This window comes from Streptomyces sp. NRRL F-2580, assembly GCF_000720115.1.
Lineage (GTDB): Bacteria > Actinomycetota > Actinomycetes > Streptomycetales > Streptomycetaceae > Streptomyces.
Genome location: NZ_JOIR01000011.1, coordinates 288,358 through 345,034, shown reverse-complemented (window position 1 = coordinate 345,034; position 56,677 = coordinate 288,358). Strand labels below are relative to the sequence as shown.

Here is a 56,677-nt window from a genome sequence, read left to right as displayed (position 1 = left end):
GGACGGCTTGATCTTCAATCGTTCCGTGCACCACCGGAACTTGGGACGAGGGGCTGGATAGCCCTTGCCGATGAGGTTGACCCAGAACGTGTCCTTCACCTCGGGGATCAGGCGGTGCGGCTCGATAGGCAGCCCTTGCTCCTTGGCCGCCTTCCCCATCGTGTCAAGGGACTGGGTGACCCAGGCAGCCACCACTGGATTTTCAACCAGCGTGTCGGTGCTGATGACATGCACGGGCTTGGTTCGCTGCTCATCCGGCAACCCTTGGAGGGCAAGCCAGACAAGTTGGAGTACAGCGGTGGAGTCTTTGCCGCCGCTATAGCCGATGACCCAGGGCACCTCGTCAGCCGTGTAGAGCTCACGGATCTCTTCCGTGAGCTCAGTGACTACTTCGGCGAGGGCCCTCCCTTGGAAGGGGGCCGACGGCTTCGGGGTGCTCATGCATCTCCTCGCAGGTATGCGTCCTCTACACGCTGCTCCTCTGGGCTGAGTTGGAGCTTCATGTGACGGCGCAGGTAGTTCACAGTCAGGGTCAGGTTCTGGTGGCTCTTCGACACACGTCCACCGATCAGCGCACGACCCTCCCAATCTGGGTTGGTCCGGGACCAGTCAACCGAGGTCAGTAGCTTTAGCCTCGAATGCCAAACTTGGGGCGAATCGGAATTCCGCACGAGCGAGTTCCCGATCCGGCCAAGTGCGTGCAAGGCGATGCCATGACTGTGGATGTAGTCCTTGCGGACCTCGGGAGCTGCAAGCTCACGCTTGCGCACCATCCCCCAGTCGGGGACCACAAGGTCGACAGCCTCCCAGTATGCCTCCGCCAGCTCCTGAGCCTTCTCCTTCTTGGTCTCCAGCCCTTGCAGGAGAGACTGGGTAGCGGAGTAGACGGCACTCAGGGTGAACAGCTTGCGGGAGCGTTGAGCAAGGGTGCTGCTCTCCATCTCGACATGCCCCTTGAAGACAGGGGATTTCATTGCCAAGAGGCGAGCCATGATCGCCAGGTCATCTCGGTGGTCGTACAGCACGCCGATCGAACGCGGCGGACGCACCGCATGCCGGTTGAGGTCGGCGAACATCTGCTGACAGCGTTCCAGCCCAGCGTCATGGAAGAAGACGACGGCGATCGTCTCCTCGCCGAGGTCGGGGTTCTCCTTCAGGGCCTGCTCAATGGCCGCCCGCCGATGTTGCCCATCGTTGATCAAGAAGCGGGCAGCCATCGGGATACGGATTTGGCCGGCACGCATCCCCATGCCGGTGTCGGCGATGCTCTCGAAGTACATCTCGCCATCGACGGATGCAGTGAGCGCGCTGAAGGTGTAGTCGTCCGGGTTGTCGACGATGTACCGAGTGAGCGCTGGGAGCCGCCCCTTGTTCAAGACGCGCTGGGCTCGAACCTCCGGCGCTAGCTCATCCTCGTCGAAGAGGAAGATCTTCGGGATGAGCCGCAGGGGGCACATGGACACGTAGAACTCTCGACCCGCCTGAACGCCCCGGATGGCTGGGAAGATGTAGTCAAAACCGGCGGACGTGGCGCTGTCGACGAGCTGCGAAGATGAAGATGATCCCACGCGTGTAACGGTATCGTACGTCAGAGATAAGACGTACAGGACGTGCAGGATTAACGCACAAAGGTGTGGTGGGGCTAGTGGTGACGTATCTCGATGCTGCGGCTACGACGCGCGTGGACCCGCGTGTGGCCGATGTGGTGATGCACTGGATGACCGAGGACTTCGGGAACGCCGGCTCGCGGACCCACGAGTACGGGACCCGAGCGAAGCGCGCGGTGCAGCAGGCGCGCGAGTATCTCGCCAACACGGTCGGCGCAGAACCGGACGAGTTGATCTTTACCAGCGGGGCCACTGAGAGCAACAACATTGCGCTGCTCGGCCTTGCTCCCCACGGCGAGCAGAGTGGTCGGCGTCACATCATCACCTCGGCGATCGAACACAAGGCGGTGATCGAGCCCCTGGAGCACCTGGAGTCTCGTGGTTTCGAGGTCGACTTCATCAAGCCTGGTTCATCGGGCAGGGTCTCTATCGAGGCGGTGATGGAGCGGCTACGTCCCGACACGCTTCTCGTCTCGCTGATGCACGTAAACAACGAGACGGGTGTCGTCCAGCCTGTCGCCGAGCTCGCTGGACATCTGCGGGAGACCCCGACGTATCTGCATGTGGATGCCGCGCAGGGGTACGGGAAAGTACCTGAGGACTTGAGGGCGCCGATCGACATGATCAGCGTCAGCGGTCACAAGATCGGTGCTCCAAAGGGCGTCGGCATGCTGGTCACCCGACGCCGGCGCTCGGGCAGGCTGCCACTGCAGCCGATCATGTTTGGTGGCGGTCAGGAGCGGAAGCTGCGCCCGGGAACATTGCCAGTGCCGCTGATCATGGGCCTGGCTGAGGCGGCGAAGATCTTCCAGAAGGAACACAAGCAGTGGAGCAAGGGCGCAGCCGATCTCCGCTCACGGCTCTTGAACGCGCTCGCGAAGACCCGATTCCAGATCAATGGAGACCAGGACCACACCGTCCCACACATCCTCAACGTGTCCTTCGATGGCGTGGATGCCGAGGCGCTCATCGTCCAGTTGAACCACTATGTAGCCGTCGCCACAGGCTCCGCATGCACAAGCGCCTCGTACACCCCCAGCCACGTACTCACCGCCATGGGGCTGCCCGAGGACGCAGCAGAGAACGGGCTCCGCATGTCCTGGTTCCCGAACCAAACGGCTGACCTTGATGTTGAGGAGCTGGCGGACCTGATCGCGCGGTTGCAGCCCGACTCCGCCTGATCTTTAGCCTGGTGTACGGCGCACCAGCCGATGTCCGCGAAGGACCCGGCCGCACCGGAGGAGCTCCCTCTCCCAGCCCTCCTCTGTGCCGATGAGGTGAGGGTGCTCGTATAGTCCCGCCTTCACCTCTGATGTCGTCAGCCGTTTGTACCTATCGACGTCAGGATCGTCGGGGGCAAGGAACTCGTGCTTGCGGTGGAGCAGCGGCCGGTTCTTGGAGTCGACGTAGGACGTGTGGGACGTTTTGAGGGCTTTCATCTCGACCTGGTAGGAGGTCAGGATCTTGGGGTGTGGGTCGGTATCGAAGTCTGGGTAGTCCAGCCAACTCACTGCCCGGCCCTGGTGGCAGAGCTTGGCCAGGGTCCACTCTTGCGGGCGGCCAGCGGCGATCGAGGCGCAGTGCTCGTAGAGGCGTAGCACTGTAGGCATTCGGTCGAGTGCTCGCTGATGTACGTACAGGGCGGTCTGGGTCAGCTTCCCGACTGCGGACGCGTGCATAGCTCCTCGGACATACGCGTCGTCACGCAGTTTGAGCAAAAGCCGGTCGGATCGCTTGCATGCCTCCCCGTAGGAGGAGAAGAAGGCGCGGACGTCGAGTTGGACGCTGAGGGGGAGGCTGTTGAAGGGGCCGCGGCCGTTGAAGAGCTCCACGGCGAGAAACAGCAGGGTGTTGAGCGTGGTTCGCTTGCCCCCTTCTTCAACCTTGTTGGAGTCGGCAGAGTCCCGTACGAGCCGACGGACCTCGTTTGGGCGCAGGTGACCGAGTAACTCGGCCATTGGCTGCGGGACTTCTTCCATATGTGGCAGCCGACCTCGACGCTCGACGTAGTCGACGATTGCTGCGATCGCTGAGGTCCTGTCCTCGGATGCGAGCCACTCCGCATCGGGAACGATCCGCCGGGCAAGGTAACTCAGCCGGGCTCGGTCGTCCTTGAAGGCATAGACAACCCCTGGCGCGGCGGAGACTGTCCGCACCCCGGTCACTTCCTCGACATAGGCCCGCAGCTCGCTAGCACCGAAGAGGTGTTGGAACGTCTGCCGGCGGGTGAGGAGGCCGTCGCCAAATGCCTCTCCCTTAACCTTCGACTTCTCCCACGTCAATCGTGCGGAGGCGATGAGGACTGTCTCAGCGAGGCCCCACGCCTCCTTCAGGGTCTTGCAGCGCTCCTGTGGGTCTTCGATGACGTTGAGGACGTAGGTGAGGAGCACGACTTCCGCCGGCTCCAGCCTCGTATCGGCTTGGTAGAACGGATCCCAGCCGACCGCTTGGCAATCCAGCTGCTGGAGTACACGCACATCGCCCCCACGGCCACAGCCGTAGTCAAGGACGGACCGCCCGGGGAGCAGCTGCTTATCGACCATGGCCTGGCGTGCGGGGACTGAGAGACTTGCTCTGCTGATCGCGGTCAGTCTGCGATCGCTGCTCCATACCCGCTGCACGATGACCACGCCCTCACCCAGCCGAACGACAACCGGAGAGTATCGGCGGGCCCCCCTGCGAGAGACACGAAACGAAGACGTCGTCCAAACTGATTGGGTTCTGCGCACCGCGGACTACCGCGAAACTTCGCCGTCCGCTGTTGTCGATCACGGTCAGCGCCCCACTTTCGACCGCCGCGGTCGTCCCAGGTGTCATCCGTGGCTACCTAGTGCCGGTTGCAGACCCAGGTCTTTGGCTCCCCCTGGGCTACGAGGTCAAGGTCCGTCATAGTGCCCTCTCCGCACAGCTGGCACGTGACCTGGACGGTACGTGGCATGCGCACAGGCCGTACGTGGTCGTAGACGTGCAACGTGAGCTGAGCCGTCCTCCCAGTGGACGTGATGATCAGTTGTGAGCTGAGTTCCGGATGGGGCGCAATGGCCTCAATCTCCAGCTGCTCAGTGGGGGTTTCTAGGAGTGCGAAGACGTCACCTCGGCGGAGGCGGGCTGCTATGACCTGAGACGGCAGGCTGACAGTGACAAGGAAGCCGTTGCACTGACGGGGGTTAGGCATCGGCGGATTGGGGGCGGTGCTCATAGCTGGACCCTCATGTGTGGTGCGGGGCTCTCAAGGCGGCTGCCCTGGCGACGAGCTTGCGTCGACGTTGACGGCGTCGTGGAGCAAGCCGTCATTACGCACTGGGCTTGGTCGGCCACTACCTCTTGAGCCCAAGGCGGATGGCGTTCGGGGAGATACGCGACGTTTGGCCGCCCCCTCGATGGAGTCAGGACGTTGCCGCCCGGGTGCTGGCCGTCGTGCGCTACTTCGGGTTTCGCGTGCGAGTGTGTCGACTGGTGGCGGGAGTTGCTTGGCCTCGCTGGCCTTGCGGTCTTGTCACCGTAGGCACAGCCCCGCGGACATCTCGAATCGCGGTGTCGGGACGCGGCACTCCGCCCACTGGAACACCCGACTGCGCTTCGAACCAGGCCGCTACTCCGTGCGCATCGGCACGGACACAACGAAGTTCACGTATGAGACGTGCCGCTGACTGTAAGAGAGGCGGGCAGTTGAGATCTGGGCTTCGGACACCGCAGCGTCACTTCGCGCTGGAAGACCCGCGAGCACAGGGGCCACGCCATCAACGCCACAGCTGGACCCAGCCGCCATCGCCGGCCTCCCGCTCACCAGCGTCCCCCGGCGCCCGCAGGCAGGGAGCGCCGAGGGCGCGGGACGACCAGAAACGTCTCGTCGACCAGGCGCAGAGCCGTGGAAGCCATCCCCACGTCCTGACCCGTGTTCGCCCACTGCGAGCAGTTACCTTGCGTAGCGCCGCACCTGTGGGCTCGGGCGTCCACACGTTGACGGTGTTAAAGAGCCAGGCTGTGTCGGACTCGGCGCGCTGTGGCTGGGGCTCCTGCTGACGCTACGCCGCGGCCTGGGTCGTCTGAGGTCGAGCGCGGAACGTCTGGCCCATCGCCCGTTCAATCGAGATCAGAAGTACGACGCGCTCAGGGTCCGGCGCCGGCGTACGCCCGTATCGCTGCCCGTAGCGGGCAACCGCGTCTTCGACCACCGCTGCGTCGGTGCGGACCTCCGCGACGCCTTCGAGCGTGGCCCACCGGCCCCCGTCGACTTGGCACACCGCGACCCGGGCCGCACTACCGCCCGCAAGGATATTGGCGACTTTCCGACTGGATTTGCGGGTGATAACTCGGGCGACTCCGGCGGCAGCGTCAACAGTCACGCCGACAGGCACAACGTGCGGGCGGCCGTCAGGCCGCAGCGTCGTCAGTGTGCACAGATGGTACTCATTCCAAAACTCAAGGTAGTCATCAGCTTGGCTAGATATCGCGTTCGACATGACGGAGAGCGTAATGGCTCTAGTTGCCCGAACTGCCCCAAGGTGACCGCGACCACACGCGACCCGAACAGGCGATTCGTACGATTCGGTGCTGTTTGTCGTGCGTCGTTCAAGCGTAAATATCTCAGATTAATAACGGACTCGACATCCAAGCCGAGAGCTTGAAGCGTTCACGCCAGAACACAAAGGGGCAGCTCAGGAGCACACTCCAGGGCGGAGATGTCCGAATTTGGATCGCTTTGACGGATTAGATTTACTTGCCGATTACACGAATTGATCATGCTTTTCAAGCCATGTCTTGTCTGAAGCGTCACGTACTGTCCAAAGAGGTTCCCGAGGCTCGAGTGCGGCAGCTCGCCGTTTGCCTCATTGCGTGTTCGCGTACGTGACATCTGTGCCGTCCGAGGCGATCTGGAGGCCAGGCGTCCGGGCCCCTACATGGGGCTTGGTGAGGCACCCAGGCATGCCCGACTGCGATCGTTTCCGGCGCGGCGTCGGGAAACCGGACGTCATCGACACGGACGCGATGTCGCCTCGGCTTGGGGGAGCCATCACCTGCCGGTTGGAGGAGTTACTCAGTGTGGTCAGAGAAGAGTGGCCGAGACGCTGCGGGGCCGACGGTTCCCGCACAGGGCGGAGCCAGCCGTCGGCGCCTCGGGCGCTGGCGTGCAGCCGCGACCCGGACCGTGGAGAGGGATCTGCACCGTCTGATTCGGCATGAGCTGCAAGACCTCGGGGTGACTCCCCCGCTTGATGTCGAAGAACTCTGCCAGGCGCTCAGCCGACGGCGTGGGCGCCCCCTGTACCTGCGGGAAGCTCCGCTGCCGAAGCCGGGGCCCTCCGGGATGTGGGTCGAGTACGACGACTACGACGTGATCCTGTACCAGCAGGAGACAACCCGCCTGCATCAAGATCACATCAAGCTCCACGAGATAGGGCACATCCTCGTCGCGGAGAACGAAGAGGCCGCAGAGAAGAACGCAGACGAGCCGACGAAAGAAGTCTGCACGTTCGACTCCGAGGAGGAGACGGCGGTCTTCGTCGAGGGTTGGGCCACCATGCTGCCGGTCTTCGCGCCCGAGACGATCAAGCGTGTCGCCCGCCGCTGCTCGTACGACGACGGCGAGGAATGCTCCGTCGAACTGGTCGCCACCATCATTCTGGAGTGGTCGTCAGTGCTGGACGGCTCTACTCCGCTGTCGGACGACCCGTCGCTTCGTCGCGTGGAGTCGGCTCTCGGTGACCGGCGAGGATGGCTGTAACCCGTGGAACTGCTACTCCTGGGGCTCGTCGCAGCTCTCGTCTGGAAGCTCTACCAGCTGAAGCGATCCCCTCATGACGGACCGCTGCGTTCTGTCACCCTCTGCCTTTTCTGTGCTGCGCTCTCGTACCCCGTGGCCATGCCGGGCGGCGCGTCCGGCGTCGACACGGTCGCCGGCCACGGGACGGCGAAGCTGATCCAAAACGTGCTGTTGCTTCTGACGGTCTACTTCCTCATGTGCTTCTACCTCTACTCCGCCGCTGACGAAAAGGCGGGGCGCCGACGAGCACGCAGGGAAGCCGTCGTCGTCGGGGCCGTCGCGCTCGCGATCACCGTGGCTGCGGAGTCGGTGCCGCACGAGGTCTTCGCAGGCAGCTTCAGTACGGCCGACATGACGATTCCGCAGCTCGCCTTCTTCTACGGCGGAGCCGGTCTCTACCTCACGTATGCCCTTGGCATGGCGTATAGGTGGACTCGCCGCTACGCACGCATGTCTCGGCGCCCGCACTCCACCGGGCTCTGGATGACCGCCGTCGCCCTCGGAGCGATGGCTGTGGCCTGCGCGATCCGCGCCGTCATCGTCGCAGTTCGCTGGGCCGACGTGGACGTACCACATCCTCTTATGGCGGCCGTGGCCTTCCTCTTGGTGGCGTCCATCCTGCTGTTCGCTGCGGGTATCACGTACTCCGGTGCGCGAGCCCGGATCTCCTCCCTGCGGCTCTGGCTCCGGCACCGGCGTGATCATCGTCGGCTTGCCCCGCTGTGGGAGCTGCTGGCGGAGGCGTATCCCGAGAACGTGCTGAGGCCGGCGTCCCCGGCTGCGCTGGATCGTTGGCGGGCCCGCGGCGTGCACCGGCGCTACCACCGCCGCATCGTGGAGTGCCGCGACGGCCTGGTGGACATCAGCCCCTACCTGCTCGATGAGGACGACAGTGCGGTCCTCGGCATCGACTCGACGGAGCTGGCTGCCCGGCTCCGCCGAGCCTCGGCCCGGATCGGGGAGGGCGTCCCTGCACCACGTCGAGCGGTCCCCCTCGCCATGGCTCTGGGAAGCGACCGGCAGTCGGATGTGAAACAACTGATTGCGGTGTCCGACGCGCTGCGCGATGCCGCATGACCCGCAATGAGCAAGGAGACAAGATGCTGATCACCGGTGGACGAGTGCTTGTCGACTCGGGGACGTACCTGGAGGACGGCGCAGTTCTCATCGAGGGCGACTCGATCACTGCTGTCGGGCCGCGCGAACAGATCGAGGAGCAGGCCGGCTCCGACGTTCCCCAGTTCGCATTCGACGGAACAGTTCTGCCGGGGCTGATCGACGCGCACGTCCACCTCGCCTTCGACGGCGGCCCCGATCCCGTTTCCACGCTCCTGGACTCGTCGGATGAGGTCCTGTTCGAGGACATGCGCCGTCGCGCGGAGCAGCTCCTGCTCAGTGGTGTCACCTCGGCCCGTGACCTCGGTGACCGGGGTGGGCTGGCGCTTCGCCTGGCGGCGGAGATCAGCGATCGTCGTACGCCGGGGCCGAGGATCGTATCCGCGGGCACGCCCGCGACCACCGTGGGTGGGCACTGCCACTTCCTTGGCGGCGAAGTCTCCGGGGAAGCCGAGATCCGCGACCTCGTCCGCCGCAACCTCGCAGCGGGGGCCGGGGTCATCAAGGCCATGGTCACGGGCGGCGGCCTGACGAAGGACGGCCCCAAGAGCCACCAGTCCCAGTTCACCACAGAGGAACTGACCGCCCTGGTGGACGAAGCCCATAAGGCAGGTGTCCCCGTCGCAGCCCACGCGCACGGTGCCGACGGCATCACCGCGGCCGTGGAGGCCGGTGTGGACACGATCGAGCACTGCACATGGATGACGAGTGGTGGCCTCGACTTCCGGCCGGACGTGGTGGAGCAGATCATCGACCGGGGAATTGCCGTCTGCCCGGCGGTCAGCCCCCACTGGCAGATGCTCCCCCGCATCTTCGGTGAGGAGCCTGCCGCCGCGATGTTCGATCTGGTGCGGCGGATGGCCGACGCGGGCGTACGCCTGGTGGCAGGAACAGACGCGGGAGTGCAGCGCGCGGGCTTCGACGGCTTGGTCCCGGCCCTCTCGTTCTACTCCCACCTGGGCCTGGCGAACGCTTCGATCATCGACATGGCGACGTCCGAAGCGGCCACGGCGCTGGGGCTGGGCTCCACAACGGGGCGGATCGCTCCCGGCTACCGCGCGGACCTCCTCCTGGTCGACGGAGACCCGCTCTCGGACCTCGACGCCCTGAAGAACGTCCGGGCTGTGTTCGCCTCCGGCCTGCGCCACGAGCCGAAAGCAGCGGCCGAGTAGAAGTCGCTGTTAAGTGCCCTGTTCCCCTGACTCCCTGAGTCAGGGGAACAGGGCACTATTCGTTGGCGTCGGGGTCGGCCTTCTTCTCGAACTCGGTCGCGAGATCGTTCAGGATCGAGAGGACGTCGGCCGGCAGACCCTCCGCGCCGAGACCGCGGGCCCGAACTCGGCCCACCTTCCCGCTCTTGGCGGCCGACATCAGGCGAAGCCCTTCGTAGACCTGCCGGGCCACAGCGTCGTCCGGTTCGAAGTACAGGCGGGTGACGCCGAAGAAGTGGGCGAGACCTTCCAAGACGACGGGTGCGGGGGCTTCGGCTTCGTCGATGCCCGTTCGCAGGGCTTCCACCTGCTTGGCCGTAGTGACGTGCGACCCCGCGTAAGCATTTACGGCCTCCGCGATCTCTTCGTCACCCGGGGCCGCCCCCGCCGGGTACGAGCGCTCCAGGAGGAGGGTGATCTTCTCAGCGAGCGTTCGGGGCGACTCCTCCGCGGCGACGGCGACAACCTCGCCCTCCACCTCTTCGCCCCGGGCCTTGGCCATAGACCGTTCCTGCGCTCGCTTCACCTCATCCACGGTGACGCGATAAGCCTTCGCCAGGTCAGGGAGGTATCTGTCCTTAAGGCGCCGGACGCCGTTCTCCGCGCCGGCCACTGGGCCGTCGCTCTTGGTACCGATGACTGCTGCCATCTCGTATCGGTAGAGGCCGGCGTCGCACCGCAGGTCGGTGAGGTCGGGCAAACCGTCGCGGGGGAACAGCTCATCCAACGGCTTCTTGAGCACGTCGGCTAGGGCTGGCAACTTCTCCTGGTCCGGGACGCTTGCGCCCAGCTCCCACCCCGCCACCGTCGAGTCCGCAGCACCGATGGCAGAGGCCACGTCGGACTGCGAGATCTCGGCGGCTCGACGTACCGCGCGCACACGGGCTCTATCGAAGCGTCGGGCTGGCATCAGACCTCGTTTTTTGGGCGAACCGAGGAAACCTCGGACTGTTGACTTTTTGGGGGAACCGCGATAGCTTCAGTTTAGCGAAAAACGAGGGCGTTCGCACCCCTCCGCCTTCGCCCACCTACCGAACCCCACCTGGGGACCGCCTGGTGGAGAGGAGAAGCCGCGTACGACTTGTGCGCTTCCCTGCCCCTCAAAACGCCATCGGCGCCCGAGAGTTCGCAGCTCCCGGACGCCAGACAGCTCGTGATCCGGTTGCCCCTTCCGGGGCCGCAAGATCACTCGCACAGCCACTCCGTGTCCTTTCGCACGGCACTGCGGAGCGGCGTACCACATAGAGGAGTGTCGCATGTCCCCTACTGCGGACTGCAACCTGAAGCCTGAGATCACTTCGGGACCGGCTGAACGGCTGGCCGCACAGCTGACGTCCATGCTGCCCCCCGAGGCCGCCGTCGTACAGGTCCGCCTCCAGGGCCCCCGGACCCTGTGGCCCCACCTGGGACTCACGGCCGTGAACGATCACGGACATGTCCTGCGCGTACCCCGAGCCAAGGCGCTGACCATCGCGCGGTGGATCATCCGCTCGTTCCCGCAGGCCGGATGGGCAGCCTCCGGCGGCCACGCCTTCGACCTGCGGACGGCTCAGCTGCGCGGACTGGACGCATGATGTCGGCCGTCGCACCGGCGAACGCAGGTCTGGCCGCCCTCGGGTCCACCGAATTGCAGGGGCTCGCCGCCGTGGTGAATCTGCTGGCTCAGGCCGGCGGACTAGACGCTCTGCTGGGCAACCGGCAGTCGGAGCCCGGCGATAAGCGTCTCCACATCGGATACAGCGAAGCGGCCGAGCGGCTGAACATCCCGGAAAAGTGGCTGCGGGAGCGAATCTCCACGCTGCCCCACCGGAAGTTCGGGAAATTCGTCCAGTTCGCGGAGGAAGACCTTCGCGCGATTTCGGACATGCATTTCGTGAGTCCGGGCATGGCGGCTGAAAAGGAACGCGAGTCGGCATTGATGTCGCTTCAGCCTTCCAAGCGTTCGCGCAAGCGCTTCTGATCTCCTCTTGCGTTCGAGCGCTGGAAAGCGCTTGGCGCCGTGAACATCGTGAGACACAAATGAGCACTGACATACGCAGTCTCATCGAGGCTGCACATCAGGGGAATTGGTCTCCTCTTATAGAAGAGTCGAGGAAGGCCCCTGGGAAGCACTGGGCCGAAGAAGCCAGGTGCTCGAACCAGGACATCGACATCTTCGTTCCCCTCGGGGATGGCCCCCGCGAAGATCCCGAGACCGTGAAAAGCAAGCTGGGTACGTCCCTCAACAGGCCGCGCAATCTCTGCGCATCGTGCCCGTTGGCTGTGGCTGCCCGGTGCCTGGTCGAATCACTCAGGGACGATGACGAGTTCGGTATTCGGGCTGGTCTCCTTGCCTCGGAGCGGTCCGCACTGCGTGCCGCGTGGCAGCAGCGCGCGAACGAAGAGGCTGTGCAGAGTGCTCTTCAGGGATGTACCGCGGCTCTCAGCAAGGTCGAACGAGACGCGGTAATTGCTCGATTCGCGACAGACCCGTCACTCGAACCTGCCGCTGTGGCCCGGGGGCTCGGCGTCACGCACGAGTACCTGCTGAAACTCGCGCGTCGCTACCGCCACAAGTTGAAGTCCCGGCCGGCCGCCCCGCCGCCTGTTCACAGGGCTGACGCCGCCTGACACGCCTCCACGAAGAAACGATTCTTCTCGCAGGGCTGCCTTGCGATTCCTGGAGTTCGCCCCATGCCCCAGAACGACCCCGCCGCTGCGCCGTGCCTACATCTCAGTACAGCAATCAGCGAGATAGCGCCCACGGCCGTCCTCGCGCGAGTTTATCCAGTGCGCCGGTCTGTTACCCACCTCTTCGAATCGGACTTTTACCGCATGCTCATTGACCGCCGAACCGAAGAAAGAGTTGCACACATGATCAGGCGCAACTTCGGTGACGCTGCCGACTGGCGCCGCGCCCATGATTTCTATCTCCCCACCGGTACGTTGTACCTCACTCCCGAGCCACATCAGAACGGGTACATCCCGGAAGACGATCACTCGTTTGGCCTCTCCCGCATCCGTCGCATAGCGATATCCGATGGGGAATCCCGATGAGCGACATTGCGACAGAAGTGGTCTGGTCACAGTCCAAGTCGTGCAGGGGCTCGCGTCTCGTCATGCTCGCACTCGCCCGAGAGGCGGACGATAAGGGCAGGGCCACGCTGACCTTGGACGAGATATCCACGCTTACCCGACTCACGGCTCGCTCGATAACGAAGTGCCTGGGGGAGCTGGCGACACTCGGTGAACTCAGCCATGAGCGCGGAGGGGGGCCCTCGAACCCCAACAGCTACTCGATACTCCTGTTCAACATGGGTGCCACGCACTCTACCGATTCAGAGAAGGAACTTCCTACTCCACCTCCCGAAGCGTCAGGAGAGGGAAGAAAGTTCCAGGAAATCTCTCCCCTGAACTCCGAGTCGACGGCTGAAAGTGGGAAGTCTCCGCACGGCAACTCGGAAGTTTCTTCCTCGCGTGCACGTGGTGGTAATACTCCCTACGGGAGTATTACCACCACCAAAAAGCAAGCTAGCTTGCCTGGGTCGAGCCGAGAGAACCGGCCTGTCGCCCAGGACTCGGTCAGGGTGCCCGAAGGCGCCAAGGCTCTGGTAACAGCCATAACGAGTGCGGGAATGCTCGTCGGTTGGCGGCTGACCGAATCGGAGTGGGATCGGGTAACAGCTCTCGCGGCCCGTTGGGGACATGACCGGCTGGTCGAAATGGTCGCGCGGCGGTGGAACGCCGACCGCCCGCCGCAGTCGGCCCGCTATCTCCTCCGTATCTGGGCGGACCTTCCGTCGCACGCCCCCGCAGCGGCACCCCAAGGAAACGTCGTTCCCCTGCGTCGGCACTCCGGCGGCTGGGTGCCTTTCCAGAACACTGCCGAACCCAGCGCTTACCAGAACGGATTTTGATCATGGCAGAGCCGGAACGCGCAGGGAGCGCCAAGTCAATGCGTGCTATGGAACGAATACTCGCCGCGAAAGGAATTCAGGCCGTGCCCGACAATCTCGCCGACGAGTCATCGGAAGAGAACCCGGGAGACCGCGAGTGGCACCGCCGCGCTCGGGCCGAGTACGCACTGAACCGCTGGCACACCGCCACCCCTCCCCGGTTCAGCGACGCTGAAGCGACGATGCCGGAGGTCACCGCCTGGGCCGATCGCGCTCTTGCGGACAACGCCGCCGCTGGCGCTCTGCTCCTCACTGGCCTTACGGGGACGGGCAAAACCCACCAAGCGTACGGAGCCCTGCGGAGGATCGCGGCCGGCGGCCCGGACCGGTTCGAGCTGATCGCCGTGAACTCGGCGGACATGTACGGCAACCTGCGCCCCTCACAGGTCATGGGCGCGGCGGAACGAGAATTGCGGCGGCTCAGCGAAGTCCAGTACCTGTTGCTCGATGACCTCGGTACGGCGAAAACGTCGGAGTGGACCGAGGAGGTGACGTATCGGCTCATCAACTACCGGTACAACCACTGCCTGCCGACGATCATCACGTCCAACCTGCCTGCCCGCGATGAGAACGGGCCGGACCTGACCGACTTCGTCGGGGCCCGGGTGGCGAGTCGCCTGGCCGAGATGGTGACGAGCCTCGTCCCGATGATCGGCGCTGACCGGCGCCGCGGCGGGAGGGCAGCCTGATGCCCGTCCGTCTTCGCGGAGCGTCCCAAGACGCCGCAGCATTGCCCACAGCCTGTGAATACGTCGGTCCTCGCAGTCGCTACGCGAACCCGTTCAAGGCGGGTGACCGATCTCCGTCTCAGCTCGGCCCTCCGATGGACGCGGCGGAGGCCGTGGACCTCTTCGCCGCCACGCTCCGAGGCCCGGTGGGCCGTTGCTACGCCGCCCGGTACGCCCGAGCACTGCGCGGCCTCGACCTGATGTGCACATGTCCTCTCGACGTGCCGTGCCACGCAGACGTCCTCCTCCGCCTCGCCAACGACTCCGGCGACGTCAACACGATCCGCACCCGCTATTTCCTGGAAGGCCCCCGATGAGTCACCCGATCATGTTCGCTGCGGCCAAGCACCTCACGACCGCCGAAGAGCGGCGCACGGCCGCTCGGGAGAACGCCTTCCGCACCTGGGGGCCGAGGTCCATCACGGCGGCGTCGAAGTACGCGCGCCGCCTCCTGGGCGACGAGGCGGTCACCCTCGACTGGGAGGTCCTGGGGCTCCTGTCCTTCGAAGAACACCTGCAAGCCTTCGCTTCGCTCGACACCGTCGGGGGCCAGCACCTGGAGCTGTACTACACCGACCAAGGAGGCACGGAGCGCATCCTGCTGCGGGTGTCGTGCGTGAGCTGCCCGAGTCAGCACGTGCACGAAGTGACGTCCCTGGAACGGCTCGGACAGTTGCTCTCCCAGACCCCGGCCTGGCAGTCCATCGACCCGCGTGACGGAGGCAACCTCTGATGTCTCACGTGCACATAACGTCGACGGCGAGCGAACCACAGGGTGTCTACAGCCTCCGCGGCATGACGGCCTGGGACCGCTCCGCGATCATCCTGCTCGGCGCGGCCGGCTTCGCGTTCTCCTACGACGCGCTGCGGCAGATCGCCATTGCGATCCACGCACGGGAGACCCTGAGCTACCTGTTCCCCGTGTTCATCGACGGATTCATTGCGTACGGCGTCCGGGCGATCGTGCTCCTTCGCCACGAGCGCTTCAGCGCCCGTCTGTACGCCTGGGTTCTCTTCCTCGCGGCCACCGGAGCGAGTCTCGGCGCGAACGCCCTGCACGCCATCACGCTGAACCACGGTCCGCAGGCCGGACGGTCCGCACTGCACCTCACGGACAGCGTCGTCGGCGTGCTGTCGACGCTCGCACCGCTGGCACTGGCGGGCTCCGTACACCTCTACATCCTGATGGCGCGGACCGCCGAATTGTCGGTCCCGGACGGCGCAGACAACGGTCCCGGACCGGTCCGCCAAGAGGTTTCGCGGCTCGAAAGGATCGTGGCACAGCCGGAGCCCCGCCCGCTGGAGACAACGGCAGCGGCCGCGACACAGGCCCTCGCCGTCCGTCCGTCCGCTGCGGAAAGCTCTCCTGATACTCCTGTTGACCTGTGCAAACGCATGGCTGACCGGGCCGGTCGCTCGCGTGCGGAAGATCCCCACCCGGATTCGTCCGCTGGTGCGGACGGCGCGGACGGGGACCGGTGCGAAGCGGACGGACCGTCTGTAGGCCTCGCGGACCGCGGGGAGCCGACGGTGCCCTCCGCGGCGGCCGAGCCGTCCGTTCCGGCGGCGGTCCGCGCACCTGCGGACGGCGAACAGCCGCCCGTCCCGGACGATGCCGAGCTCCCGCAGGACCGGGAGGCTGACGACGAGTGGCTGGCGGACCTGCTGCCGATCGCACGGTCCGCTTCCGAGAAGGCCGGACGGATCAGCCGTGACGCAGTGGCAGGTGCCGTCCGCGCACACCAGGCGATCAGCAACGACCGCTTGGGCGTGCTGCTGGCCCGGCTGAAGGAAGAGGAGGAAGGGGTAGGGAGGACACCCGCCGCTGCCTCCAGTGCCCTCTGGTGATCTCATCGCATGAGTGCCCCAGGACCTCTGCGGCTCTGGCCGTAGATGCCCTGGACGGTCCGCTTGATCAGGAAGGAATGACCATGTGGCTTCGCCAACGAGACCGGGCGGAGGAGACAGCCCGGCCCGAGGCCGTGCAGGCAGCATCTGCGCTCGCGCTTCACCTCCAGAGCGGAGGCGAACTTGCGCCGGTCCAGGCGGACGACCTTCCTCTCGCGGACGGAGAAGTTGCCTTCGCGGATGTGGCCTGCTCGGTGGCTCGCTTCTACGGAACCGAGGTCGTCTACGCGCGCCCGGCCGGCTACTTCGAGAACCATCCGACCTTCGGCCGACGCTGGGTGCCCAACCGCCGGCTCGACGCCCGGCGGCTCCAAGAGGCGGAGGCCGCCGCTGAGCCGCAGTGGCGCGATCACACCGTGGCCCGGGTGGTCCTGACCTCTGCCGGAGTGCGACTCAAGCCGTCCGGGTCGCCTGGCTGGTTGCCGTTCGACCACGCCCTTCTGGCCGGGGTCACGACAGGGCAACCCGAAGTCGTGCTCTCGTACACCGTGTGCGCGCCGCTGCTCCTCGCCGGACCGGCCGCGCAGTGGCTCGGCGTAGCGATCGAGCACCTTCGCCGCACGGCCGTATAGGGATCAGACCGCCCGAAAGGGCCTCCCCATCACAGAAGTCGGAACCTAATTCCTAGAATTAGGTTCCGACTTTTTTTGTTGATTCGAGTTGTCCGCGAACCCCTGCAAAGATTCAGGCACGGCCAACGCCACAAGGCATTTCTTGGCCGATGGAGATTCGCTTAACCATCTCCCTTAATCGAGTGAGGGGTTGATGGCCTTGATATGAGATACAGCTCTGCCGAACTCGGCCCTGATGCGCTACGGCGCGGGTTGAGAATGAACGCGGGGATTCAGCGCCGATGCGGACCTTCGGCCGAACCATCCCGCAAATAGAAAAACTCCGGATAGGGGTCGCACAGGCCCCGGTCCAGTCCTCGAATTGTCCGGCAGTCGCCGGTAAAGCCCGCGGGAGGAGTTCCCCCTCCTCCCGCGAAGGGGTGTTGCGGTCCCCGCCTCCACGGGACCGCAACACCCGATCTCTCGAAACCTCCTGCACCAAGGTTGTGGTTCCCGCATGCCTCGATCCAGCCGTTTCATACCGATATCTGCCGCAATAGGGATAGTCGGTTCCCTGGCTGCCCTGTCGACCGGCTGCTCCACCTCGACAGATAGCCAGTCCAAGACCGCGACCGCGCAACCGCACTCCATCTCGGCGGGCATCACCGCCGCGGCCACGCCGAGCGCGGGCAGCACCGCACCACCACCAAGCACCGCCCTGCCGAATGACATTGAGCGCACAGCGCGGGCCTTCACCACGACCTATGCCGAGCACGACGCACGCGACGGCAAGGACAGCTCGTACGCCGATGCCGGCGCTCGCGCGGCCAAGCTCGCAGCGGGTGAGCTGGTGGGCATCCTGGGCCAGAAGCGGCCGAGCCAGGATGCCGCGTGGGCCGCACTGCGCGCCGAAAAGGCCCGCCAGTCAGTCAAGATCGCATCTGCTGTGGTCCCCGACGGCGCACCGGCCGTGACGGAGTCCTCCGCGCTGGTTCGCGTGGGCTACACCCTCACGACGACCCCGGAGTCCGGGCAGGAACGGCGCAGCAGCGAACAGCTCGCCCTCCGCCTGGAGCACACCTCTGAGGGCTGGCGCGTCACCGCCTTGCCCTGGGCGTGACGGGGTGCGATGAACAAGGGCACGCAAGTTGGCCTGGGCCTTATCGCGGCTGCCGTCGTCTCGGGTGTCGCCCTGCTGACCACCTTCGGCGGGGCCGACAGCGCTTCCGCACAGGAGACCGGCCCTGGCGGCGGCATCAAGACGGACGCTCCCGTTCCCGGCTGGGTCCGGGAACTCATCAACAAGCACGCGGGCGAGTGCCCACAAGTCACGGCCTCGCTACTAGCGGCTCAGCTCTACACCGAGTCGAAATTCGACCGCGACGCCAAGTCGCCTGTCGGCGCCCTAGGTATCGCACAGTTCATGCCAGCGACCTGGGCTGAGCACGGCGTGGACGGCGACGGCGACGGCATCAAGGACATCTGGAACCCGGTCGACGCCATCGCGGCACAGGCGAAGTACGACTGCACTCTGGCCAAAGAGGTCAAGGGTGTTCCGGGGGACTCCACGGACAACATGTTGGCCGCGTACAACGCGGGCGGTGGGGCCGTGATCAAGTATGAGGGCGTCCCGCCGTACCCCGAGACGCGCGGCTACGTAAAGGACATCCGCGAACTGGCCGCGAAATGGGCGGACGCGGTCCAGCCGAACCTTCCGGCCGGTAAGGGGGCCGCCCGCGCGATCTCCGCGGCGAAGACGGCTCTCGGGACTTGGTACCAGTGGGGCGGCGACTGCGTCTCGCCATACAAGGGCGCGGGCGGATGCGACTGCTCCTCGCTGACCAAGATGGCCTGGGCCGCGGCGGGCGTGAACCTGCCGAGGGTGACCTACGACCAGGTCCACGCCGGGACAGCTGTCACAAGCGTGTCCCAACTCCAGCCCGGTGACCTGCTGTTCAGCGTCCCCGGCAGCGCTGGCCCCGAGCACGTCGGCATGTACATCGGCGACGGCCAGGTCATCGACGCCCCGCACACGGGCGCCCAGGTGCGGATCAAGCCGCTCAGTTACTGGAAGCCGCAGATCATCGCGATGCGGCACGTCGGCTAACCGCCATAAACCATCTCATTTACTACCTAAAGCACCAAGGGGCTTCAACATGCACAACCTCCTGTCTGCCGCTGCCGATCCCGCCATGCACACGACTATCGCGGCCGGGGTCGACGTCGTGACCGGCGTGAAGCCGGACTGGGGCCCCTTCGGGAAGCTCGGCGGTACCGCGAAAGTGGTCCTCAGCGTCATTGCCGCCGTCATTCTCGCCGTCGGCGTCGGCGCATTCCTCATCGGTGTCGGTAAGTCGAAGGGCTGGTTCGGCGAGGGCCACAGCACCATGGACAGCTCACGCGGCAAGGGCATGATGGTCGGCGGCCTGGCCTGCATCTTCCTGGTGGCATCGCTCGGCACCCTCGTCGGTATCGCGTACGGCATGGGTGTGTGACCCATGACCTGGCGATCTCGACGCAAGAACGATTCCTCCCCGAAGGCAGGCGGAGCACGCAAGCCCTCGGCGAAGCTCTGGGGCATTGCCGTCGGCGGGGCAGCGGTCGTCACCGCGGCCGGGGTGATCGTCAGCCTGGCCACGGGCAACCCGACCGCCCCCGCCCCCGCCTCATCAGCACCCGCCCACTCGGCACCGCAGGCGAGCGAAGGGGCCGTGCGTGCGGTGGATGGCGTCCCCGTGGGATACCCGCACACGCAGGCCGGCGCCAAGGCTGCGGCAGCCAACTACACGACGGTCAGTGGCAGTGCCGAGTTCCTCACGAACAAGGAACTTCGACACCGCGCCGTGTCGGTCATGGCGGCCCAGGGAACTGCCGCCACGGCGACGGAGAAGGCCGACCACGCCGCCGCTGGGGCAGTCAGCGCACTCCGGGGCGACGACTCCAAGGTCTCCGCCAAGCAGGCCATCGCCCGTACCGGTGTCCTCTCGGCTCACGTTCTGGGCTTCGACGCTCACGGGGCGATGGTCCGACTGTGGACGACGACGGTTCGCGGCAGCGCGGCCGGGCACGCGACGCCGAAGGCGGGCTTCCAGTCGGTGACGGTCACGCTCACATGGGAGTCCAACGACTGGAAGTTGAAGGAGAGTTCGAGCTCGACCGGACTGGTGTCCCCGATCGACGCCAGGCAGGCGTCCAACGTCACGAGTGACTTCGCCGGCTACGTCCCGGCCGCTGCAGAAGACCCCGTCCTGAGCGGCGCGGCCGGTCAGGACGGATTCCCCACGCCGTACGGGCACAACGAGCAGGGCGCCCGCGCCGCCGCTGTCAGCGCCACCATGCTCTATGGCGATCCGAGGTTCTTCACCGATGAGGACTGGCGACACCGGATGCTGAAGGCCACCGCAGCGCCAAGCGTGCTGCGCTCGGTCATCTCGGACACCGACTCGACGGCCCGCCTGGTAATGCAGAACCGCGGGGTCGGTGCCGACGGCAAGACAGCCGACGGCAGCGAACTGATCACGCGGACGGCAGCACTCGCCACCCGCGCGATCTCACACTCCGACCAGGCCGCCAGCGTCGAGCTGTGGACCGCGTCGGTGGGCGGAGTCGCGGGCAAGGACGAGACACAGCGCCCGCAGATCGCCTTCCTCCGGATGACCGTGGACCTCGTCTGGGAGGACGGCACCTGGAAGACGACGGCCGTCACGCCGTCCGAACCGCTCGTACCGTCGCCGCCCGCCATGCAGGAGGCCGACTCGGCCGACAGCTTCGCTGACGTGGGGGGTGCCAGCAATGCGCCTGCGACTGCGTGAGGACGCCCCTGGTCTGCTGACCATCGAGCGGGGCACCCCGGGCCGCTGGAGGCGTCGCCTCCAGACGGTGGCCATGGTCAACGTGATCATCGGGTTCGTCTTCGTCCCGTCCGCGGTCGCCAATCCGTTCTGCTACATCCCGATGGTGTGCGAGGCGAAGGCGGCGATCGACTTCGTCAAGGACCCGCTGGGCTTCCTTCTCCAGAAGCTCACCGAGGCCAACATCTGGTTCCTGCGCAAGATGCTGGAGCTGATCCAGAACACAACGAAGATCGACCTCACGTCGGCCGGCTTCCTGAAGCAGTACGCGATCATCTTCGCGGCCTCCAGCCTGCTCACCGTGGCCCTGTGGCTGATCGCCGTGGCCAAGCGGGCGGTCCGGGGGGTCGCCGTGACCACCGCCGTCTCCGAGGCAATCGGCTTCCTGCTCCTCCAGTTCGTGGTCAACGCGATGACGCCGGGCGCGATCGCCCTGTTGATGAAGGCGATTGACGAAGTCACGGCAGTGTTCGAGCCGTACGCGACAAGCAACTTCAAGCCCTTCCTGGAGAACATCCTCAAGGTGATGGCAGGGAACCCCACGGAGGGCGTGGGTCAGCTGCTGGTCGTCAACCTGATCATGATGTGCGGCGCGCTGCTGATGTGGATCGAGCTGCTGATCCGCAGCGCGGCGATCTACGTGGCCGTCGCGCTCGGACCCATCGTGAACGCTGGGCTCGTTGACCGTGATCTGTGGGGCAAGAGCAAGAAGTGGTTCGGTGCCCTCTTCGCGATCGGCCTGAGCAAACCCGTGCTCTTTGCCCTGCTCGGCCTCGGTGGAGCGATCCTCAGCGACACCTCGGGGAGCATGTCCGACGCGGTCTCCAAGACGCTGGTCGGTGCGCTGATCCTCCTGCTCGCCGTCTTCGCGAGCGCCACGCTCTACAAATGGGTGCCCGCCTTCGGCGACGAGATGGCCCAGCTCCACAACGACCGGAAGACTGCCCAGTCCTCGGGCCCGGCCGCCGCGATCGACGGTCCCGGCCAGCATGCGAATCGTGCGATCAACTCGCACGTGCAGGACTCTTTGGTCGGCGGCAGCGCAAAGGCGGCCGGTACCAAGGCGGCTGGGGCCAAGATGGGCGGCGGAACGGCCGTGGCCGGGCCGGTCGCCGCAGGGCTGGCCGTGGCGAAGGCCGGCGTCGACGTGGCGAAGAACAAGGCCGCGAACTCACCCGGCATGCAGGGCGCCGACGCCGCCAGCGGCGGCGGCTCCGAACAGCCGCAGAGCCAGCAGGGCAGCGACGACCAGGCCGGTTCATCCGGTGCTCCGGCCGCTGCGCGTCCCGAGGGAGCGACCTCCGACCCGGTCGTCAGCTCTCCGCCGGACTGGTCCTCTGCGGGCAGCCACGCAGCGTCCGGACGTCCACCGGGAACCAGCGAAGCCCCGAGTACGGCACAGCCATCGTCTCCGCCACAGACCTCCGCCCCGGCGGCGCCCACTCCGACGCCGCCTACCTCCCCCTCTTCTGCATCAGGAACCACCTCGGGCTCCGGGCCCTCGGTCACGCCCCCGCCGCCGTCGCGGCCGTCGGGCGGCCAGGCACCGGGACGGCCGACTCCCAGCAAGGACCAGTGACTGACCCATGGCGACTCGTACGTATCAATTCGGAAAGCACCGCCCCACGGGGTTGGTGGGCCGCCGTGACCTCGGCGAACAGGTCGTCCTCGGTGGCGGTGCCGCCGCAGGCATCCTGTTCGGCTACCTCTTCAACGGCGTGACGGCTATCGCCGCGACCTGCCTCGTCCTGCCGATCCTGCTCGCCCTCGTCATCGTGTACGCCCCGTACCGGCCGAAGGGCACCTCACAGCGGCGCACCCTCTACCGCTGGTGGCGGATCAACCGCTACCACCGCACGGCTCTCCGCCGTTCCGGCGGCGTGTGGGTCTCCCCGGCTTTCGAGGCCGGCGTGGGCCGCGGCGGCACCCCGCCGGACGCAGCCCTGGCGGAACCCGAGGGCATCACGGGCATGACGTGGGTACCGGTCACGGTCCGCGGGCAGCAGGCCGTCGTGGTCCTCCAGCCGGAGGCCCGCTGCGTCACGGCCACCCTGGAGATCGCCTCCCCCGGCCTGGGCGGCAAGGAGGTCGGGGAACAGATCGTCGCCCTGGAGCGCTGGGGCGAACTCCTCGACGCCTTCGGCAACGTCGAGGAACACCCGGTGAAGCGGATTCAAGTCCTCGCCCGGCAGATGAAGTCCGACCCCTATGCCCATCAGCGGTTCATCGCCCAGCGCGACGAGTCGGCGGCCACGGCCGACGCTCCGCAGTGGCTGAAGCAGTCGTACGACGTGCTGGCCAACGCTGTGTCCACCTCGGCCGAGGAACACCGGTACTACATCACCATCCACGCGAAGTTCACCCGCGACCTGGCGGCCGAAGGCGCGGCCCGAGGTACCGGTGACGAAGGGGTCGCCGCCGCGATGGCCGCCTACCTGGAGGAACTGTGGTCCCGCGCGGAGGACGCTGACCTCTCGGTGATCGCGCCTCTGGACGAGGGGCGGATGGCAGCGTTCATCCGCAACTCCTACGACCCTGACCACGCCATCTGGGACACCGACCTGCCGCAGGCGCACGCCTTCCCCCGCAATGTCGACGTCCGTAACGGGGCCCACGTCGCCACCCGCGCAGCGGGCTCCACCGACAGCTGGTTCCACGCCACAGCCGCCGTCGTCGGGTGGCCCACCACGCCTGTGGGCCCCGACTTCCTGTCGCCCCTGCTGATCGGGATGCCCGACGTGATCCGCACCATCTCGATCACCCAGCAGCTGGAGCCGAATGACAAGGCCGTAGAACGGATGCTCGCGGAGGACACGAACAACCAGGCAGAGATGCACCGCGACCGTCAGCGCGGTAGGAACATCGACCCCCGCGACCAGATCGCCGCGAGCGCCACCGGTTCGCGGGGCATGGCCCTGGCCTCGTCAGGCGCGGCCGGCTCCGCCGTCGTCGGCTACATCACCATCTCGGCTCGCAGCGCCGAGGAGCTGGAGCGCACGAAGCGGACGACCGCGTCCCGGGCCCGTAACGCCCACCTCCGGATCGAATGGCTCGACCTCGAACACGCCAGGGCGTTCGCCACCACCCTCCCCCTCGCCGGAGGCATCAAGTGACTGACCTGCTCGACCTCGCCCCGCTGTCCCCTATGCACGAGACGGTGCGCCGCCCGCTCTACACGGAGACGACCACCAGCCAAGCCCTGTACCTGCCCATCGCCCCCCCGACCCTCGGGACCGCGGGCGCGATCATCGGCCGGGAGCTGTATTCAGGGAAGGCGTTCATTTACTGCCCGTTCTCGGCGTTCGGCGACGGATTGCCCGGCGGGAACATGATCGTCATGGGTGACACCGGCCGTGGAAAGTCGGCTCTCACCAAGACCTACACCGCGCGACAGATCCGCCTCGGCCGTCAGGTGGTCGTGCTCGACACCAAGGAACAGAAGGAGCGGGAAGAGGGCGAGTGGGCCGCGCTCGGCCGCTCGCTCACCGGCAAGGCCCCGGTGAAGTTCGCCCCGGGCGGCGGTCGCGGTGCCTCGTGCATCAACCCGATGGACCCCGCCATCGCGGGCAAGCGGCAGATCGAACTGGTTCGGACGATCGTCGAACTCGGCCTGGGCAAGCCCCTGGACGAATTCGCCGGCTCAGCACTGCGTATCGCGATCCGCCGGGCCCACCAGCGGGCGAGCGACCTCGGCCGCACGCCCGTCCTGGCGGACGTCGCCGCCGCGCTCCGCTCGCCGGAGGAATCCGACGCCGCAGCCAAGCAGCGGACGCGGGATGAACTCCTCGGTGACGGCCTGGAAGCGTCCTACGTACTGGACCGGCTCTGCGGAAGCGAACAGGACGCGACCGGCGACCTCACCGGCATGCTCGACGGACCGACCAGCCTCGGCGTGGACCTCGACGCCGACATGATCGTCTTCGACCTGACCAAGGTCCCGTCCGGCGGCGTCGCCATGACGATCCTCGTCGCAGTCATCAGTGTCTTCCTCGAAGAGGTATGGCTGCGCCCGCTGTGCGAGTGCGGGACAGAGCCGGGTCAGCACGAACGCGTTGTAGTCGATGCGAACTCCGGCGCATGGGAACTGGGGCCGAACCCGGAATCGGGCTGCCGCCGCTACACCCAGCGCAAGCGCATCCTCGTCTGCGAGGAGGCATGGCACATCCTCGGAACTCCCCAGCTGGCCAGCCTGCTGGAGAAGTTCCTGAAGTTCGCTCGTGGCTACGGGCTGAGCTGCATTTTCATCGTCCACCACCTGTCGGACATTGACGACAGCCCGGAGACGCAAGCGGCTCTGAAGATGGCCGACACCATCGTCATCTACTCGCAGAAGAAATCCGAGGCAGAAGCCACAGTGTCCCGGCTGGGGCTGCCGTCCTGGACGGCCGAGCACATCATGCGCCTGCGCCGCGGGATCGCACTGTGGAAGGTCGGAGAGGTCATCTACCCCGGCGTCCAACACCTCCTGGTCGAAGCCGAGCAGCACCTGTGCTTCTCCTCCGGCTCGATGACTGACCTGACCAGCACCTCCCCGGACAACGCATGAGCAGCTACCGCCACCTCGCCGCCGCAGACCCCTTCCACGCAGATTCGGAGCGCGCCCCCTCCATGACCGTCACCACCGACGAGGCCACGCTCCCGACCGACGAGCACGCGGTGCGACAGGAAATCGACCAGCTGCACGCTGACGCCCTCGACCTCGCCCGGCGCACGAAGGCACTGGCCACCGTGCTGGACCACGGCGATTACTCCGCTGCCGGTGGCCGCGTCCGTACGGCCGTCACCCACATCTGGCGAGCGGCGGAAGACCTCCACAGTGCCTTCCACACAGCTCCACCGCGCTGTGCCGGGCCCGACGCGTCGATGTCCCGGCTGTGCGGCCGGCGGATGCGCTACCTCGCGGCCCGGGTCGCACGGAGGGCCGAGTAGTGGACCTCATGCCCAGCGGGATCTCCCTGGCCCTGTACGCCGTCACCGCTGTGTGCGCGGTGGCCCTGGTCACCCTCTGGATTCTGACCAACCGGGGCCGCCGCAACGCCGGGTTCGCCGCCAAGTCCCAGCTCAAGCGCCAGATGTCGGCTCAGGCGGTCCTGAAAGCCACCGAGATCCGCCCCTCACTCACCCGCGGTGAAGGCCAACCCGCCCGTACATCAGCGGTGAGCCTCGCGAAGGACCGCTCCGCCGGTTTCTGAACCGCCCCCCTCCTCGCCCACCTCGTTCCGGAGCACGTCATGCGCCACCCCCTCGATCCTCACGATTTCGGCTACTCGCTGGGGACCTCGCAACGCCCGAAGGGCGTAGAGCTGTGGTCCCGCGCCGACAAGGCATGCCGGGTCATAGGCCCCATGGGCAGCGGAAAGACCCTGCGGTTCTTCGCCCCGACCATCCGCAACTGGGCCGGTCCGGTCCTCGCCACCTCGACCAAGCCTGACTTGGTCGAATTGACCCTCGATGCACGGCGGCGTGACGGGCGCCCGGTCATGGTCTTCGACCCGCAGAACATCGCTCCCTCTCTGCCAAAGTTCCGTTGGACGCCGATCACCGGCGCGTCCGAAACGGAGGTGGCGATGATGAGGGCCAAGGCGTTCGTCGCCGGTTCTCGGACCCCCGGGTCCGCGGCACAGTCCAGTGAGGGCAGCGCCTTCTACAAGGGGCAGGCGTCCAAGATCCTCGCCGCGTTCTTGCATGCCGCCGCTCTCGACGGGGCCAACCTGGACTGGGTGCTGAAGTGGGCCCGCAAGCTGACCGACCCTGCCCCTCTCGGCATCCTCAACGCCCACCCCGGCGCCGGCCCCGGCTGGGCCGACATGCTCCGGACCGCCACCACGGGCGACAGCCGTACCGTCGGCAACACCGCCAGCACCCTCGACGCGGCCCTCGAACCCCTCATGCACCAGTCGGTGATCCGTGCTCTGCAAGGAGACGGAGAGGACCCTACGGACTTCCACGAGTTCCTCAACGCAGAAGGCACCATCTATCTGCTCGGCAAAGACTCGGAGGTGAACAGCGTCGCGCCGCTGACCACGGCGATAGCCGAGGACCTGCTAGACATCGCCGAGGCTCACGCCATCGCGTCCCCTGCGGGGCGGCTCGACCCGACCCTCCTGGCCGCTCTGGACGAGGCGCCGAACATCGCGCCGATCCCATCTCTTCGCCAACGCGTCGCCGACGGTCGGGGCCGCGGCATCACCGTGGTCTACGGCCTCCAGGGCTGGGCATCGGCCCGTGCCCGCTTCGGCGAAGACACCGCGAACGAGCTGGCCTCGTTCACCAACCACGTCGTGGTCTTCGGCGGAGCAAAGGACCCCGCCTTCCTCAAGGACATGTCCGACCTGTGCGGTCAGGTCGAACGGGAGCGCACCACGAAGACCACGAACGGAGGAGACCGCGGGGGCCTCTCAACCGCCACGCACATGGCTCTGGAACCGGTCCTGCGCGGGGACGAGATCAGGGCTCTGCCCGAGGGTCACGCCTTGGTGCTCGCGGACAACCTCCCCCCTGTCATCACCCGTCTCGACGGCATGTGGACCTGGGAGTCCTGGGCCGAGATCCAAGGTCACGTCCGCGACCTACGAGCGGCCAACGAGGCGGAGCGTTCACGCGAGGCCACCGCGAAGAAGAACCAGGCGAGAGCCCATGCATCTGCGTGGGCCAGCCGTGAGGAGGCGGCTGCCGCATGACGAATCCACTCGCTCACTTCGCGCCCTTCCCCGAACCGCCCGCGCTGATCTTGGAGTACATCGCGGCGCGGAGCGCGGAAGACTCCGTGGTCGATGGCCCCGCCCCGTGGGATCTCGGTGCTCTGTCAGCCGAGCTGATTGAGACGATGCCCGCATGGCTCGACTCCGTGTGCCGATGGCTGAACTGGACGTATGCCTGGCAGCCGCAGGACGTCATCCCGCCGTGCTGGACGAAGCACGAGGGCCTGGCGTACGAGATCGTGGCCCTGGCCTTCGCCAGAACCGACGCGTACGCGGACGCGGGTTCATCCGTGATCTGGCATGAGCAGTACGACCGGTTCCTCACCCGGATGAACAAGGCCCTGGGCAAGGCCGGCGACGAATGCCGAGTCGGACGGCACGAAGGCCGCCCGGCGCGCTTCCAGCTCGCAGCCTGGCCCGCTCCGGCCCAGGCAGACGCCGCCGAACAGTCGGGGCCTGCGGGACGAGTCGAGGAGATGGCCGGATGATGGCGGACCCCAACATGGTCTTCTCGACGGACCCTCGTCACGGACTGGTGGCGCGAAGCGGCTGGGAGCAGGAGGAAGCCCGAACCGTGCTCCGTGATCTTGGCTGGGAGTGGGCAGAGGAGCTGCACGCTCTCATCCCGCCGGACGACGTGCCGGAGGTCGACGCCGGGCTTCAGGCGGTGGAGGAACTGCACCTGCACGGTCACCGCACCGGGTACAGCGTGGGGCCGTACGGCACGATGCGGTTGACCCTGGACCGCGCGGAACAGGTGTTCACGAAGGTCACCAGACGGGAGAGTTCTGAGGCTCGACCTGACACGGACGATCAAAATGCTCACACCGGTAGGACCGAATCGCGGCGGTCGGCGTACGGCGACGTAGCGGTTTCACAGAGCCCCGTCGCGCCAGAGACCCCCGAGCCCCCGGCCATCTAACCGGCATCCGTGCTGTCCGTCAGTTGACCCAAGGCAACAGCCTCTCCCATCAGCAATCGAAGGGGTCCAGCGGTGTCGATCATCAAGCGCAGCTCCAGGGCCATCCTGTTGCACGGCGACGAGCTCGTCCTGATCAAGCGGACCAAGCCGGGGCGGGAACCGTACTGGGTGACGGTCGGCGGCGGCGTCGAGGACGAGGACGCGAGCATCGAGGACGCCCTGCACCGGGAAGTGTTCGAGGAGCTCGGCGGCGAGCTGAGCAGGGCCGAGCTGGTTCATCTGATCACCGACTCGCTGGAGGGTGGCGTAGGTGTCCAGCACATCTTCGCGGCGCGTCTGGAGCGGATGGACACCGAGGTCCGCACGGGCACCGAGTTCGACAAGCCCGAGCGGGGCGGCTATGAGGTCGTGCGGGTTCCGTTCACCGCGGAGGCTATCCGGCAGCTCAAGCTGATGCCGCCGGAGCTGGCAGAGTTCGCCGCTGGCAACGTCGAGGCCATCGCGACCGTGCTCGACACCCAGATTGCTTCCACCCGCCGGCACTCAGACAGCGCTTCGTCCCACCGAATGAATCGGTGGGACGAAGCAAGGCCTTCAGCCGCCGACAGCGTCCCTCCTCAGTGACGCGTCGCCTGGCCTGCTGTCAGGCATTGATGCGGGCGATCTTGCGGCCCGCCTTGAGGTAGAGCTCGCCGCCGTCGGCCGCGTCGACCTCGGTCAGGACCGCGGCCAGTGTCTGCTGGACGGCGGCCTCGGCGAGCGGGGTAGCGTGCTGTTCGCCGCCGGACTCGGCGATCAGGCGGAGTCCGTTCTGCTGAGCAATGCGACGGACGGCAGAGAGACTGGGGGCGAAGTGCAGCGTCTGGCTGAGCAGGACGCCCAGGGAAGTCTCGGCATGTTCCTTGAGGGAGACGACCGGGAGGTTCTGCGTGTCGCCGAAGGAGCGCTTGGAAAAGCGGGCGGTGAACTCGGCGCGGGCAACCTGGGCGGCGTCCAGGCCGTGGAGGGCAGCCACCACTTCGCCGGCGAGAATGCGCTTGACCGCCATGGGGTGTGCGGTGCCCTCGGCCAGGCGCTTGGTGATCACCTGGATCTCTTCGTCCGTCCACTCGGTCAGCAGCTTCAGGTACGGCTCGGTGACATGGTCGGGGATGGACATCAGGCGGCCGTAGACGTCGTCCGGGGTGGCAGTGAGGCCGACGTAGTTGCCCTTGCTCTTGCTCATCTTGGCGCCGGTGCCGTCAGTGCCCTCGATGAGCGGGGTGGTGATGACGACCTCGGGAGTCTGCTCCGAGATTTCCATGACCTTGCGGCACATCTGGAGGTTGAGGAGCTGGTCCACCCCGCCCAGTTCGACGTCGGCGGTGATGGCCACGGAGTCCATGGCCATGACGACCGAGTAGACGAACTCGGCGACGGACAGGCCCTGTCCCTCGGCGAGCCGGGTGCGGAAGTCCTCACGCTGGAGGGACATGGACACCGGCACGCGGGCCAGGATCTCCACGAGCTGGGGCAGGCTGACCTTGTTAAGCCACTCGCCGTTGAAGCGCAGATCGGCTCGGCCGAAGTCGATGAACGGCGTCACTTGCTGCTGGTAGGTGCTGAGGTTCCGAGCGATGTCGTCGTCAGTGAGGGCGGGACGCTCGGACGAGCGCCCGGACGGGTCGCCGATCTTCGCCGTGACGTCGCCGATGATGAAGACGACATGGTGGCCCATGCGCTGGAACCGGCTCGCGATGATGATCGGCACCGCATGGCCGAGGTGCACGTCGGGGGACGTCGGGTCGATGCCGTACTTGATGACGAACTGACGGGCCGCCGCCTGGGCGGCGGTGATCTTCTCGGCGAGTGCCGCGGCTGAGGGGATCATGTTGATCGCGCGCCCTTCGACCAGGGCGGCCTGCTCCCGAGGGGAGAGGTCGGAGAGGTCGAGAGAGCGCCGGGCTGTTGTCTCGTCCAGGAGCTGAGCGACCGTATAGTCCGCGCCCAGGTCCGATCCCTCGAGGATCTGCATGACGCGGGTGACGGACTCGCTCAGACGGCTCATGGCGCCGATACGCTCCTTTGTCTGCCAACTGGGTTGGCCAGTGCGGATGAGAAGTGGTGACCCTATCGTCGTGGCTGGTGCCGCCGCATTCGAATAGTCACTCTCGGTTTCGCCGCTCTTGATCATTCAAAAACAGGCGCCTGCGGTCGACTAGCCACGGTGCTCGAAAGCGCCCTGGTCCATGGAACAAGAGGGCCGCCCGAACACATCGATCAGCATGGTGGTGCGGCCTCCTTACGCTGGTGGATGTCAGGTTCCACCGGGCCACCCGACGCTTCGCCGGGCTCAACCGCTCGCAGCGAGGGGCGGGATGGTGCTGCATGACAGTTCGTGGCAGGGTCGTCCTCATGCGGATTCTCGTGATGGGCGGCACCTGGTTCCTTGGTCGGGCGATCGTTGACGATGCGCTTCGACGCGGCTGGGAGGTAACGACTTTCAACCGGGGTCGCTCCGGTGCGGTTGAGGGCGCCGACACCGTCCGGGGTGACCGGACCAGCCCCGACGACCTGAAGCGGCTTGCCTCACGCGGACCGTGGGATGCCGTGATCGACACGTCCAGCAGCGAGTTCCCACCCCGTGACGTGCTTCTCGCCACCGATATCCTGCGCCCGGCCGCCGCCCGGTGGGTGCACGTCTCCACAGTGTCCGTCTATCTGAGGTGGCCCCACCACCCGCTCACCGAGGACTCCCCGCTGTTGGAGTGCCCGCCGGACGCTGATGAGTCGTTCGGGCACACAGGCGCCGACGGCAGCCCAACGAAGTACGGGTTCCAGAAGGCTGGCGGAGAGGCTGCCGTGCGCGCCGCCTTCGGGGACGACGCGGTGTTCCTACGGCCGGGAGTGATCTTGGGTCCTGGCGAGTACGTCGGCCGCCTCCCCTGGTGGCTCACCCGTGCCCAGCGCGGCGGCCCGATTCTCGTCCCGGCGCCGGCCGCCCAGGTGATCCAGCCTGTGGACGTGCGGGACGTCGCCGCCTTCGCCGTCGATCAGGCTGCTGGCACCGATGACTCCGGCCGCGCGTTCAACATCGCCCACCCCGCAGGCATCAGCTGGGCCGACTTCATCGCCGGGTGCCTGGCCGTCACCGGTAGCACCGGAAGCCCGGTGTGGGCCGATGGGTCGACGCTCACCGCGCACGGTGTGAAGCAATGGACGGAGCTTCCGCTATGGCGCACCCACTCCGGGGTGTGGTCCGTCGACGCCTCCCGTGCCGTGGCGGCCGGGCTCCGCTGCCGTCCACTCGCCGACACCATTGCTGACACCTGGGCGTGGATGCAGGCAGACGGCCGGCCGGTCGAACACCCGCGGTGGGACGAGCACGGAGTGGACCCCGTCAAGGAAGCCCAAATCCTCGCCGCCCTCGGCCACTCGTAGACACAGGTGGGGGCGGGGGCAGCGTCAGGGCTCGAGAGCGAGGACTCCGCTCCCCGTGCCCAGCTGCCGCGGCGCCGAGAGACGCCCGAACTCCTCGATCTGTTCGCCGAGCATCACTGCCACCCGCGTCCCCCTGAACGCGGGGGCAGTCAGAGCCCGCCGCAAGCCGCCGGTGCGCTCCAACAGCCCCGCCACGCGCTGTTCCGCCGGGATGAGCCACACCGTCTCCAGCGTGGTCGCCGCCGCGTCCAGGTCGCCCCGAAGCACCTGCGCCGCGGCGAGGTCGGCCGCGGCCTTGCCCCGTACCGATACTGACTGCCGGGCCGGCGGCCGGGACGCCACCAGATCCAGCGCCCGCTGCGCCGTCGCCTCCGCCCCCGCCCCGTCGCCGACGAGCAGGGCGGTCGTGCCGTTGGACATCAGCAGTCGCTCCTCGTTGAAGGCGAACTCACCGCCGATGTCGTCATGCAGGGCGTCCCGCTCGCCGCTGTCCTGACGTGTGGATGCGACAAGCGCCCGGGTGGCCCGCTCTCGGTCCCCGAGGTGCCCGTGAGCGCGGGCCTCGATGGACAACAGCCGCCGCCTGGCCATGTCACCAAGACCGGCGTACGCCAGCGCACTCCGCGCATGCCGTACGGCCTCCGAAGGCCGACCCGTGAAATACGCGCAGATCGCCAAGGAGCCAGTGGCGTAGGCCCGTAGCGGATCGAACCGCGCCATCTCTCCGTACAGGGCCGCCGAACGGGCGAGACGAGCCGAGTCATCCAGGGCACCAAGGTCGAACGCGGCGGTCGACAGCAACGCGCACGCCTGCCCCGCCACGATCAGCAGGTCCTGCTGCTGCACGGGCACCTTGGTGAGTCCGCGTTGGTGCTCCGCCTCCGAGCGGAGGACCCTGGCCCGCCGGAACATCTCGAAGGCGCTCGCGGCGCCGTACGAGCGGGCGAGGGACAGGGCGTCATCGCGGAGCTGATCGATGGTCGTGTCGGATACGGACTGCGCGGCGGCAGCACCCGCCTCATCAGCGGCGTCACGTGCGGTCATGGCAATTTCACTTTCGAGGTTGTACGCAGTGGGAGGATCCGATGCCGAGGTCGACAGCGCAGGCGGTGGCCCGAACAGTGCCGAGGCCTCCACGTCGAAGAGCTGCTCCAGTACCCGGCAGGTGTCCGGCCCCGGCATGGTTTTGATCCGGCCCGACGTCCACCGCCGAAACTGTGCCTCCGATACCGACATGCCGTGCACGCCTGCCTGTGCGGCTGCACGCTCGAACGCCGTAACGAAGTCCCTGTAACGCCAATGCCGTTGCTGAACTAACACCCGCAGCAGCGTGGTCTGATCGCCCATCGGTCGCTCCCTCAAGGTCAGGAGACGGGCCACATCGCCCCGCTCCACTTCGTGCCTACTGGCCAACACCCCTGCTGCGCAATGGAATCCGTGCAGATGACATGGCGGCGCCACCTCCATGACACCCCGGTCACCCTGGCGAGCGCCAGATGACACCGCCTACGTCGTGGCCGTGACACCCGCACCAGGGGGATTCTTACGCCACTTCAAAGACCCCAGCGAAAGGGAGTGGACCGTGAGCAGCCCCCGGCTTCCCCGACGAACCCCCGGAGAGACCAGCACGCGCTACGAGGCCGTGGTGGCCCCGTACGCGGAGGCGGACGCCGGCACTACGTCGAACCGCCGGGATCTGCCCAAGGCCGCCGAGGCGTTCCGTAGCCGGAACGGCGACCCCTCCACCTGGAGTTCCGCCCAGTTCGACGCCTTCCTCGGCCTCGGGGGAGCTCAATGATCGCGACCATGGAGGCGAACCTCTGGGTCACGGAGGACACCGGGCACCGGCTCCTCGGCCAGGCAGTCGCACACCCCGCCAGCGGACGTCACGGAACCGTGGGCGCAGTCCTGATCTACGTATCGAAGATCACCGGTAGGCAGGTCAGGGAGGTGGCGCACATGCGCCCGATGGACCACTCGGGTCGGGAGTGGACCGCCGACCCGGACACCCTCCAGCCTCTCCGGCCGATCTCCCTGCCGGTACCGGACAGGGGCACGCACAGCTGAACAGAGACTTCCCGCCCGTTGGCCGGCCGATCGGTCGACAGAGGGCGGGGAACGGCGCCCCCGGGCGCCGCGCACGAAACCGGCGAGGTGCGTACGGCACCGGACCGGCGGCTAGCAGAACGGATCAGAACGGCCCGCCCCGGGCAGTCACCCTTCCATCAAGGAGATCAGCTATGCCGAAGCCCAGGAAAGAGAAGCAGAACCACCTGATCTACGCGGACGTCGTGGACTCCAAGTCCAAGGCGGGCGTGTGGATGGGGGAGCGCGCTTCCTTCCGTGAGAAGCAGGGCCGCATCCTGGAAGCCCTGAAGGACCGCACCGACTGGGTCAACCTGGAGGGCGCGGTCATGGTCATCAGCACCGAGCCCGCCGGCCTCACGGTCATCGCGCCGAACCCGACGCTGCCCGGTGTGATCGTCCTCTCCGACGGCGGTTCCCCCGCGGCCTCCGCCCGGCTCCAGGCCGACGCCGAGGACCAGGTCCGCGCTGTCATGGCCGAGCTGGGCATCGCCGAAGAGGAAACGGCGGCCTGACCCAGTGGCCACTCCCCAGCTGCTGTGGGGGAAATACTTCCAGTACGACCGGGACGGCGAGGCTGTCCTCCTCGACCCGGTCACGCTGGAGAGTGTGCTTCTCGACTCCGGCGAGGTCTCTGACCTCGCCGGGGTCCCCCCGACCGCGACACACTTAGCCCTCGCCGGGCTCGGCTTCACCCAGGACGGCCCCGCGGCCGACCGCCGTGAAGCACTCCGCCACCGCCTCCACACCCTGGGCATCGACCCGACGCCGCGCCGGATCAGCGGCCTCCGGGTAGTGCTCACCGACCGCTGCAACATGGCATGCACGTACTGCTTCGTCGACACCAACAGCGGCAAGCCGGACATGACGGAGCAGGAGCTCGCCGCTGGCCTTGAGTTCCTGTTCGAGCAGAACGCGGGGCAGGAGGAGGTCTCGATCCAGTGGTTCGGCGGCGAGCCGACCATCCGCTTCGACCTCATGCAGTACGGCGACGAACTCGCCGACACCCTCGCGGCCCGCTACGGCGTGGCGCGGGTCCGGCGCACGGTCGTCACCAACGGCGCTCGCCTGACGGACGAGGCCCTCGACCACTTCGTACAGCGTGAGTACGGGGTGGGCATCTCCATCGACGGTCCGCCGGGGATCAACTCGGCGAACCGGCTGCTCCTCGGCGGGCAGCCGGCGGACGACCGTATCCGCCGCAACGTCCGGCGCCTGGTCGAGGCGAAGGGCCTGCACGTCGGCTGCAACCTCACCCCGACGGCGTCGAACATCGGGCGCTTGGCCGAGAGCGTGCAGTGGATCATCGACGACCTCGGCCTCAAGTTCATCTACGTCAACACGCCCATCCCCACCGGGGGCGAGTGGCGGGTGAACGGCACGGACCTGGCCCGGGAGCTTTACGAGGCCCGCCTGACCGCACTCGGGAAGGGCGGGATGCTCTTCTCCGTCCTCGACCGGGCCTTCCAGGCCCTCGACACCCGCCGGCCGATGCTGTTCGACCACATGCAGGGGGACCGCAGCCTCAACGCCGCCCTGCTGCCGGGCGACCGGGTCAGCGTGTGCGACATCAATTTCACGGAGCCCTCGTTCCTCCACACACTCGACGAGTTGCGGTCGGACCCCAGCCTCCTCACAAGGGCGACGAAGAAGGTCGCGCCGATCCCCGCGTGCGGCGACTGCCCGGCGCTGGCCATCTGCGGCGGCCCGTCCCGCAACGAGCAGGCACTCATCGGCGGCAGCACCCCCGACCCGCAGATGTGCGCCTTCTACACCAGCACCGTGGCCATCGCGGTGTGGGACAACACGGGGGTGCAATGAGCGTCCCCGTCCGTACAGCGCTGGTCTCGACGGCTGGGCACTGCGAGGTCGCGTGCAGTTTCTGCTTCCGGGCCGACCGGGCTCGCGGCTTCCTCACCACGGCGACGTACACCCGTGCCCTGTCCCGGCTGAAGGAGACCGGGGTGGAGGGCGTGTGCCTGACCGGTGGTGAGCCGACCCACCACCCGGAGCTCCGGCAGCTCGTCCGCCTGGCACTCCAGTTCGGCATGACGGTGTCCATGGTGACCTCGGCCCGCTCAGATTCGGAGGTCTCTGCCCTCGCCGAGGTCGGTCACCTTCTGACCAACGTGACCGTCTCCGCAGACTCTCAGGGCGCCATGACGCTCGGCCGCACTACCCGGACCGCAGCTTCGGCTGTCGCGACGCTGGACGCCGTGGACACCCCTTCGAAAGTCCTGCACCTGACCTACTGGGATGTGGACGGAGAGGAAGCCACACAGCTCGCCGGCCTCGTGACGGGGAAGGGGATCGACGTCCAGCTCAGCCCCGTCCTCCTCTCCGAAGACGCCCTGCGCCGGGACGGTCAATCGGTCCAGGACTCCCTGATGCAGAGGGTGCGCGATACGGCGGCGCTCGGTCAGCACTTCCGCTTGTCAAACGGCTACCGGACCTACCTTGACGATCTTCGGCGGATGCAGCTGTCCGCGGAGGAGAGCCACCCATGCCGGTCGGCAACCCTCTACGTGTCCGCCAAGGGCGAGGTGCGGCACTGCCCCTACGGCGCATCCGAGATCAGCGTTCATGCCCCGCGTACCGAGATCCGAGCCTTCCTCGAAGCGCCGGCCACAGACCGCGTCGTACCCGACTGCGCCGCCATCTGCCGACCCGCGACACGCGACTGCGCGGCGGCCTGACCTTGGAGGTCCACGTGCACCCGTCGGTCTCCGTCACCGACCCCGACGACTTCAGCACCCACTGGAGGCAGCCGCCGAACTTCCGTATGCAGGTCTCGTTCGACTACCTGTTCCTGCCTGCCATCGACATCCTCGACCACATCCGCCGGGATGACGAGGTGCGCTTCACGATCCTCGGCGAGGACGACTGGGCAGTGCGCATGGAGCGCACCGCCGCGTTCCGCACGGCCCCGGTCGAGGAGATCGCCACGTGGCCATTCCGGCTGGTGCACTTCAACCTCGCCCGGTTCTACGACGAACTCTTGGCCGGCTTCCAGGAGGAAGTCATGGTGCCCTGGCGCACCTACCTGTCGGCGCAGGGATTCACGTGGCAGCGGTGCGCGCCAATCCTGTTCCTGTCCACCGAAGGCGCGGCCTCGACCTACCACAACGACAACTCGCACGGGCTGGTCTGGCAGGTCCAAGGGGTCAAGACCTTCCACAGCTACCTCAACCCCGACAAGCACCTGGCGCCCGAAGCCGCGGTCCTCGGAGAAACCACAGCCGAGGTTCCCCCGCCACATGACGGGGCGGACCGGCAGTCGGTGACGATGCAGCCAGGTGACCACCTGTGGAGCCACGCCCTGACGCCGCACTGGGTCACAACCGAATCGCCGCTCGCGCTCAGTGTCACCCTGTCCCACGGCGGCCTGTCCCGCCGCGGACAGTACGCCGACCGCGAGCTGGCCCTGCGCGACCACTGGGACAAGAACCCCGCCGAGGCATGGACCCTCGACCTGGGCCACACCCGGTACTGAGCGAGCCCCAGCTGCCCCACCGCCAGACAGGCGGTGGGGCAGCGGTGCGTCTACCCCTGACTCAGGGGGTGAGGCGGTTCGGGCCGCGGAACAGGAACGCGGCCTCGCGGATCGAGTCCAGGCCGAGCATGACCATCAGGATCCGGCCCAGGCCGGCGCCGAGGCCGCCGTGGGGCGGGCAGCCGAAGCGGAAGATGTTCATGTAGTCCTGCATCGGCTCGGTGTCCATGCTCTTCTCCTCCGCCTGCTTGAGCAGCACGTCGGAGCGGTGCTCACGCTGGGCACCGGTGGTGATCTCCAGGCCCTTCCAGAGCAGGTCGAAGCTGAGCGTCAGGTCCGGCCGGTCCGCCGGACGCATGTGGTAGAAGGGCCGGATGCTGGCCGGGTAGTGCGTGATGAACACGAACTCGTGGCCCGTGAGCTCCTTCATGTGGGCGGCGATGGTGCGCTCACCTTCCGGGTCCAGGTCCTCCTTGACGCCTTCGGGGTCCCAGCCGCCGGCCCGCAGGATCTCCTGCGCTTCGGCCATCGTGATCCTGGGGAACGGAGCCTCCGGCACGACGACCTCGATGCCGAAGATCTCCTGGATCGCCTCACCGTGGACCTCTGCGACCTTCGCGATGGCGTGGGCGAGCATCCGCTCCTCGAACGCCATCACGTCCTCGACGTCGTCGATCCACGACAGCTCGATGTCCACGCCGGTGAACTCGGTCGCGTGACGTGAGGTGTACGACGGCTCGGCCCGGAAGACAGGCCCGATCTCGAAGACCCGGTCGATCCCGGCGGCCACGGCCATCTGCTTGTAGAACTGCGGCGACTGCGCGAGGTAGGCCGAGCGGTCGAAGTACCCGAGCTTGAACACCTCGGCTCCAGACTCCGAGGCGGTGCCCATCAGCTTCGGCGTGTGCATCTCCGTGCAGCCGTTCTGCATGGCGTACTCGCGCAGCCCCTGTTCCAGGGTCGTCTGCGCGGCGAACACCATCTGCGCGGTGGCCCGCTTGCGCACGTCGAGAAAACGCCAGTCGAGCCGGTGCTCAGGGCCGGTGTGCTCGTCGATCGGCAGGGGCGTCTCCGCCCGGTTCAGCACCTCGACCGTTTCAGGGACGATCTCCAGGCCACCCAGGTTGACCTGGGCCGCCTCTACGACACGGCCGGTGATCCGGACGGCGGACTCGGGGGTAAGCGATTCGATGGCCGCTTCGAGCGCGCCGCCGTCGCGCTTGTGGGTCACCTGAGCCATGCCGGAGTGGTCCCGCAGGATGACGAACTGCATCTTGCGCTGCAGCCGGAGTGCGTTCACCCAGCCGGAGACGGTGACGGTCTGGTCGAGGTGCGCGCGTAGGTCGGAAACCAGTACGCGGCTAGTGGTGTGGATCATCGCAGCCCTCCAGGGGCGTCGTCATGATCCCTTGGAAGCGTGGGCGAGAAGGGTACTCGCGGTGCCACCACGCCTTTGCCACCGCCAGACAGCGGCGGCCTCATTCAGCCCGATGACGGGGGCAAACCGGCGGGGCATTGGGCCCGGGGGCCTTTCCTCCCCGCGCTCAGGAGGGTCTTCACCATGGGGCACGAGTCCGCCTTCACAGCTGCCGGCGGCTCTCTCTGCTCGCGTGATCCGTGGCTACTCGTCTCCATCGACGCGTTGAGATGAGGATACGGATACGTTCAGGCTCGACGCAACGGAAACGATCGAGACACGCTTCTGGAATTGCCCACAGCAAGGGCGGCAGCCTCGGCTGGGGTACACCGATCGACCTATCCCGACCGTCTGCGCTGGCGGAGGCTCCCAGCCGATTCTCTCCGGTGCCCGCAAGACCCTCACCGACGCCCGAGACAGCGGCCGCTGGAAACCCCCGTGCCAAGGGGGTACGGCGAACGTGCTTCTCCCGCCCCCGTTCTCCGGGCGTGCGCCTGTGCTTCGGCGACCTCGGCGGCCAAGCAGTCGCCATCCAGGGCCGCGAGGACGGCATCCGCGAGACCCCCGCCGCGAAAATCCGCGCCTCCCTCGCCTACTACCGCCCGTTACTCCCCGAAGCCGACTGCGAAGCGCAGCTGCACGACACCACTGTCTGGGGGGAGAGCCCGCCAGCGCCAATCCCTTCCTCCACCTCAAGAGAGGAGACTGCACAGGGTGGTTCGACAACTACGCTGAAAGCTTCGAAACCATCTGGGCCGCCGCACGGTCCTGGATTCCCGACCAGAAGGGGACCGCCGCACATGGGCAGAACTGAGTACTACAACGACCCCGCCGCGCCAAAGGCGAACACCCTAATCCCGGCCAGCAACCTGCTCGTCGTCGACAACAGCGGCGCCATCCTGCTCCAGCGGCGCCGCGACACCGGCCAGTGGGCCTTGCCCGGCGGAGCCCAGGACATTGGCGAGACCGCAGCCCAGTGCGCCGTGCGTGAATGCCTGGAGGAGACCGGCATCGAAGCCGAAATCAGCGGATTCCTCGGGGTCTACACCAACCCCCACCACATCGTCGCCTACTCCAACGGCGAGATCCGCCAGCAGTACGAGAACACCTACATCGGCCGCCCTGTCGGCGGTGAGCCCACTATCAACGACGAGGCTGACGGAGTCCACTTCGTCCAGCCCGCCGACCTCGACCAGTACGACATCCACGCCAGCATGCGCCAACAGATCGGTGACTACCTCGCTGGCACCTTCCCCTATCTTGGCTGAGCCATAAGCTCGGCCGCTCGAGCTGCCGCCCCTTGCGAGGGCGACCCGCCTCGGAAGTAAGACGCTGAGCTCAGCGTCTGCCACCCACGTCGCCCAACCAGCCATCAACTCATCCAAGGACTGCCATCTGGCCCGCAGCTCGTGAGCACCGAGATGCCGTCCAGAATCCGTGTGACGTCCGAGAGAGAGTCGAGTACGAGGTCGGCACCGGCCTGGGTAAGTTCGGCGGCCGTGGTCTTGCCCGATGCGATGCCGATGACGGGGGCGCCGCCTTCGAGGCCCGTTCGGACGTCCTCCAGCGAGTCCCCGATGATCACGGTGTTCGAGCGGGTGAAGACCAAGCCGTGTTTGGCCTGGGCGCGCTTCTGGGCGATGGCGACGAGCGCCGGCCGGTGGTGGTCGTCGGAGGCGAATCCGCCGATCTCGGTGTCGAGGAGGCCGTCAAGGTTGAAGGCGGCGAGCTTGAGCACGGCGTTCGGCTTGAGGTTCCCGGTCACGGCGGTCGGAATCAAGCGAGGGTGATCGTGTACCGCCCGCAGCGCGTCGGCGGCTCCTGGCATGAGAACGCCCTGTGTACGCAGGTCCTCAGCGTGTGCGGCGAGGTGGACCGGCAGGAGATCCACCATGCGCGGCAGCAGAACAACGACGTCGTCTTCCTGGACTCCGTTGTCGATCAGGAGCGATCGGATCGCCAGGGGCATGGTGACGCCGGTGCCGCGGGTCGGCAGGTGTTCCGCGGGGCGCCCCACGACTTCGGCGAACGTCTCGCGGTAGACCTGCCGGTCGATGTCGCCGACGTACAGCAGAGTGCGGTCGATGTCCCACAGCACGAGGACCTGCTGGGCCTGGGTCACGTTCAGCTCCTTGCACCCGTCACTAGAGCGGCACGGTCGATCAGCTCCCGAGCGTACGGGCTCTGACTCACAGGTTCGAGCTCGCCGAGCATGGTCTCGACGTGCTCGTTGAGACGGGCCGATTGGAGCTGTTCAGCAAGGTCGAGCGCCTGGTGTGCCGTGGCGCAGCCTGCTTCGAGCTCGCCCTTCCGGAGGTAGGCGGACGCCGCGCGGGAAAGAAACAGGGCGTTGGTGCGCTGGTCTGCCGGGTTGAGGGCCTTTCGCGCCTCGGTGAAGCTGACGGCGGCATGGGGCGCATCGTCCAGGTCGAGATAGGCGCTGCCGGACTGGCCGTGGATCTCGCCTTCGTTGATCCAGTACAGCCAGTGGGGGTCGAACTCGGAACGCCCCCGGGCGCAGAGTTCGGCTGCCTCGCCGAGCGCGATGAGGGCTGCCTGCCGTTCGCCGAGCTTGGCGTGTCCGCGTGCCTGCCGGGTCAGCAGCATCGCCTCCAGGGCGGGGGTGCCCAGGGTCCTGATCTGCTCGCGGGCGGCTCGTGCCGCGGTGACCGCGGTGCGTGGCTGGCCGGTGGAGTAGCCGTGGATGGCCAGGTAGGACAAGGCGCCGGCCCCCAGGCGGTCGTCGCCGGAGACCTTAGCCGCGCGGAGCGCGGCGAGCAGGTAGCTCTGGGCGTGGTTGTGACGCCCGGAGTCGAAGGCGAACCAGCCGGTCTGTGTAGCGGTGTCGGCGACGATGGCGGCCAGGCGGCGGCCGATGTCCTCGGTGTATGACGCCTTCTGCAGAAGGCGTTTGAGGAGTTCGAGGTGCGCGTCGCCGAGCTCGGTGAGGGTCCCACTGCCGGCGCTGGCATCCATGATGCGCAGGTGGTCGGTAGTCGCCTGCAGGTTGTCCAGCAGTTCTGGGGCGAGCTGGCTTCCCTCCGCGGCGCGTTGAAGGGGCTCTGCCTCAGCGGTCCCCCAATGGTGGACGAAGGCGGTGAGCGCGATGCCGCTCACCGTAAGGAACTGCCGGCGGTCAATCACGTCGCCTCCAACCGCGTTGTCCAAGGCCGCCACCATACGGGCCGCGGTCCAGGGCAAGGTTGGGTCGAGATCTCCGGCCGACTGGTCCACGGGCGGCTGAAGCGGTCTGCCCACTGACCGTGGGACCGGGAGCTGTACGAGCTCGGCGGGTGCGCCAATGCCTGCGACAAATTCGATGATCTTGTCGATGTTGGTGAGGCGGCGGCTGCCCGACTCCAGCATGGACAAGAACGCCTGGCTCAATCCTGTGAGCTGGGACATGTCCTCCTGGCGCAGAGAGCCTCGCTGCCTGATCAAACGGCTGGCCTTGCCGAAGTCAAGGGCTGCAAAGGCCTGTCGGACATCGACGTCTTGCCACACCCGCTCCGGTACGGCGGGTAACCCAGGGGCGGAAGGGATGCGAGATCGCGCGCAAGCGGAGCAGAGCCCGTCCGGGTTGTACTGGCTGAGCCGGCAGCCGCAGTCATCGCACTGTCGCAGCGCCTGCTGGGCCACCCGTACCTCCCCTAACGAAAGTGCGCGCCGGCCGCCGGCGTAGACCGCCGAAAACCGAGATCACCTCAGTGATATCACCGGCGGAATGTGCGCACCGGGCGTTTCCCGGTCAGCCTTGTGCCTCAATCAGCCTCTGTTCAGGGCCGATTACCACTCGCAGCACGAACGCATCCGGGCCTGTGTACCTCTCGCACCGGTTCGTCGGCAATGTCGTCGGGAATGGGCTTGGGCCCCGCTGCGGGGGACTTGGGCCGGGAACGAGCCGCATCACCGACGGTTCGGAAGGGGGACACATCCATGGCGGTCAGTATCTCCGCTGTCGTGCTGCTCGCGGTCCTCGTCGTCCTCTTCGTCAAGAAGGGCGGACTGAAAGCCGGGCACGCCGTCGTGTGCGTCCTCCTGGGGTTCTACCTGGCCAGCTCTTCGATGGCCCCCGCGATCGCCGAGGTCGCGACGAACGTCGCGCGTCTGATCAGTGGGATCAAGTTCTAGACCGGGCGCTGGCAGTCCGGTGGCTCTCTCCGGCCGCGCAGCGATTCCTGTCCGGCACCAACGTCCCCCTCTGTCGAGGAAGCATTCGATGACCGAGAAAAGCATGACGCAGCCCTGTGCCGCGATCGAGAGCACGAGGTTTCAGCTTTCCCCGCCCTCGACTGCGACCGGCGACCACCCCGGTCACGGGGCGCACTGATGCGCCCCGTGTACCACCCGGCCGGCACCGACGAAGCCCTCGGTATGGCCATGGTCGAGTTGCAGGCCGGCCGGTGGAGACCGGCGCGTGACTTGCTGGCCGCAACCGGTGGGCAGTGGGGGCTGCGGACGTCGCGTACGCAGGTGCTGGCGGTCACCGCTGCCCACTCCGACGTGATGGGCGTGTGGCTGGCGGAGGAGCCGAACAGTTACGACGCACAGGTGATGCGTGCCCGCGTGTCGGTGGAGCGAGCCCTGCGCGCCCATCACCAGCAGCACGCAGGCGCTGCGGCATTGGAGGAGGCTGCACGGCAGGCCTCGCTGCTGATGGCGCACCGGGAGCCGCGGGATCCGGTGCCCTGGATCTGTTTGCTCGCCCTCGCCCAGATCGATGGACGCCAGGTGCGCCGGGAGCATCGTGAGGTCTCGGCAGAGCCGATGCTGCCGAGCGGGCCGTGGGGGCTGCTGCACGGGATCAACCAGCGCGACCCGTACAACCGGGAGGCGTACCACCGGATACTGCAGTTCATACTGGCCCGCCCCGTCCCACCGGCGGCCTCACTCGCCGCTGTCTTCGACTTCGGCCGATGGGTGGCCTCGTGGTCGCCGGCGGGTTCCCCGTTGCTGCTGTTGCCGCTGTACGCGCTGGTCGAGCAGTGCCGGCAGCAGTCCCTCCAGCACCGTGCCGATCCGCTGTGGCGTCGGCAGTGGGCGCAGGAGCCGACGATCACATACACGGTTAAGGCGTTCCACCACTGGTTCAAGCAGCCGGACACCGCGCCGCGCTCGGTGACAGACCTGCACCACCTGGCGTACGCCTTGTGGGCAGGCCACCGGTTCGTGGAGGCCGCCGAGGTGTTCACAGCCGTGGGCACCTACGCCTCGCGGGAGCCGTGGGCGTCCGTCCATGAGGACCCGAACCATCCCGACGGCGGCGAGGTTCTGCTGCTAAGGGCCCGTCGGGAGTCGCTGTCCTTCGCACGCACCCACGCACCTCGCGCCGGACCGGTGCGCTGACCGTCGCGCACAGCAAAACGTGACTTGGCATGCACCTGACCTTTTGTCCTCGTTCCACCCATTCCATGGAGGATGTCCAGTGTTACGAACACGCCCGGCTCGCCCCGCGCCGGCAGCCCAGACAGATGACGCATTCCTTCGGGAACTGGGCTACGAGCCGGTGCTCGCCCGCCGCATGGGCCCCTTCGGCAACTTCGCCATCAGCTTCTCGGTGATCTCCGTGCTGAGCGGCTGCATGACCCTGTACGGCTTCGGTCTCGCGACCGGGGGGCCCGCCGTGATGATGTGGGGCTGGATAGCCGTCGGCGCCATGGTGATGCTCGTCGGAGCCGGCCTCGCTGAGGTCACCTCCGCGTACCCCACCTCCGGTGCCCTCTACTACCAGGCCGAGCAGCTCGGTGGGCGCAAGTGGGGCTGGTACACCGGCTGGCTGAACCTGCTGGGCCTGCTCGGTGCGATCGCCGGCATCGACTACGGGGCCGCGCTGTTCACCGGCGCCTTCTTGAACCTGCAGTTCGGCTTCGTCCCGACGCCGGGCAAGATCATGGCGATCTACTTCTGCATCCTCGCGCTGCACGCCACCCTCAACCTCTTCGGGGTCCGGTTGGTGAGCATCCTGAACTCCATCAGCGTGTGGTGGCACCTGGGCGGGGTCGCCGTGATCGTCGGCGCGCTGGCGATCGTGCCGTCACACCACCAGTCCCCGTCCTTCGTGTTCGGGGAGTTCGTCAACAACACCGGCTGGTCCAGCTCGCTGTACGTGGTGCTGATCGGGCTGCTGCTCGCCCAGTACACGTTCAGCGGGTACGACGCCTCCGCGCACCTGTCGGAGGAGACCACCAACGCACAGGTCTCTGCCTCCCGCGGGATCATGCGGGCGATCGGCTGGTCGTGGCTCGCGGGGTTCGTCCTGCTGGCCGGACTGACCTTCGCCATCCAGGACTACGCCGCCACCCAGGCCAGCGCCACCGGGGTGCCGCCGGCGCAAATCTTCCTCGACGCCCTTGGCGTCGCCGGCGCGAAGGCCCTGCTGCTCGTGGTGATCGTCGCGCAGCTGTTCTGCGGCAACGCCGAGACCGCCGCCGCCAGCCGTATGGTGTTCGCCTTCTCCCGGGACGGCGCCCTGCCCGGCTCGAGGTTGTGGCGTCACGTCGACGCCCGCACCGGCACCCCGACCCGCGCCGTGTGGCTTTCCGTCGGCGTGGCCGCCGTCCTGGCGCTGCCGTCGCTGTATAGCCCGACCGCGTACGCCGCCGTCACCGCGATCAACGTCATCGGGATCACGCCCGCGTACGCCATCCCGATCTATCTGCGGATCCGCAACCGCCACCGCTTCCAGCCCGGCCCCTGGAATCTGGGCCGCTGGGGTGTGCCTGTCGGCGTGGTCGCCGTGGTCTGGGTGGTCTTCGTGACCCTGCTGTTCTGCCTCCCCCAGACCCGGCCCGAGTCCGGCCTCGTCTCCGTGACCACGTTCAACTACGCACCCATCGCCCTGCTGGTCGTCCTCGCCCTGGCCACCGTGTGGTGGCGCGTTGCAGGACGGGACTACAAGGTGCCGACCGCGGCGGCCGACGCGGGCTCGGGCATGGCCCGGATCCAGGAAGAAGTCATCTGATGACCGCTCCTGCCACCCAGACCGGAGCAACGCCTCGCCCGAACGGCCCGTCGCAGCGTGATGCCGATACCGCCTCGACCGCCCCTCGGCGGCCGGCCCGGGCGTTCAGCGTCGACGAGCTGCGCAAGGCCGTCGGAGCCGGCGTGATCGACACCGTTCTCCTCGCCGTGCCGGACCTGCAGGGCCGCCTCAAGGGCAAACGGTACGGGGCGCGGCACTTCCTCGACCGTGTCCTCGACGGCGGCGCGGAGATGTGCGCCTACATCCTGGCCACCGACGTCGACATGACGCCCGCCGACGGATTCGCGCTCACATCCTGGGCGAGCGGGTACGAGGACATGACGGTCGTGCCGGACCCCTCGACGTTGCGAACCCTGCCGTGGATGCCGCGCACCGCGCTCGTCCTCGGCAACGCGATCGGCCTGGACGAGGAGCCCATCGAGGTTGCGCCGCGGCAGATTCTGCGCCACCAGCTGACCCGGCTCGCCGCCCACGGGCTGCACGCCCAGGCCGGCCTGGAGACCGAGTTCATGCTCTACCGCGGCACCTACACCCCGACCGTCGGCATCGGCCCGGGCGGAATCGTGCCGGTGACCGAGGAGAACCTGGACTACGCCCTCGACCACACGCCGGACACCGACCGGTTCTTCCGCCGCCTCCAGGGCTCACTGTCCAAGGCGGGCATGCCCGTGGAGGCGATCAAGACGGAAGGTGCGCCGGGCCAGGTCGAGGTTACGTTCCCCTACGGCCCTGCGCTGCCCGCGTGCGACAAGCATGTCGTCTTCAAGCACGCGGTGCGCACCCTCGCAGGGCGGTCCGCCATGACGGCCACGTTCATGGCCTCCCCCCAGACCGGCATCGCCAGCGGACTCCACCTGCACGTCTCCCTTACGCGCAGTGGCAATCCCATGCTCTCCGATCAGGCCGGACGGCTGTCCGAGACCGGCGAGCAGGCAATCGCCGGGCTGCTGACGGCGCTGCCGGGGCTCGCCCCGCTGTACGCGCCGAACGTCAACTCCTACAAGCGGTACACGCCTGGCTCCTTCGCCCCCACTCGCATGACGTGGGGTTGGGACAACCGCACGTGCGCCGTGCGGCTCACCGGCCACGGGGCGGGCCTGCACCTGGAGATCCGCGTGCCGGGGGCGGACGCGAACCCGTACCTCGCTCTCTCCGCCGTTCTCGCTTCGATCATCCACGGGATCGACCGGCAGCTCACCCCGCCGGCACCCTGCATGGCCAACGCCTACGAGGCCACCGAAGCGCCCCTCCTGCCCCTCACCCTCGACCAGGCCCGCTCCGCGTTCCGGCACAGCCCCGTCGCCCAGGAGGCGTTCGGGAAGGAGGTGGTCGAGCACTACGCCCAACTCGCGCAGCTCGAACTCGACCACCACCGCGGCATCGTCACCGACGCGGAACAGGCCCGCTGGTTCACCCGAGCCTGATCCCGCCGCACCAAGACCAGACTCCGGCCGGGAGCGTTCCCCCCCTCGGCCGGGGTCTGACCAACCTGCACCACCACGCCGCCGCCGAAACGAAGGGACCCCCGCTCATGCCCGCACGGCCCGCTACGGCCGCCTCACATCCGACCCCGGCACAGGTGAAGATCGCTGGAACAATCGCCCAGGGCATGAGCACCGCCAAGGCGGCAGCCGAACTGGGCCTGTCCGAGGGCACCGTCGCGATCCAGATGTCGCACGGGAACCGGCGGGCCGGAGTACGCCACCGTCATGCCCTGGTCCACGCGTGCTACGTCACCGAGCAGCTGGCCCGGCCGGAGCCGACAGCGCCACCGCCCGGCGGCGTCGACGACATCGAGACCAAGATCCTCTGGTCGCTCGCCCTGGACGGGACCTATGCCGAGATCGCAGAGCACTGCGGCCTCTCCCACGACGGGATGAAGAAGCGGATCCGAGCGCTGCGGGCGCGCTGGGGCGCCGAGCACGACCCACACCTGATCACCCTCGGCTGGATGTTCGGCGTCCTCGACGCCTCCCACGGAACCGGCGGCCACCAGGTCACCTAGCTGGAGACCGGCCACGTTGTCAGTGGCCTTTGGCAAGCTACTCCCCCACACAACAAGACCACACTGTGCACTCACTCCGTCACTTTATGTGAGCACCTGGGTGGGTGGCCGATTGGAAGGGCGCATCGGCATGACCGACATCCCTGCGAGGATCGAAGACCTGATCACCACGGTGGCCGGCACCTTCGAGCTCGTCGCCGAGCATTCATGGCCCGGCCCCGACCGCCCCCGAGTCTGGGAAGTACGAGGCAGTGACGGCCAGCGGCGGTTCGTCAAGCGCCATGCCGGTCCGCAGGGGCACCGCCGCGAGGTTGAGGCCTACCAGCGGTGGACCCACTGGCTCGGTGCTGGGCGCGCTCCCACGCTGGTCGCGGCCGACACCGAAGCGCTGGCCATCGTGATCACGCCGGTCGCCGGACGCAGCGTCCGCAGCCACCCTCTGGACGGCAAGGAGGAGCTGGAGGCATACCAGCAGGCCGGCTACTTGCTAGCGCTGCTCCACTCCGCGCCAACCGGCACGGCCTCGCACTCGGCCAAGGGCGAGGACGAGGGCGAGGACGAGTGGGCGGCAGCCGTGGAGAAGATGCTCAACCACGCCGCGCTGTACCTGCCGGCCGATGTCGGCGTGATGCTGCGCGACCTCACCCGGGAGCGCCCCGGCGAGCTGCCGGCGCACGTGTCCCACGCCGACTACCAGCCCAGGAACTGGCTGTGGGACAGCTCCACCCGAACCTTGCGGCTGATCGACTTCGAGCGGACCTGCGTCGAGCCCGCCGTGAAGCGCGATCTCCCCCGCCTCCAACTGCGCATCCTCGCCTCCCGCCCCAATGTCCGCGCCGCCTTCTATGACGGCTTCGGGCGCGACCTCACCCCGGCCGAACAGCACGCCTGTGTGGCCTACGGCGCCCAGGACGCCGTGAGCGCCCTGCAGTGGGGCCTGGAGCACCGGGACGTGGAGACCGTCGACGCGGCCCACACCATGCTCGAAAGCCTCCGGGCCCACTACAACCACGGCCGCATGTACTCCTCGTCCAGGGGGCGGTGACCGTCATGGAGGAGATGAACTGGGAGGACGAGATGACGGCAGAGGTGCTGGCCGACCGGTACGGCATCGAGGCCGAGTCCGTCGAGCAAGTGCCGATGGGCACCGACACCGTCAACTGGCGCGTGGTGACATCCAGCGGGCAGCGGCTCTACGCCAAGGAGTACCCGGCGTCGGCCGATCTGGAGGCGGCCCGCGCGGCATGGGACATGTCGGAGTTCTGCCGGGCCGCGCGGCTTCCGGTACCGCGGGTATGGCCCGACCGGGACGGCAATCTGATCAGCCTGGCCGACGGCAGCGCCTGGGCAATGGTTGACGAGGCACCTGGGACGGTTGCCACCTCCGCGATGACGGTGGCCCGCGCGGAGCACGTCGGCATGGTTCTGGGACGGATGCATCGGGTCCTGGCCGCCTACCCTCTCCCCCGGCTCCGCCAGCACGCGCGGTGGCGTACCGGGTCCATCGAGGACGCACTGGCCAGGTGCGACACGGTCCTGGACGCGGCCTACCGCCAGCAGCGCGAAAATATGGGAGCGCTGCGCAGTCAGATCGCCCAGCGACGTGAGGACCTGCACGCCCATGCCAACCGGCTGAGGGCCGCTCTGCCTGAGGAACTGGTCGAGCAGGCCCTGCACGCGGACTTCACCCGCACCAATCAGCTGGTCCTGGCCGATGCCGTCACCGCCGTCATCGACTTCCGCGCGGCCAGAGCGCTGCCGGCCTGGGAGCTCGGGCGTGCGGCGTGCGACCCGCGCACCATCGCCAGCTCCGAGCCGTGGGCCGACTGCATCCTGGCGATGGTCGCCGCATACCGGTCCGAGAACCCGACCCTGCCCGTTGCCGACGTTCTCGCTTGCGCGCGGATCGCCGTGCTGTACATGCTGTTCAGCTTCTACGGCGCCACCACCGCCGAGTACGACCTGCCCGACGAGGCGGAGGCGGACCTTCAACGGCACTGGTCGGAGCGGCAGACCAGCATCCGGCGGCTGATCGACAGCCTCGCGGATCTCGAAGACGCGCTGGCAACCGAAACGGCACGGCCTGGGGGCCTGTCGTGACGGCAGCGGCTTCCTCGCCGGAGGGTGGGCGTCTCGCAGACGACCCGCTGTTCCAGGACACCCACTTCGTGGTGCTCGACTTCGAGGGCACCACCCCGAGAGGTGCCCCACCCGAGCCGATCGAAGTCGCCGCGCTGGGCCTCAAGCACGAGCGCGGCCGGGGCCCGGGGCGCACCGGCTTCTCGTTCACCTCGTTCATCCGCCCTCCGGCACATGCTCCGATCACCCCCTTGGGCATCGCGCAGACCGGCATCACCATGCGAGACGTCGCCGAGGCGCCGCCCGCAGCCACGGTGCTTCATGCCCTGGACGAGGCGCTGCCCGAGCCGCCCCTGCTTCTGGTCGCGCATCATGCACCGACGGAAGGGTCCATCCTCTACAACTATCGCGAGGCGTGCCCGCGGCTGGCCCGTACGCGGATCGTCGACACTCTGCTGCTCGCCAAGCACGTCGCACCGGGCCTTGACTCCTACTCCCTCGACGCGCTGCTGGCCCACTTCGCGATCCCGCAGCCGGCACACCGTCACCGGGCGATGGATGACGTCACCGTGACCACGGTGCTCCTGTGCACGCTGCTGACCGAGGCCGCGGTCCGCCAAAAGATCACCACCGTCGCGCACCTCGTACGTGTCGCGAGCCGACCCCCGAGAGCAACTCAGCCCACCCAGCTCGAACTGTCCTGACCGGCGGACGCCCCTCCAGGAGATCTCCTGCACGACGTTCCCGGACCCTCGCCCCACGACCACGCACCCCACCTGGAACCGGAGCCGCCTATGGCCGGGAAACCCAGCCCCCGGGCGCAACAGAAGTCTCGAAGTCCGAGCAGCTGCTCTTCGGCGGGCCGCTGCGGTACGCCGCCGAAACCCGCCCTCGATGACCAAGGCCGACCCTCTACGGACATCGCCACCGCCGACACGACCCGCCAGGAGAGCACCGGATGCTGTTCACCGTCCTAATTCAGAACACCTGCGAGGGCGGCCACGACCGCTGGCCACTCCTCGCCGAGCGCATATCGGCGGCCCGACCCGACATCGCGCTGCTGCAGGAGCTGAAGGGCTGGAGCGAGACCGGCCACCGCCAGACCGTACGCGCCGAGCGGGATCTCGACATGGACGCGCTACTCGCCCCCTCACGCAGCGGCCTGGGCACCGGCATCCTCTACCGCCGCACCAGCCTGGGCCGGCGCGTCTACTGGAACACCGACTACGCGGCCGATGAAACCCACCACGGCCTGGGCACCGCCGGCTTCGACATCCCCGGCCTCCCGGATCCGCTTGCCGTCACCTCCGTGCACCTCACGCCCTACTCCGCGGACAAAGCGATCACCGAAGCCGACTTCGCCGCCTCCCGCAGCTACAAACTCGGCCCGTACGCCATCCTGGGCGGAGACATCAACTACCCGCCGCAGGACGGGCCGCCGCCCAACTACGCGCAGATGCGCCCCTACAACCTCGGCTCCCGCACCGTGCTCACCGACCCCAAACGGCAGGCGGACCCGCAGCCCGACCGGCGAGTGGCGTGGAAGCTGCACGCCAACGGGTTCCGTGACGCGGCCTGGGAGCTGTATCAGCGCACGGGCGACGAGGCGCTGCTGCACCCCACCGGCACGGATGACCGGATCGACCAGATCTGGGTCAGCGCCCCGCTGGTCCCCGCCCTCATCTCCTACCGCTTGCTCGAGGCACCGTCGGGCGCGAGTGATCACCACGGCGTGGCGATCACCCTCGACAGCGATCTGATCAACACCGACCGTCCCTGGGCGTACCGCTGAACTCTGGCCCACCGCCCCCGAGGCAAGGAGAAACATCTGTGCGTGACTTCTGGGAGACACACCACTGGCCGGACGGTGAGCAGCGCGCCCACTGGCTGTCAGCTTCGCGGTTGGGTACGGGGTCGGGCATATCGTCACCCCATCGCGTCCTGCGCGGCTCAGCCTCGCGCTGGTGCGGATGCGATCATGAAGATCGTTAGTTACGAATGGAGTATGGGCAGAGGGGAACGACGGAGCCGGAAGGAGCGGAGGGGTCCGCTCATCTTCATCAGCCATGCCACGGGCGACTCGGATACGCCGCTCGTCCAAGCTATATGCGCCTTCATGAAAGACGCAGGGCTGGGCTCCGGAGACTATTTTTGCAGCTCACAGACACCTTACTGGTTCACTTCAGGCAAGAATGACGCCTCGCAGATATATGGGTTTCTGGACCAGACGGTAGTCTTCATGCAGGTCACGACCAAGCTGTTCTTGGAGCGGCCAAATTGTCTGCTGGAGGTTGGCTACGCGATCAGTCGCCGACGGCGTGATCAGGCGGATCGGCGTTCCAGCCGCCTTCAAATACTGCCCGTGGTGGTGCCACCTGTGGACTTTACGCCTATAAACAATATGAAGCTGGGTTCGGCGATTGCGCTGAACGACGACAAGAAGAATGCGAACCTGTTTGCGGCTCAGCTGCGGAAGCTGCTTGAGCAAAGCGGTCACCCGATCAACGATGAATCGTGGACCGCTGCTACTGGGACATTCGTGAACACTAACTGGCCCAACGCGCTGTCCGAGTATCGCAGCAAAGCTGATAACAAGGCCGCTTAGGTAGGTCAGGTGGGCCTCTGTCCACCTAAACCGCTGGTTGATGCGCCACCGCTGGGCGGCCAGGGCGAGGGCTCTCTCTCGTGAGGACTTAGCCTGGCAATGAAACCCGCAGAGTGCTCGAAGGTTAGTCTCTCGATGGTCATCACAGGCACGATGTGGTCCACGTCCGTGGCCAGCTCCGTGCAGCGCTCGCCGTACTGATCGCAGTGAGTGCGGCGGTGTCCGTCTCGGCGCAAGACGCGAAGTCGGATCTTCGGCCAGTCCGCCGGCGACTGTGGGCGTCGGTCTGAGGAAGCCCAGTCCGGCATCACACCCCGGGGCGAGGAGTGTTCAAGGGACAAGATCGTGAGACAGAAGTGCCGTGTCCCCCAAACGAGACAGTCAGGAAAGCCCAGGTCGCCACGGTGGAAGGGGACGTTGCAATTGTGGTCCTACAGATGTGTAGGTCCGCATCTCTGATGGCCCTTTCTCATTTACGGTGGCCTTCTTCTGGCCCAGGGGTCAGGGCAGTGAGACGAACTCCCGTCTGATCGTTCGCTCGCAGTAGTGCTGATCCCCGTCTCGATCTATGCAGCGATGTTCTCCGCCGCGATCGTGGAGGTGTCTCAGCTGGTCGGGTTCAGGGACTTGTCTCCCCGTTCTTGCTGCTCGGGGGTGCGGTATGTCGTATGTCTTTGGCGAGGTCTCGATGAGGCTGCGCCACGTAGACGGGCAGATCGACAACGACCGGCCCTGGCCGGCTACCGGCTCCGATGTCTTCGAGCCTTCGCCAGGCTCGTGCGGGACGAGCAGGGAGCGGAGGCGTTCCTGTTGATCGCTCCGGCTTGGTGGGCGCGCGGCCTGGGCGAGGTCCTGGTGGCCGAACTCGTCGCCGCCGCACGGCGGGAGGGGCTGCGGGAGGTGTGGACCCACGCGGCCAGCTGGGACACGGCGGTGATGCGGGCCATGCAGAGCACGGGCCTGCCCGTCGAGATCGTCGACGACGGCTCCTCGATGACCCTGACCCTCAGCCTGGACTGCGCTGTCCGCCTGCGTCGCCAGGAGCACCCGCTGCGGGGCCTGCGGCCTTGTGAAGTCCGGCAAGGCGCGACAGGGCGGTGAAGCCGTCCTCGGTGCCGGGCCAGTGGGCGCGTACTGCCTCAATGCCGGCCCGCCGGACGACCGAGCGCAGGACGAAGGCGACGATGATCGCGTCGTCCGCGTAGCCGATGACGGGCAGGAAGTCGGGGATCAGGTCGATGGGCAGGGCCAGGTAGACCATCAGCAGCCCAAGACGTACACGCACCCCGCGCGGGAGGCTCTTGTCGGCGGCCAGGCGGCGCAGCAGCCGCAGCAGGTCCGGCAGCAGCCGGATCGCCTCACCGAGCAGAGCGCCCTTGGGGCGTATCAGCAGCAGTGCGATCAGCAGGGCCAGCCAGGCGGCGGCCAGGCCCACGCCGATCGCGATCAGTAGATCCCACCACATCGGGTGCTCAACTTCCTTCTTCAGTCGACCGTGTGTAGCCGCGCCGAGGCGGGCAGTGCGGTCTCGGGGCTGCGTGCGGCGCCTTCGCCGGCCTGGGCGGCGATCGCCGCGTCCTCGAACGCGGCCAGCGCGGTCCGGCAGCGTTCCACCGCCGCGCGGGCCTCGTCGGCGCCGGGCGCTGCGAAGTGGTCGCGGGAGGTGATCTTCGCCAGCCACTTCTCGAAGCGTTCCAGGTCGGCCTCGGACTCCTCCACCTCCGCATAGGTGGCGTTGCCGCGGGCGGTCTCCATCTCCAGTTCCGCCAGCAGTGCCGGTGTGCGTTCGACGACCTCGCCGTACTCGGCGTCCCGCTCGGTGTTGAACTGCCCGACCAGCTCGGCGTACTCCGCGTCGTCGGGGATCTCCACGGTCAGCCGGCGGGCTGTGCCGCCGTCGGCGCGTACGGAGGCCAGCAGCCGCTCCACCTGGCGGCGCACCGGCTCGCGGTCGGGCAGCAGGCACACCGACTGCTGTACGTAGTGCGCACCCAGCGAGCGCAGCTTGCGCCACACCCGTACCCGCGTCGCCGCGGGCGCGTCCGCCGTGCTCACCGACACCAGCAGGAACCGCTCACGGCCCGACATCGTCCCATCCATGTAACGACCGTAACATCCCACCGAAACCTTCAGTACGCGCAGCCGTTAGGGTGTGGCCGTTCCCGCTGCCCGGCAATCCGGCTGCGGTGTGTTCTGCCCGCTGCCTGCACCACGGAGGTACCCGCCGATGATCCGCACCCTGCCCCGGCCGCCCCGCCTGCCCAACGCCCGCGAGGCCGCCACGGCAACGGCCGCGGCCCTCGCACTGGCTGCCGTGCTGGCACTGTTCGTCAAGGTCGCCGACCTCCTCGCCGAGCGGCACGCCGGACTCATCGACCACACCGTGCTCGGCGAGGCCGTCGAACACCGCAGCCTGCCCATGACCGTGTTCATGGAGGGCGTGTCCACAGCCGCCGAGATCCCGCTGATGGCCACGGCCGGTCTGCTCGCCCTGTTCTTCGCCCGGACCCTGCGCAGCTGGCGTCCGCTGGTCGTGGTCGGCGGGGCGGCCGTGCTGTCGGTGGGTCTTGCGACCCTGGTCAAGGACGTTGCCGCCCGCACCCGCCCGCCGCTGGCAACCGCCGTCGTGGCGGAGACCGGGTTCTCCTTCCCCTCCCGCCACACCACCGTCGCCACCGCCCTCCTCCTGGCGATGGCCTATCTCCTGGCCCGCCGCACCCGCTCCCGCGCCCTCACGGTCACCTGGTGGGCGGGCGCCGTCGCGCTGTCCGGCCTCGTCGCGTCCAGCCGGGTCTATCTCGGTGTCCACTGGGCCACCGACGTCACCGCCGGCTTCGCCCTCGGCGCCGCTGCCGCCCTCACCCTGATCACCGCCGACCTCGGTCACCGCATGTGGACCCGTCGGCACCACCCGGGCGGGGCCAACGGCTCTTAGACCACTTCGAAGTTGGCCATCATGGCCATGTCCTCGTGTTCGAGGTTGTGGCAGTGCAGCATGTAGCGGCCCCGGTATCCGTCGAACCGGGCGAGGACTTCCACGACCTCGTAGGGGCGCACGTCGACGGTGTCCTTCCACCCGGCGTCGCAGGGATCCAGCGGCCTGTTCCCGCGGGCGACGACCTGGAACTGGGCCAGGTGCAGGTGGACGGGATGGTGGAAGTCGCTGCTGAACCGCCAGCGTTCCACGCTGCCCAGCCGCGGGGCAGCCCACACCTTCGAGGTGCTGAAGGGCTGCCCGTTGATGGTCCACATCTGCCGCTCCTCACCGTCGCCCGTACGTCGGAAATCGAAGGAGCGCACCGGCATCGCACGGGTCGCGGTGAGCTTGTCGAAGGCGGACAGGCGGGCGGGTACCCGGCTGTCGTCCTTCTCGGCGCGCACGATGTGGAAGCGCATCACCTGCCGCATCCTGCCGTCGGCCGCCGTGTTGACCAAGGTGATGCGGGTGCCGACGGGATGCTCGGAGAAGTCGACGACGACGTCGAAGCGTTCGGCGGGCGCCATCGCGAGGGTGGCCAGGCGCTGTGGTGCGGCCAGCAGGCCGCCGTCGCTGCCGATCTGGACGAACGGCGGGTGTGCGCCGTCCTCGGTGTCCAGGCGCAGCTGGTAGCGGCGGGCGTTGGAGGCGTTGAGCAGTCGTAGCCGGTAGCGGGTGTTGGAGACTTCCAGTTCGGGCCAGGGTGCGCCGTTGACGAGCTGGACGTCGCCGAGCACCCCGTCCATGTAGGCGTCCTCGACGCCGGGCCGCCCGGTGCAGGTGGGGTCCAGGGCCGGGTAGCGGAAGGAGCCGTCCGGTTCGAAGGACCGGTCGGCGAGCATCAGTGGGATGTCGCGGTCGCCGCCGGGGAGGGGGAGCCGGTCCTCTTCCTTGTCGCGGACGATGAACATGCCGGCCAGGCCGCGCCAGACCTGCGGGGCGGAGAAGTCCATCCGGTGGTCGTGGTACCAGAGCGTCGCGGCCCGCTGCGGCAGCGGATAGTCGTAGGTACGCACCGCCGTGGTGGTATCACCTGGCATCGAGTCCCCGTGCGCCGAGTGAGCCCCCCGTGAGGTGCCGGTCGCGTCGTAGCGGTTCTGGCCGGGCGCGCAGCGCGTGGGCAGCACGAGGTCGGTGGGGTAGCCGTCGGATTCGGGCGGGGTGACGCCTCCGTGCAGGTGCATCGCGGTCGGTACGGTGAGCATGTTCCGTACGCGGACCACCGTGCGGCGCCCGGAGCGGGCGGTGAAGGTCGGGCCGGGGAAGATCCCGTCGTAGCCCCAGACCGTGGTCGTGCGGCCGGGCAGGATCTCGACCCGG

At 67.5% G+C, this 56,677-nt stretch carries 57 protein-coding genes and 1 pseudogene (2 of these 58 running past the window's edge); 45 read left to right on the top strand and 13 right to left on the bottom strand.

Translation table 11 applies throughout. The annotated features are described in order from the left end of the window. Together dndC and dndB are read right to left on the bottom strand one after the other, a co-directional pair. On the bottom strand, positions 1–441 hold the 5' portion of the coding sequence (gene dndC, locus IF88_RS0115035; RefSeq protein ID WP_030711229.1) for a DNA phosphorothioation system sulfurtransferase DndC. The gene continues 1,053 nt to the left of window position 1, outside the view; 441 of the gene's 1,494 nt are visible here — the first part of the coding sequence; it begins with the start codon at positions 439–441; its stop codon lies beyond the left edge, outside the window. Next, positions 438–1,568 (bottom strand): DNA sulfur modification protein DndB, encoded by a 1,131-nt coding sequence (gene dndB, locus IF88_RS0115030; protein ID WP_030711227.1) that lies wholly within the window; start codon positions 1,566–1,568, stop codon positions 438–440. The genes dndC and dndB overlap by 4 nt, the downstream gene beginning before the upstream one ends. A gap of 80 nt (positions 1,569–1,648) precedes the next feature. On the opposite strand from dndB, the gene dndA reads away from it, so the two are divergent. Next, positions 1,649–2,788, top strand: coding sequence for a cysteine desulfurase DndA (dndA, locus tag IF88_RS0115025; protein ID WP_420710963.1), 1,140 nt, complete (start codon positions 1,649–1,651; stop codon positions 2,786–2,788). Between the two features lie 3 nt (positions 2,789–2,791). On the opposite strand, the gene IF88_RS0115020 is transcribed toward dndA, so the two are convergent. Continuing rightward, on the bottom strand, positions 2,792–4,228 hold the full coding sequence (locus IF88_RS0115020) for a DNA phosphorothioation-associated putative methyltransferase (protein ID WP_420710970.1): 1,437 nt from the start codon (positions 4,226–4,228) through the stop codon (positions 2,792–2,794). Between the two features lie 1,404 nt (positions 4,229–5,632). Next, entirely contained in the window at positions 5,633–6,070 is a 438-nt protein-coding gene (locus IF88_RS0115010) for a pyridoxamine 5'-phosphate oxidase family protein (protein WP_051836888.1), read from the bottom strand. A 737-nt stretch (positions 6,071–6,807) separates the two neighbouring features. Between IF88_RS0115010 and IF88_RS0115005 the strand changes: the two genes are divergently transcribed. The 3 genes from IF88_RS0115005 to IF88_RS0114995 are packed head-to-tail and all read left to right on the top strand — an operon-like array spanning position 6,808 to position 9,659. Next, positions 6,808–7,332: a hypothetical protein gene (locus tag IF88_RS0115005; protein ID WP_234323538.1), complete on the top strand. Its 525-nt coding sequence runs from the start codon at positions 6,808–6,810 to the stop codon at positions 7,330–7,332. A 3-nt stretch (positions 7,333–7,335) separates the two neighbouring features. Further along, on the top strand, positions 7,336–8,448 hold the full coding sequence (locus IF88_RS0115000) for an MAB_1171c family putative transporter (RefSeq protein ID WP_030711214.1): 1,113 nt from the start codon (positions 7,336–7,338) through the stop codon (positions 8,446–8,448). Positions 8,449–8,471: 23 nt separating this feature from the next. Further along, positions 8,472–9,659, top strand: coding sequence for an amidohydrolase family protein (locus IF88_RS0114995; RefSeq protein ID WP_030711213.1), 1,188 nt, complete (start codon positions 8,472–8,474; stop codon positions 9,657–9,659). A 55-nt stretch (positions 9,660–9,714) separates the two neighbouring features. On the opposite strand, the gene IF88_RS0114990 is transcribed toward IF88_RS0114995, so the two are convergent. Next, positions 9,715–10,578 carry a helix-turn-helix transcriptional regulator gene (locus IF88_RS0114990; RefSeq protein WP_234323537.1) on the bottom strand — a complete coding sequence of 288 codons (864 nt, stop codon included), beginning with the start codon at positions 10,576–10,578 and terminating at the stop codon, positions 9,715–9,717. Between the two features lie 376 nt (positions 10,579–10,954). Here IF88_RS0114990 and IF88_RS0114985 point away from each other — a divergent pair, with 376 nt between their 5' ends. The 21 genes and pseudogenes from IF88_RS0114985 to IF88_RS0114890 form a co-directional block, all read left to right on the top strand. Further along, complete coding sequence (locus IF88_RS0114985; protein ID WP_030711210.1) at positions 10,955–11,272, top strand: hypothetical protein; 318 nt, start codon at positions 10,955–10,957, stop codon at positions 11,270–11,272. After that, entirely contained in the window at positions 11,269–11,658 is a 390-nt protein-coding gene (locus IF88_RS0114980) for a helix-turn-helix domain-containing protein (protein ID WP_234323536.1), read from the top strand. Before IF88_RS0114985 ends, IF88_RS0114980 begins: the two co-directional genes overlap by 4 nt. Positions 11,659–11,717: 59 nt before the next feature. Continuing rightward, positions 11,718–12,308 carry a WhiB family transcriptional regulator gene (locus IF88_RS43510; protein ID WP_078892895.1) on the top strand — a complete coding sequence of 197 codons (591 nt, stop codon included), beginning with the start codon at positions 11,718–11,720 and terminating at the stop codon, positions 12,306–12,308. Between the two features lie 1,333 nt (positions 12,309–13,641). Next, positions 13,642–14,322 carry an ATP-binding protein gene (locus IF88_RS0114975; RefSeq protein WP_420710962.1) on the top strand — a complete coding sequence of 227 codons (681 nt, stop codon included), beginning with the start codon at positions 13,642–13,644 and terminating at the stop codon, positions 14,320–14,322. After that, positions 14,322–14,678 (top strand): DUF4326 domain-containing protein, encoded by a 357-nt coding sequence (locus IF88_RS43505; RefSeq protein ID WP_078892893.1) that lies wholly within the window; start codon positions 14,322–14,324, stop codon positions 14,676–14,678. The genes IF88_RS0114975 and IF88_RS43505 overlap by 1 nt, the downstream gene beginning before the upstream one ends. Then, complete coding sequence (locus IF88_RS0114965) at positions 14,675–15,094, top strand: DUF6195 family protein (RefSeq protein ID WP_030711201.1); 420 nt, start codon at positions 14,675–14,677, stop codon at positions 15,092–15,094. The genes IF88_RS43505 and IF88_RS0114965 overlap by 4 nt, the downstream gene beginning before the upstream one ends. A 62-nt stretch (positions 15,095–15,156) precedes the next feature. Then, on the top strand, positions 15,157–16,209 hold the full coding sequence (locus IF88_RS0114960) for a DUF2637 domain-containing protein (protein WP_030711199.1): 1,053 nt from the start codon (positions 15,157–15,159) through the stop codon (positions 16,207–16,209). An 83-nt stretch (positions 16,210–16,292) separates the two neighbouring features. After that, positions 16,293–16,841 carry a hypothetical protein gene (locus tag IF88_RS0114955; RefSeq protein ID WP_030711197.1) on the top strand — a complete coding sequence of 183 codons (549 nt, stop codon included), beginning with the start codon at positions 16,293–16,295 and terminating at the stop codon, positions 16,839–16,841. A 496-nt stretch (positions 16,842–17,337) separates the two neighbouring features. Further along, on the top strand, positions 17,338–17,940 hold the full coding sequence (locus tag IF88_RS0114950; RefSeq protein ID WP_234323535.1) for a hypothetical protein: 603 nt from the start codon (positions 17,338–17,340) through the stop codon (positions 17,938–17,940). 9 nt (positions 17,941–17,949) lie between these two features. Next, on the top strand, positions 17,950–18,927 hold the full coding sequence (locus IF88_RS0114945) for a bifunctional lytic transglycosylase/C40 family peptidase (RefSeq protein WP_030711193.1): 978 nt from the start codon (positions 17,950–17,952) through the stop codon (positions 18,925–18,927). A gap of 49 nt (positions 18,928–18,976) precedes the next feature. Further along, a complete protein-coding gene (locus IF88_RS0114940; protein WP_030711191.1) occupies positions 18,977–19,315 on the top strand; it encodes a hypothetical protein in 339 nt (112 codons plus the stop codon). Between the two features lie 3 nt (positions 19,316–19,318). Further along, the gene (locus IF88_RS0114935) at positions 19,319–20,632 is read left to right on the top strand and encodes a hypothetical protein (RefSeq protein ID WP_234323534.1); all 1,314 of its coding nucleotides are present in this window, start codon (positions 19,319–19,321) and stop codon (positions 20,630–20,632) included. Further along, positions 20,613–22,250, top strand: coding sequence for a hypothetical protein (locus IF88_RS0114930; RefSeq protein WP_234323533.1), 1,638 nt, complete (start codon positions 20,613–20,615; stop codon positions 22,248–22,250). The genes IF88_RS0114935 and IF88_RS0114930 overlap by 20 nt, the downstream gene beginning before the upstream one ends. Before the next feature lie 7 nt (positions 22,251–22,257). Further along, positions 22,258–23,784: an SCO6880 family protein gene (locus IF88_RS0114925; RefSeq protein WP_030711185.1), complete on the top strand. Its 1,527-nt coding sequence runs from the start codon at positions 22,258–22,260 to the stop codon at positions 23,782–23,784. Further along, the gene (locus tag IF88_RS0114920; protein ID WP_051836875.1) at positions 23,781–25,217 is read left to right on the top strand and encodes an ATP/GTP-binding protein; all 1,437 of its coding nucleotides are present in this window, start codon (positions 23,781–23,783) and stop codon (positions 25,215–25,217) included. The genes IF88_RS0114925 and IF88_RS0114920 overlap by 4 nt, the downstream gene beginning before the upstream one ends. Next, on the top strand, positions 25,214–25,600 hold the full coding sequence (locus IF88_RS0114915) for a DUF6238 family protein (RefSeq protein WP_030711181.1): 387 nt from the start codon (positions 25,214–25,216) through the stop codon (positions 25,598–25,600). The genes IF88_RS0114920 and IF88_RS0114915 overlap by 4 nt, the downstream gene beginning before the upstream one ends. Next, complete coding sequence (locus tag IF88_RS0114910) at positions 25,600–25,863, top strand: hypothetical protein (protein WP_030711179.1); 264 nt, start codon at positions 25,600–25,602, stop codon at positions 25,861–25,863. Before IF88_RS0114915 ends, IF88_RS0114910 begins: the two co-directional genes overlap by 1 nt. A gap of 39 nt (positions 25,864–25,902) precedes the next feature. Beyond that, a complete protein-coding gene (locus IF88_RS0114905; protein WP_030711174.1) occupies positions 25,903–27,351 on the top strand; it encodes a type IV secretory system conjugative DNA transfer family protein in 1,449 nt (482 codons plus the stop codon). After that, positions 27,348–27,860, top strand: coding sequence for a hypothetical protein (locus IF88_RS0114900; RefSeq protein WP_030711172.1), 513 nt, complete (start codon positions 27,348–27,350; stop codon positions 27,858–27,860). The genes IF88_RS0114905 and IF88_RS0114900 overlap by 4 nt, the downstream gene beginning before the upstream one ends. Further along, a complete protein-coding gene (locus tag IF88_RS0114895; protein ID WP_030711170.1) occupies positions 27,857–28,294 on the top strand; it encodes a hypothetical protein in 438 nt (145 codons plus the stop codon). Before IF88_RS0114900 ends, IF88_RS0114895 begins: the two co-directional genes overlap by 4 nt. A 72-nt stretch (positions 28,295–28,366) precedes the next feature. Then, positions 28,367–28,819 (top strand): annotated as a pseudogene (locus IF88_RS0114890) (NUDIX hydrolase); the annotation flags it as partial. A gap of 118 nt (positions 28,820–28,937) precedes the next feature. On the opposite strand, the gene tyrS reads toward IF88_RS0114890, so the two are convergent. Beyond that, positions 28,938–30,341 carry a tyrosine--tRNA ligase gene (tyrS, locus tag IF88_RS0114885; protein ID WP_030711165.1) on the bottom strand — a complete coding sequence of 468 codons (1,404 nt, stop codon included), beginning with the start codon at positions 30,339–30,341 and terminating at the stop codon, positions 28,938–28,940. Between the two features lie 347 nt (positions 30,342–30,688). On the opposite strand from tyrS, the gene IF88_RS0114880 reads away from it, so the two are divergent. After that, entirely contained in the window at positions 30,689–31,714 is a 1,026-nt protein-coding gene (locus tag IF88_RS0114880) for an NAD-dependent epimerase/dehydratase family protein (protein WP_030711163.1), read from the top strand. Positions 31,715–31,738: 24 nt separating this feature from the next. On the opposite strand, the gene IF88_RS0114875 is transcribed toward IF88_RS0114880, so the two are convergent. Next, on the bottom strand, positions 31,739–33,061 hold the full coding sequence (locus tag IF88_RS0114875; RefSeq protein WP_030711161.1) for a DNA-binding protein: 1,323 nt from the start codon (positions 33,059–33,061) through the stop codon (positions 31,739–31,741). A 235-nt stretch (positions 33,062–33,296) separates the two neighbouring features. On the opposite strand from IF88_RS0114875, the gene IF88_RS46500 reads away from it, so the two are divergent. The 6 genes from IF88_RS46500 (at position 33,297) to IF88_RS40325 (ending at position 37,292) form a co-directional block, all read left to right on the top strand. Continuing rightward, positions 33,297–33,512, top strand: coding sequence for a hypothetical protein (locus IF88_RS46500; protein WP_136222925.1), 216 nt, complete (start codon positions 33,297–33,299; stop codon positions 33,510–33,512). Beyond that, a complete protein-coding gene (locus tag IF88_RS0114865) occupies positions 33,509–33,781 on the top strand; it encodes a hypothetical protein (RefSeq protein ID WP_030711159.1) in 273 nt (90 codons plus the stop codon). Before IF88_RS46500 ends, IF88_RS0114865 begins: the two co-directional genes overlap by 4 nt. A gap of 173 nt (positions 33,782–33,954) precedes the next feature. Next, positions 33,955–34,314 carry a hypothetical protein gene (locus IF88_RS0114860; protein WP_030711156.1) on the top strand — a complete coding sequence of 120 codons (360 nt, stop codon included), beginning with the start codon at positions 33,955–33,957 and terminating at the stop codon, positions 34,312–34,314. A 4-nt stretch (positions 34,315–34,318) separates the two neighbouring features. Then, positions 34,319–35,620: a radical SAM protein gene (locus tag IF88_RS0114855; protein ID WP_234323532.1), complete on the top strand. Its 1,302-nt coding sequence runs from the start codon at positions 34,319–34,321 to the stop codon at positions 35,618–35,620. After that, complete coding sequence (locus tag IF88_RS0114850) at positions 35,617–36,495, top strand: radical SAM protein (RefSeq protein WP_030711152.1); 879 nt, start codon at positions 35,617–35,619, stop codon at positions 36,493–36,495. The genes IF88_RS0114855 and IF88_RS0114850 overlap by 4 nt, the downstream gene beginning before the upstream one ends. Before the next feature lie 14 nt (positions 36,496–36,509). Next, a complete protein-coding gene (locus IF88_RS40325) occupies positions 36,510–37,292 on the top strand; it encodes a hypothetical protein (RefSeq protein WP_158754385.1) in 783 nt (260 codons plus the stop codon). A 61-nt stretch (positions 37,293–37,353) separates the two neighbouring features. Here the strand turns inward: IF88_RS40325 and aspS are convergent, their stop codons facing one another. Next, positions 37,354–38,670 (bottom strand): aspartate--tRNA(Asn) ligase, encoded by a 1,317-nt coding sequence (gene aspS, locus IF88_RS0114840; protein WP_030711151.1) that lies wholly within the window; start codon positions 38,668–38,670, stop codon positions 37,354–37,356. 839 nt (positions 38,671–39,509) lie between these two features. Here aspS and IF88_RS0114835 point away from each other — a divergent pair. Next, a complete protein-coding gene (locus tag IF88_RS0114835; RefSeq protein ID WP_030711148.1) occupies positions 39,510–39,977 on the top strand; it encodes an NUDIX hydrolase in 468 nt (155 codons plus the stop codon). Positions 39,978–40,081: 104 nt separating this feature from the next. On the opposite strand, the gene IF88_RS0114830 is transcribed toward IF88_RS0114835, so the two are convergent. Both IF88_RS0114830 and IF88_RS0114825 read right to left on the bottom strand, forming a co-directional pair. Beyond that, positions 40,082–40,831, bottom strand: a complete 750-nt coding sequence (locus IF88_RS0114830) for an HAD family hydrolase (protein WP_030711146.1) — start codon at positions 40,829–40,831, stop codon at positions 40,082–40,084. A gap of 2 nt (positions 40,832–40,833) precedes the next feature. After that, positions 40,834–42,114: an XRE family transcriptional regulator gene (locus IF88_RS0114825; RefSeq protein WP_234323531.1), complete on the bottom strand. Its 1,281-nt coding sequence runs from the start codon at positions 42,112–42,114 to the stop codon at positions 40,834–40,836. A gap of 531 nt (positions 42,115–42,645) precedes the next feature. Between IF88_RS0114825 and IF88_RS0114820 the strand changes: the two genes are divergently transcribed. The 11 genes from IF88_RS0114820 to IF88_RS49580 all read left to right on the top strand — a co-directional run bounded on the left by IF88_RS0114820 (position 42,646) and on the right by IF88_RS49580 (position 53,481). Continuing rightward, complete coding sequence (locus tag IF88_RS0114820; RefSeq protein ID WP_030711142.1) at positions 42,646–42,840, top strand: hypothetical protein; 195 nt, start codon at positions 42,646–42,648, stop codon at positions 42,838–42,840. A 198-nt stretch (positions 42,841–43,038) separates the two neighbouring features. After that, positions 43,039–44,055: a hypothetical protein gene (locus IF88_RS0114810; protein WP_030711140.1), complete on the top strand. Its 1,017-nt coding sequence runs from the start codon at positions 43,039–43,041 to the stop codon at positions 44,053–44,055. A 79-nt stretch (positions 44,056–44,134) separates the two neighbouring features. Beyond that, a complete protein-coding gene (locus IF88_RS0114805; protein ID WP_030711138.1) occupies positions 44,135–45,670 on the top strand; it encodes an amino acid permease in 1,536 nt (511 codons plus the stop codon). Continuing rightward, positions 45,670–47,115: a glutamine synthetase family protein gene (locus tag IF88_RS0114800; RefSeq protein ID WP_078892891.1), complete on the top strand. Its 1,446-nt coding sequence runs from the start codon at positions 45,670–45,672 to the stop codon at positions 47,113–47,115. Before IF88_RS0114805 ends, IF88_RS0114800 begins: the two co-directional genes overlap by 1 nt. 185 nt (positions 47,116–47,300) lie before the next feature. Further along, positions 47,301–47,696, top strand: a complete 396-nt coding sequence (locus tag IF88_RS0114795; RefSeq protein ID WP_030711133.1) for a helix-turn-helix transcriptional regulator — start codon at positions 47,301–47,303, stop codon at positions 47,694–47,696. Positions 47,697–47,826: 130 nt separating this feature from the next. After that, complete coding sequence (locus tag IF88_RS0114790) at positions 47,827–48,741, top strand: aminoglycoside phosphotransferase family protein (protein ID WP_030711131.1); 915 nt, start codon at positions 47,827–47,829, stop codon at positions 48,739–48,741. A 5-nt stretch (positions 48,742–48,746) separates the two neighbouring features. After that, complete coding sequence (locus IF88_RS0114785) at positions 48,747–49,796, top strand: phosphotransferase enzyme family protein (RefSeq protein ID WP_051836918.1); 1,050 nt, start codon at positions 48,747–48,749, stop codon at positions 49,794–49,796. Further along, positions 49,793–50,479: a PolC-type DNA polymerase III gene (locus IF88_RS0114780; RefSeq protein ID WP_051836872.1), complete on the top strand. Its 687-nt coding sequence runs from the start codon at positions 49,793–49,795 to the stop codon at positions 50,477–50,479. Before IF88_RS0114785 ends, IF88_RS0114780 begins: the two co-directional genes overlap by 4 nt. Before the next feature lie 254 nt (positions 50,480–50,733). Then, positions 50,734–51,567, top strand: coding sequence for an endonuclease/exonuclease/phosphatase family protein (locus IF88_RS0114775; RefSeq protein WP_030711128.1), 834 nt, complete (start codon positions 50,734–50,736; stop codon positions 51,565–51,567). A 324-nt stretch (positions 51,568–51,891) separates the two neighbouring features. After that, on the top strand, positions 51,892–52,380 hold the full coding sequence (locus IF88_RS46495) for a hypothetical protein (protein ID WP_158754384.1): 489 nt from the start codon (positions 51,892–51,894) through the stop codon (positions 52,378–52,380). Positions 52,381–52,956: 576 nt separating this feature from the next. Continuing rightward, entirely contained in the window at positions 52,957–53,481 is a 525-nt protein-coding gene (locus IF88_RS49580; RefSeq protein WP_420710969.1) for a GNAT family N-acetyltransferase, read from the top strand. On the opposite strand, the gene IF88_RS0114765 is transcribed toward IF88_RS49580, so the two are convergent. Further along, positions 53,387–53,845 carry a YkvA family protein gene (locus tag IF88_RS0114765; RefSeq protein ID WP_051836870.1) on the bottom strand — a complete coding sequence of 153 codons (459 nt, stop codon included), beginning with the start codon at positions 53,843–53,845 and terminating at the stop codon, positions 53,387–53,389. The genes IF88_RS49580 and IF88_RS0114765 overlap by 95 nt on opposite strands. Positions 53,846–53,865: 20 nt before the next feature. Then, complete coding sequence (locus IF88_RS0114760; protein ID WP_199808075.1) at positions 53,866–54,480, bottom strand: Chromate resistance protein ChrB; 615 nt, start codon at positions 54,478–54,480, stop codon at positions 53,866–53,868. A gap of 127 nt (positions 54,481–54,607) precedes the next feature. On the opposite strand from IF88_RS0114760, the gene IF88_RS0114755 reads away from it, so the two are divergent. Further along, entirely contained in the window at positions 54,608–55,315 is a 708-nt protein-coding gene (locus IF88_RS0114755) for a phosphatase PAP2 family protein (protein ID WP_051836867.1), read from the top strand. On the opposite strand, the gene IF88_RS0114750 is transcribed toward IF88_RS0114755, so the two are convergent. Then, positions 55,312–56,677, bottom strand: the 3' portion of a protein-coding gene (locus tag IF88_RS0114750) for a multicopper oxidase family protein (RefSeq protein WP_030711123.1). Its footprint extends 233 nt past the window's final position; the window shows 1,366 of its 1,599 coding nt (coding positions 234–1,599); the start codon falls outside the window, past its right edge — the gene reads right to left on this strand; it ends in the stop codon at positions 55,312–55,314. The two genes, IF88_RS0114755 and IF88_RS0114750, sit on opposite strands and share 4 nt — an antisense overlap.

Bases quoted from the DNA above. Each gene is read 5' to 3' on its own strand.
- IF88_RS0114875 (WP_030711161.1), bottom strand. From the start codon at position 33,061: ATGGGCGATCAGACCACGCTGCTGCGGGTGTTAGTTCAGCAACGGCAT.
- IF88_RS0114835 (WP_030711148.1), top strand. From the start codon at position 39,510: ATGGGCAGAACTGAGTACTACAACGACCCCGCCGCGCCAAAGGCGAAC.
- IF88_RS0114755 (WP_051836867.1), top strand. From the start codon at position 54,608: ATGATCCGCACCCTGCCCCGGCCGCCCCGCCTGCCCAACGCCCGCGAG.
- IF88_RS0114790 (WP_030711131.1), top strand. From the start codon at position 47,827: ATGACCGACATCCCTGCGAGGATCGAAGACCTGATCACCACGGTGGCC.
- IF88_RS0114865 (WP_030711159.1), top strand. From the start codon at position 33,509: ATGATCGCGACCATGGAGGCGAACCTCTGGGTCACGGAGGACACCGGG.
- IF88_RS0114880 (WP_030711163.1), top strand. From the start codon at position 30,689: ATGCGGATTCTCGTGATGGGCGGCACCTGGTTCCTTGGTCGGGCGATC.
- IF88_RS0114975 (WP_420710962.1), top strand. From the start codon at position 13,642: ATGGAACGAATACTCGCCGCGAAAGGAATTCAGGCCGTGCCCGACAAT.
- IF88_RS0114760 (WP_199808075.1), bottom strand. From the start codon at position 54,480: ATGGATGGGACGATGTCGGGCCGTGAGCGGTTCCTGCTGGTGTCGGTG.
- IF88_RS49580 (WP_420710969.1), top strand. From the start codon at position 52,957: ATGTTCTCCGCCGCGATCGTGGAGGTGTCTCAGCTGGTCGGGTTCAGG.
- IF88_RS43510 (WP_078892895.1), top strand. From the start codon at position 11,718: ATGAGCACTGACATACGCAGTCTCATCGAGGCTGCACATCAGGGGAAT.
- tyrS (WP_030711165.1), bottom strand. From the start codon at position 30,341: ATGAGCCGTCTGAGCGAGTCCGTCACCCGCGTCATGCAGATCCTCGAG.
- IF88_RS0114895 (WP_030711170.1), top strand. From the start codon at position 27,857: ATGATGGCGGACCCCAACATGGTCTTCTCGACGGACCCTCGTCACGGA.
- IF88_RS0114905 (WP_030711174.1), top strand. From the start codon at position 25,903: ATGCGCCACCCCCTCGATCCTCACGATTTCGGCTACTCGCTGGGGACC.
- IF88_RS0114935 (WP_234323534.1), top strand. From the start codon at position 19,319: ATGACCTGGCGATCTCGACGCAAGAACGATTCCTCCCCGAAGGCAGGC.
- IF88_RS0114785 (WP_051836918.1), top strand. From the start codon at position 48,747: ATGGAGGAGATGAACTGGGAGGACGAGATGACGGCAGAGGTGCTGGCC.
- IF88_RS0114930 (WP_234323533.1), top strand. From the start codon at position 20,613: ATGCGCCTGCGACTGCGTGAGGACGCCCCTGGTCTGCTGACCATCGAG.
- IF88_RS0114980 (WP_234323536.1), top strand. From the start codon at position 11,269: ATGATGTCGGCCGTCGCACCGGCGAACGCAGGTCTGGCCGCCCTCGGG.
- IF88_RS0114985 (WP_030711210.1), top strand. From the start codon at position 10,955: ATGTCCCCTACTGCGGACTGCAACCTGAAGCCTGAGATCACTTCGGGA.
- IF88_RS0114960 (WP_030711199.1), top strand. From the start codon at position 15,157: ATGACGGCCTGGGACCGCTCCGCGATCATCCTGCTCGGCGCGGCCGGC.
- aspS (WP_030711151.1), bottom strand. From the start codon at position 38,670: ATGATCCACACCACTAGCCGCGTACTGGTTTCCGACCTACGCGCGCAC.
- IF88_RS0114945 (WP_030711193.1), top strand. From the start codon at position 17,950: ATGAACAAGGGCACGCAAGTTGGCCTGGGCCTTATCGCGGCTGCCGTC.
- IF88_RS0114915 (WP_030711181.1), top strand. From the start codon at position 25,214: ATGAGCAGCTACCGCCACCTCGCCGCCGCAGACCCCTTCCACGCAGAT.
- IF88_RS0114860 (WP_030711156.1), top strand. From the start codon at position 33,955: ATGCCGAAGCCCAGGAAAGAGAAGCAGAACCACCTGATCTACGCGGAC.
- IF88_RS0114955 (WP_030711197.1), top strand. From the start codon at position 16,293: ATGTGGCTTCGCCAACGAGACCGGGCGGAGGAGACAGCCCGGCCCGAG.
- IF88_RS43505 (WP_078892893.1), top strand. From the start codon at position 14,322: ATGCCCGTCCGTCTTCGCGGAGCGTCCCAAGACGCCGCAGCATTGCCC.
- IF88_RS0114995 (WP_030711213.1), top strand. From the start codon at position 8,472: ATGCTGATCACCGGTGGACGAGTGCTTGTCGACTCGGGGACGTACCTG.
- IF88_RS0114795 (WP_030711133.1), top strand. From the start codon at position 47,301: ATGAGCACCGCCAAGGCGGCAGCCGAACTGGGCCTGTCCGAGGGCACC.
- IF88_RS0114810 (WP_030711140.1), top strand. From the start codon at position 43,039: ATGCGCCCCGTGTACCACCCGGCCGGCACCGACGAAGCCCTCGGTATG.
- IF88_RS0114765 (WP_051836870.1), bottom strand. From the start codon at position 53,845: ATGTGGTGGGATCTACTGATCGCGATCGGCGTGGGCCTGGCCGCCGCC.
- IF88_RS0114850 (WP_030711152.1), top strand. From the start codon at position 35,617: ATGAGCGTCCCCGTCCGTACAGCGCTGGTCTCGACGGCTGGGCACTGC.
- IF88_RS0114925 (WP_030711185.1), top strand. From the start codon at position 22,258: ATGGCGACTCGTACGTATCAATTCGGAAAGCACCGCCCCACGGGGTTG.
- IF88_RS0114820 (WP_030711142.1), top strand. From the start codon at position 42,646: ATGGCGGTCAGTATCTCCGCTGTCGTGCTGCTCGCGGTCCTCGTCGTC.
- IF88_RS46495 (WP_158754384.1), top strand. From the start codon at position 51,892: ATGAAAGACGCAGGGCTGGGCTCCGGAGACTATTTTTGCAGCTCACAG.
- IF88_RS0115010 (WP_051836888.1), bottom strand. From the start codon at position 6,070: ATGTCGAACGCGATATCTAGCCAAGCTGATGACTACCTTGAGTTTTGG.
- IF88_RS0114825 (WP_234323531.1), bottom strand. From the start codon at position 42,114: ATGTCCCAGCTCACAGGATTGAGCCAGGCGTTCTTGTCCATGCTGGAG.
- IF88_RS0114900 (WP_030711172.1), top strand. From the start codon at position 27,348: ATGACGAATCCACTCGCTCACTTCGCGCCCTTCCCCGAACCGCCCGCG.
- IF88_RS0114965 (WP_030711201.1), top strand. From the start codon at position 14,675: ATGAGTCACCCGATCATGTTCGCTGCGGCCAAGCACCTCACGACCGCC.
- IF88_RS0114940 (WP_030711191.1), top strand. From the start codon at position 18,977: ATGCACAACCTCCTGTCTGCCGCTGCCGATCCCGCCATGCACACGACT.
- IF88_RS0114950 (WP_234323535.1), top strand. From the start codon at position 17,338: ATGCCTCGATCCAGCCGTTTCATACCGATATCTGCCGCAATAGGGATA.
- IF88_RS0114800 (WP_078892891.1), top strand. From the start codon at position 45,670: ATGACCGCTCCTGCCACCCAGACCGGAGCAACGCCTCGCCCGAACGGC.
- IF88_RS0114775 (WP_030711128.1), top strand. From the start codon at position 50,734: ATGCTGTTCACCGTCCTAATTCAGAACACCTGCGAGGGCGGCCACGAC.